This window comes from Micromonospora sp. WMMD730 (genome assembly GCF_049178955.1).
Taxonomy (GTDB): domain Bacteria; phylum Actinomycetota; class Actinomycetes; order Mycobacteriales; family Micromonosporaceae; genus Micromonospora; species Micromonospora wenchangensis.
The window spans coordinates 3549726-3606658 of the sequence record NZ_JBMHML010000002.1; the positions used below are offsets into that span (position 1 = coordinate 3549726).

Here is a 56933-nt window from a genome sequence, read left to right on the forward strand (position 1 = left end):
CCTACCTGCTGCCGGCCGCCCGGCTGGACCGGGTCCGGCTGGTGGGCGGTTTCCGCTGCGACGGGTTCAGCCGCCTGCTGCCCACCGTGGACGCCGACGGCGAGCCCCTACGGATCCGTGCCGCGCCCACCAACCGCTCGGTCGCCGGCCTGCCGAACGACGTCCGCCGCTGGCCCGGCTTCGGCACCCGGCAGGCGTACGCGCTGCTGCCGGCCCGGTCCCGGGGGCTGCCCCGGGGCTGGCTGCCGCTCTACCAGCAGCGGCCGGTGGCCCGGCCGGGCCGGTTGCTGGTCGAGGTGCGGGTGCCGGCGGGACGCACCGTCGACGTCGGGGCCACCCACACCATGCTGGCCGGGTTGACCCTGGTCCGGACCAGGGTGGACCGGCTGCACCGGGCCGGCGTGGACCTGGTCCTGGGCAGCCGCTCGTACGACCGGATCGTGGTGCAGCGCGCCTTCCGGGCGCAGGGGGGCGAGTGGCAGCGGATCGGGCAGCTCACCCCGGGGCCGCTGCCGTCCGCCGTCGCCGGCCTTCAGTCCGCCGTACCGGCCCGGGTGGACCCGCCGTCGACCGGGGACACCTGAACCGACCACCGGCCGGCCGGCACCGGTCCGATCACCACCGGCACGCACCGCCCCCCGGTGTCCGTGGCGAGTCGCCGCGCCCCGGCCAGCTCCGCACCGGCCAGGCCGGGGGTGAACACCACGTACGGCGCGGGCGGGTCGACGTCGGGTGCGCTCGCCGCCGGCAGCCCCGGCAGCGACCGGCACCCCTGCGGGGCCTGCCCGCCGAGCACGTCGCCCACCGTGGCCACGCCGATCCCCCCGGCCCGCAGCCGCCCGGCGAACAGGGCGGCCGTGCGCCGGCAGTCGTCGGTGTCGCCGACCAGGGTGAGCACGTCGGGTGCCCGCCCGAGGTCGACGTGCAACCGCCACGGTCCCCGGTGGCCCAGCACCAGGGGCAGGGTCGCCGGGGGCGCGGTCTCGTCCGGGCCGAGCCAGGCGTACGCGGGCGCGCCCCGGCCCGCCGCGACCCCGACCAGCCGGACCCGGATCGGCCCGAGTCCGGTCTCCAGCTCGGTGCTCAGGTACGGGACCTCGTTGCCGGCCGGCACCGCCGGACGCGGCAGATCCACCTCGGCCGACGCGCCGCCGCTCCCGGCGGATGCCCCTGCGGCCGACGCGGTGGCGGTCCCGGTCGGCTGCGGCGTCGGGGGCGGCGACACCGCCGAGGCCGGGACGGTCGGCGTGGCCGGCGGCACGGCCCGTGGCTGCGGGGTTGCGGTCGCCAGCGGCGGCACGGCTGACGGAACAACCGGTGGCGGCGGGACGGCCTGCGGCGTTTCCGGGCCCGCCGCCGGGACGGCCGGCGGTTGCAGGACGGCCGGCGGCTGCGGTGGGTCGATCGGGGTCGGTCGGGGTGGTGCCGACTGTGGTGCCCTGGGGGGCCAGACCGGCTTCACGGGCAGCCCGCCCGTCGTCGCGGGGGATGACGGACGGGTGCCGAGGACCGCCTCCGGTGCCGCCACCTCGGCCCCCGCTCCCGGCGCGGGCTCCGACGCCGGCACGGAGGCCGCCCCCGGGACCGGTTCCGTCACCGGGGGTTCCGCCGACCCCGGGATGGACGCCGCAGCCGGACCTGCGGTCGGCTCCGGCGGGGTCGTCGCCCCCTCGACCGGCACCGGCACCGGTGGCGACGCTGGGCCCGACAGTGTCGCCGGCACCGACGCCGAGGTCGGCACCGACGCCGAGGTCGGCACCGGCGCTGAGGTCGCCCCCGGCAGGGAATTCGGTTCCGGCGGGGAATTCGGTTCCGGCGGGGAGGTCGGTTCCGGCCGGACCGACGCCGGTGGGGTCGCGGCGGCCGGCAGCGCCGCCGGTTCCGCCGCCGGGGGCGACGCCGGCGGGGCGGCGGTACGCGGTGCCGGCAGGACCACCGACGGCGGCGGGGGCAGGATCGGCGGGGTGACCGCCGGCGGGGCCGGTCGCCGTGCCGGTGCCGTGACCGGCCGGGTGATCGGCGGAGCCGGCGGGGGCGACGGCGGTGCCGTCGGCGTCGACGCTGCCGGCGGCCGGCGGGTGACCGGGGGCGGTGCGGTGTCCACCTCGCCGGGCACCGGCGCGGCGGCCAGTTCGGCGGGGGTCGGGGTGTGGTGCCGCTGCGGCGGCCACGGCCCGTCGTCCTCCAGCACCAGCCGGCGGGGCCCGCCACGACGCAGCAGCAGTACGGCCACGGCGGCGAAGAAGACCGCCAGCAGCCCCGCACCGACCCGGATCAGCAGCGGGTCCAGCCCGCCGCCCGCCTGCGGAGCCTCCGGCGGCCGGGCGACGGCCCGGGTGGTCGCGGCGGCCGTCCGCGCCGGACGGGAGGCCGCCGCGGAGGACGGGGCCACCGTGCGCGGGGTCGAACCGGGGCGGGACGGGGTCGTGGCGCGCGGACTCGGACTGGCCGGAGCCGGTGACCGTGGGCCCAGTTGCGGCAGCCGGCCGATCCGTACCCCCTGGCCCTGCGCGTCCCTGGGCAGCACGAGCCGCCAGCCGGGTCGTAGGACCACCCCGTCGGTGAACGTCTCGCCGTCGGGCTGGACCCGGCCGACGTTGAGGTCGACGATCTCCCGGAACCGGTTGCCGTTACCGAGGGTACGCAGCGCGATGGCGTAGAGGTACTCCCGTTGCCCGTCGACGGGTGGCCCGACCACGTAGTACCTACCGGTTTCGGCCGGCACCGCGCTGACCGGCCGTACCGCACCCGCCGGTCGCGCCACGCCCGCCGGCTGCGCCGCCTGTGCCGGCTGTGCCGCCACGAGCAGCGCGATCCCGGCCAGCAGCACCGTGACAAAGGCCCGCCGCATCGCCACCATCGCTTTCCACACCCTCGGTCCCACCGACATCCTCCCGTCCCGGCCCCCTTATACGAACCGGGGTGCCGACGGTTCAACCCGAGCCGGATCGTCCTGCGCGTGGGCGGGTGCCGTCCCGTCAGGCCGGCGGCAGGCCGCCCGCGCGCACCGCGTCCGAGGGTCGTGCCAGGATGTGGCGATGTCGTACCCCCCTCAGCCGTCGTACCCGTCCGCGCCCGGCCCCGTCACGCCGCTGATCGCCTACCCCCAGCCGATCCCCCCGCCGCCCGGGCACGCGGTGCTGGCCGTCTCGGTCAACCGTGGTCCGTACCTGGTGCCCGTCCCGGCCACCAGCCGTTTCAAGGTCGACGGGCGGTTGGTGTCGATCCCCGGCGAGGGCACCTGGTACGTGGCCGTGCCGGCCGGGGCGCACGACATCCGCTACACGGACTTCATGGGCATCCCGATCGTCACCACCGCGCTCACCGTCCAGCCCGGACTGGTGTACCCGCTGTCGTTCCGCTTCGGCGGCTGGCGCAACCGGGTCCACGACGGGCAGGGCACCGACGTGACGAAGTTCGGCATGTGGTCGAACTACAGCCTGGTGCTCGTCATCCTGCCGGTGGTGCTGCTGCTCTGCTGCGGTGGCCTCGGCCTGATCGGCGCGCTCTCGACCTCCCCCTGACCGGCGACGCCGACCGGGTCGGGGCCGGGTAGCGTCGCCCCGATGCCTCCTGCGCCCGGACCGACCGGCCTGACCACCACGGAACGCGCGGTCGACGCCCGCTTCCGTGCCGTGCTGGCCCGGCTGCCCCGACGCGGGCCGGCCGGCTGGCTGGTCGAGTTCCTGGTCTTCGGGCTCAAGCAGGCCTGGGCGTGCGTGTTCGGCGGGGCGATGCTGGCGGTCATCCTGGCGGCCCGGCTCTGGTACCCGCAGGATGCCGCCCTCGCCCGGAACGACCTGCTGACCGTCGCCGCGGTCGCCATCCAGGCGGCCATGCTGGCCGGACGGCTGGAAACCCTGCGCGAACTGCGGGTGGTGGTGCTGTTCCACCTGGTCGGGACCGCGATGGAGTTGTTCAAGACGCACATCGGTTCGTGGTCCTACGCCCCGGACGGGGTGCTGCGGCTCGGTGCGGTGCCGCTGTTCAGTGGCTTCATGTACGCCGCGGTCGGCTCCTACCTGGTCCGGGTCAACCGGTTGTTCGACCTGCGTTTCACCCGCTACCCCCGCCGCCGGGTGACGGCGCTGGTGGCGGTCGCGATCTACGCCAACTTCTTCACCAACCACTACCTGCCGGACGTCAGGTGGCTGCTCATCGCCGTCGTCGCGGTGGTGTTCGGCCGTTGCGTGATGCAGTTCCGGGTCTTCCGGTTCCGGTTGCGGATGCCGCTGCTGCTGGCCTTCCTCCTGGTCGCCTTCTTCATCTGGTTGGCGGAGAACATCGCCACCTGGTCGCAGGCGTGGCTCTATCCCGGTCAGGTGGCCGGGTGGGACCCGGTGTCGCCGACGAAGCTCGCCTCGTGGTTCCTCCTCATGATCATCTCGGTGGTCCTGGTCACCTGGGTCTCGCCACCCCGCCCACCGGAAAAGCCACGACCGCCGGAGACGTCACCCCGACCGCCGCAGCCGGAACGTGCCACCGACGGGGGCCGGTCGGCGGTGCCGCTCGGGCCCGGGTCAGCGCAGCCGGCGGGCGGTGAACCGGGCCGGCGGGTCGGCGATGGCGTCCTGGGCGGCGACCAGTTGGATCTCCCGGGTGCCCGCCGCGAGGGTCCGCTCCAGCACGGTGAAGACCGAGGAGATGGTGCGTTCCAGCGCGGTCGCCGGTGAGCCCGTCGTCCGCAGGTGGGCCAGGTAGAGCGCGGCGGTGACGTCGCCACCGCCGTTGGGGTTGATCGGCAGCAGCGGCGTGGTCACCGCCCAGGCGCCCTCGTCTGAGACGGCCACCACCTCCAGCGAGCCGGCCGGCACGTCGTCGTGCAGCACGCTGGTCACCAGCACGTCCCGGGGGCCGGTGGCGCGGACCACGTCGACGGCGTCCAGCACGGCGGGCAGCGAGGTGGTCGTCCGGCCGGCGAGGTAGTCCAGCTCGAAGTGGTTCGGGGTGATGATGTCGGCGCGCGGGACCACCACGTCACGCAGGTACTCCGGAATGCCGGGCCGGACGAACATCCCCCGCCCGGTGTCGCCCATCACCGGGTCGCAGCAGTACACCGCGTCCGGGTTGGCGGCCCGCACCCGGTCGGCCGCGGCGAGGATGACCGCACCCATCGCCGGATCACCCTGGTAGCCCGACAGCACCGCGTCGGCGGTGCCGAGCACCCCCCGGTCGGCGATGCCCTCGATCACCTCCGCCACGTCGGCCGGGGCCAGCAGCGGCCCGCGCCACGCGCCGTACCCGGTGTGGTTGGAGAAGTGCACGGTCAGCACCGGCCAGACCTCGTGCCCGAGGCGCTGGAGGGGGAACACGGCCGCCGAGTTGCCGACGTGGCCGTAGGCGACCGAGGACTGGATGGACAGGATCTTCACCGGCCCATCATGGCCGTTCCCCCCGACACCGCGGGTACGGGCCCACCGATTCGCCCCCGCGTCGCCGACCTCCCGGGTCGGACCGGGGGGCGGTGGCGGTTCCGGCCGGCCCCGGTGGTGCAGGCGGGGTCGGCCGGAACCGTGCTCAGGTCAGGTCGAGGGTGTACTGCGCGGTGTGCACCGTCCCGTCGACCTGGAAGTCGAAGAACGCCCGGTAGCGGCCCGCGCTCGGGGCGGTCAGCCAGAACCGCACCGTCCCGTCCACCAGTTCCTGGTCCGGGTGGACGTGCACGTAGCCCAGGTCGCCCTCGCGCACCACCACCAGGTGCCCGTACGCCCCCAGGTAGCGCTCCAGGCGGGCCGGGTCGACGCCGTCGAGCCGGAAGGACAGCGGCACCGTCACCCCCACCGTGGGGGTGCCGCCCATGGTGACCGTGAACGGCCCGGCCGTCGACTGCGACGCGGCCGGCGGCAGCGGGACCGGGGTGTGCGCGCCGGGCACCTGGTGGTCGACCCCCAGCACCAGCGGGACCGTGGTGCCGTCGGCGCCGGTCACCGAGAAGTCGGCGTAGATGCGGTAGCCGCCGGGCCGGGTCAGCGTCAGCGGGACGCTCCAGGTGCCGTCCGCCGCCATGGTCGGGTGCAGGTGCTGGTAGCCGCTCAGGTCCCGCCCCACCACGACCATGTGCAGCGGCTTGTCGTGGACGACCGCGAACCGGGTCGCCGCCTTCCCGTCCGCGCCGACGATGCGGAACCGGTAGTCGGCCCGTACGCCTGCCGGTTGGGTCCGGGCCGCCGGCTCGACGGTGTAACCACCGGCGTTGACCGACAGCCCGGTCACCTGCGCCTGGGCCCCACCGGCGTCGCCGGGATGGGTGTGCGCCCCGGTGCCGGGCCCGTGCTGGTGCCCGTCCCCGGCCGCCGGCGCCGCACCGGTGGCCGGCGGGGCGGCGGTGGTGCCGTCGGCGGGCCGGGCACCGGAGCCGATCCGGCCGAGCCCGAAGCCCGCCAGCAGGGCCACCACCAGCCCTCCGACCAGCAACGCGAGACCCGTGTTGCCCAGCCGGGACCCGGGGTGCGGCGCAGGAGCGGCGGATACCGCCACGCCGGTGCCGGAGTCCGTCGCGTCGACGTCGGCGGACGTCGCGGCGGAGGCCGCCTCGTCGGGCCCGGAGGTCGCCTCGTCGGGCCCGGAGGTCGCCTCGTCGGGCCCGGCCTTGACCGTGACCATTCCCGCCGTGGCCGCAGCCGGCGCGGCGGAGGGTCGTTTCGCCTTGCCGGAGGCCGGAGCAGCCGGGGCGGCCTGGGCCGCCGCCGGGACCGCCTTGGCCGAGGCCGCGCCGGTCCTGGCGGGGGTCGTCACCGACGCGCTGACCACCGTACGGCGGGCGGCGGCCGGACGGGCCGTCTTCCTGCCGCCACCCGTCGCCTTCGACCGGTTGACGCGGGTGCCGGAGCCCGGCCGGGCGGCCGTCCCCCCAGCGCGGGGCCGGCCGGTGGGCCGGGTGGCGGGCACCGGGCGACGTCGCCACGCCGCGAAGCTGACCGCCGCCGCGACCAGCACCGCGCCGCCGGCCCAGGCCAGCCATCCGAGGCCGTTCCCGTCCTCGTCGGGGGCGGCGGCCGGCGGGGTGGCCGGCGCGGCGGCGGTCACCGGGGCGGTCGGCACCGCGGAGGCCGCCGGGCCGGCGTGGCCGGAGGTGGCGTGCTGTTCGGCGGCGGCCACCAGCGCCGGATCCGGCTGGTCGACGGGGGGCTGCCAGCCGGACGGCGCGGCGGTCGGCCGTCCGGTGTAGCGGAAGGTCATGGTGCCCCGGACCGGCTCGCCGTCGGAGGCCACCGACAGGTAGCTCACCGCGTACTGGCCGGCCGCCGGCAGGTGGGCCAGCGTGACCACCGCCGGGAAGCCGGTGCTGTACTCCTTCGGCTCGAACTTGCCGTCGACCAGCAGGTACTCCCGGACCGGCTTGTCCAGGGGCCGGGGGGAGCCGTGCCGCCAGCCGTTGTCGACCCGGCCACCGCCGGGCCCGGTGACGGTGAAGTACGCGTTGGCCGCCACCTGCTCGGTGAAGTACAGCTCCACCGTCGTCAGCGGCTCGGCCACCGTGGCGTTGGCCGCCGGGGTGGACATCGCCAGGGTGCCGTGCGCCTGCGCCGCAGTGGTGGGCAGCAGGACCGCCGCCGCGGCGAACACGAGGGCGAGCAGGCCGGCGAGGGTACGCCCGGCGGGTCCGGTGGCTGGAGGGGGACAGCGCATCGGATCATCCTCACGAAGAGTGGACTTCAATCAATAGTTCACTAACTTTTTACGCAGATGGCAAAAGTTTTGGCTATGGCGTCCCAACCTGAGGTCGGGATGATCAAAACTCGTCCCCGGCTCCGCACCCCGCGTCCGGCCGGTCACGGTGGGCCTCCGTACCCAACCCCGGTACGGATGATCCGCCGACGCCTCCCGTCCGTACCAGTGGGCGGGGATGACGCCGGGTATGCCGTACGCTCACCCGGGACCTACTACACCCCGTCGTTACCGTTGGCGGACGACGGCGGAGCACGACAGGCGGCAGAACCGGACACGGAGGTGGCAGGTGGGCGACGACGACGCGGAGATCACCGCGTGGGCGCTGGCCGCCGGTCGGGGTGACCGGGAGGCCGCGGCCCGCTTCATCCGGGCGACCCAACAGCACGTACGACGGTTCGTCGCGCACCTGATCAGCCCGGCCGAGGCCGACGACCTCACCCAGGAGACGTACCTGCGGGCCATGCGCTCGCTGCCGTCGTTCGCCGCCCGTTCCTCGGCCCGTACGTGGCTGCTCGGCATCGCCCGCCGGACCGCCGTCGACCACGTCCGGGCGGCCACCTCGCGTCCGCGTACGGTGCCGCTGTCCGAGTGGCACGACACGCCGGACACCCGGGGCAGCGGCTTCGACGGCGAGGTGGTCCTCAACGACCTGCTGCTGGCCCTGCCCGCCGACCGTCGGGAGGCGTTCGTCGCCACCCAGGTCCTCGGCCTGTCCTACGCCGAGGCGGCCGAGGTGTGCGGTTGCCCGGTCGGCACCATCCGGTCCCGGGTCGCCCGGGCCCGCGAGGATCTCGTCGCGGCGGTCGAGGGTAACCCCCGGGCGATCCGCCACCGGCCGGGAAGCGCCGCCGGCTGACCGTCGCCCCCGGGCCGCGACCGTGCCCCGGGAGCCCACGGGAACCACCGCGCCCTGCCGGCCGACTACCCGTACATGGGGTGTGAGCAGTGGCGGGAGATCCTGTCGGCACAGTTGGACGGCGAGGAGACCCCCGCCGAGCGGATCGCGGCGGACGCGCACCTGGACGGGTGCGCGGGCTGCCGGCAGTGGTGTGACCGGGCGGCGACGGTGACCCGGCGATCCCGCCTGACGCTCTCCACCACCGACCGCTGCGACCCGACTGTCGACCGGCCCGGCCGCCTGCGGTCGACGACCCCGGCCACGGCAGGGTCGGAACCGAGGGTCACCGCGGCCGGCCCCGGTCTCGTCGACGTCGCGCTGGCCGCGCTCCCCGCCCCCCGCCGGATGCGGGACCGGGTGGTGCCGGTCCTGCGCACCGGGCTGGCCCTGATCGGCGCCCTGCAACTGGTGCTGGGGCTGACCCAGGTCGGCCGGGGCCCGGCTGCCGGGCACGCCCACGGCGCGCTCGACACGCTGGCCTCCGGGCACCTGTGGCACGAGTCGGCCGCGTGGAACATCGCCGTCGGCGCGGGTTTCCTCTTCGTGGCCGCCCGGCGCGCCCCGACCGGGGGGCTGCTGCCGATGTTGAGCGCCTTCGTCGGCGCGCTCGTGCTGCTCTCGGCCAACGACCTGGTCACCGGCCGGGTGGAGCCGACCCGGCTGGTCAGTCACGGGTTCCTGGTCACCGGCTATCTGATCGTGGTCGCGCTGTCCCGGCCCCGGCTGCGGCCGGACGGCCCGGCGGGGCGGGGCCGGGGAGACCGGCCCGCCTGGCGGCTGCGTACGGACGACGTGCCCGCCGCCCCGACGGTACGCCTGCTGCCGCCGCACGCCGGCTCGGCGCGGACCCGCGACCGGTCGGCCGCCTGACCGCGACGCCACCCGGCCCGCCGGGTGGCGGCCGACGGCGCGTCCCGCCCGGCGGGACGGCCCGGTCACCCGGAAGGGCACGATCCCGACCGGCCGGAACTTTCGGTGACCGGTGACGGACCAACGGGACAGAGCATCGGCACAACGGAGGAAAAACCCATGCGTCCCACCGGTCCACTCGGCACGAATCGACGCGCGTCAGTCGTCTTCGCCGCCGCCACCGCCGCCCTGCTGGCCGTCGGCACCGCCGGCTGCGGCCCGGCCGACCCGGCGTCGGGCACCCCGTCGGGCGCCTCGGCACCGGCGAGCGCGTCCGCCGGGGTGATCACCATCCGGGACCCGTGGGTGAAGGCGGCCGACAAGGGCATGACGGCGGCCTTCGGGACCCTGGTCAACGACAGCGACGCCGACGTCACGCTCACCGGCGCCACCACCGAGGTGTCCGTACTGGAGCTGCACGAGATGACCATGAAGGACGGCACGATGGTCATGCGGCAGAAGCAGGGCGGCGTCGTGATCAGGGCGAAGGGCACCCACGTGTTGGAGCCCGGCGGCGACCACCTGATGCTGATGGACCTCCGCCGGCCGGTGCGGGCCGGCGACCAGGTCACCGTGACCCTCACCTTCGCCGACGGCCGGACCCAGCAGTTCACCGCCGTGGCCAAGCCGTTCACCGGGGCGCAGGAGAGCTACGCCCCCGGCCACGGCGCGCCCGAGCCGACCATGAGCGGTCAGCCGGCCCCGGGTGGACAGCCGACGACCGGCCCGACCTCGTGACCGGACACCCGCACGGGCGTACGGTGAGCCGGCGCGGCCTGCTCGCCGGCGGGGCACTGGCCGCAGGGGGCGCGCTGGCCGGCGGTGCGGTGGTCGTCGCCGGGCGGGACGGGCCGACCGGCGGGCCCGCCGTGCCGCAGCCGAGTCCGGTGGCGGCCGTCGGGGGCCTGGTCGAGCCGTTCCACGGGCCCCGGCAGGCGGGGGTGGCCACCGAACCGCAGGCCCACGCCGCGTTCGTCGCGTTCACCCTGCGACCGGGCACCGACCGGGCGGCGCTGGGCCGGCTGCTGCGGCTGCTCAGCGACGACGCGGCCCGGCTCACCCAGGGCCGGCCGGCGTTGGCCGACACCGAGGCCGAACTCGGGCTGCTGCCGGCGCGGCTGACCGTGACCTTCGGTTTCGGCCCCGGCCTGTACCGGGCTGCGGGCGTCGACGACCGGCGGCCGGCGTCGGTGGCCGACCTGCCGGCGTTGCGGATCGACCGGCTCCGACCGGCCTGGTCCGGTGGGGACCTGCTGGTGCAGATCTGCGCTGACGACGCGGTCACCGTCGCACACGCCCAGCGGGTGCTGGTCAAGGACAGCAGGCCCTTCGCCACCGTCCGCTGGGTGCAGCAGGGCTTCCGGCGCAGCCCCGGCGTCGAGCCGGCCGGGCACACCCAACGCAACCTGTTCGGCCAGCTCGACGGCACCGCCAACCCCCGTCCCGGCAGCGCGTTGGACACCGCCGTCTGGGTACCCGACGGTCCGGACTGGCTGCGCGACAGCACCACCCTGGTGGTCCGCCGGATCAGCATGAACCTGGAGACCTGGGACCTGCTCGGCCGTACCGACCGGGAACTGGCCGTCGGCCGGCGGCTCGACACCGGCGCCCCGCTCACCGGCACCGGTGAACACGACGAACCCGACTTCGCCGCCGTCGGCGACGACGGGCTCACCGTCATCCCCGACTTCTCCCATCTCACCCGGGCCCGCGTCACCGACGACCGGTTGAGGATCCTGCGCCGCCCGTACAACTACGACGGTGTGCCCTCCCCGCAGGGGCACGCCGACAGCGGCCTGATCTTCGCCTCGTACCAGGCCGACGTCACCGCCCAGTTCCTGCCCATCCAACGTCGACTCGCCGACCGGGACCTGCTCAACGAGTGGACCACGCCGATCGGCTCCGCCGTCTTCGCCGTCCCGCCCGGCTGCCCGCCCGACGGGTGGATCGGCCAGCAGGTGCTGGGCTGAGCCGGCTGATGACGACCATGTCACCGTCGCGCCGGGTCGCCGGCCGGTTCGTCGCCGCACTGCTGGCCGGCATCCTGACCCTGTTCGTCGCCGCCACGCCGGCCCGCGCGCACAACGGCCTGCGGTCCGCCTCGCCGGCCCGGGACGCGACGCTGACCCGCGCGCCCACCGAGATCACGCTGGAGTTCATGGCGCGGCTCGACCCGACACTCACCACCATCGTGCTCACCGACGGGACGAAACGGCGTGTCCCCACCGGCGATCCGGTGGTCTCCGGCGCGACGGGAAACGTCCGGGTGACCGGTCCCCTGCCCAACGGGACGTACACCGTCGCGTACCGGGTGGTCTCCGCCGACGGGCACCCGGTGCAGGGGTCGTACCCGTTCACCGTGGCGGACCCGGCCGGTCCGGCCGCCGCGCCGTCACCCGACCCGCCCGGCCCGTCCGCCGCCGCGGTCGCGCCGGGGCGCGGCGGTGGCCGGGCCACCGTCGTCGGCGTCACCGGCAGCGTGGTGGTCGCCCTGCTGGCGGCGGCGGCCGTGCTGCGTCGGCGGCGACGACAATCGTCACGCCCCTGAGGCGGCCCTCACCGGTACGCCGCAGGCGCTCCCGGTCCGCAGACGCACGCCGGGACGTCCGTTCCGTTGTGGACCGGTGACGTCGACGTCCCGGACATCTACCGGGAACCGCAGGGACGTCCGCCGCGACTACCTCGGCGGGCGACGCCGACCGCACGGACACCGGCCGACCCGCACGCACGGGGCGACCACCGGGCACCTCCCAACACATTCGATCGGATGGATATGTCTGTTACTGAGTTGTCCGACCCGCCGAGGCCGGAATCCGCGCCGTCCGCCGCCCCACCCGCCCGGCCGGCCCGGGGCGGGTCCCCGTTCGGCGCGCTGCTGCTGCGGCTGCACTTCTACGCCGGCGTCCTGTTCGCGCCCTTCCTGGTGGTCGCCGCGTTGACCGGGCTCGCCTACACGGTGGCCCCGCAGGTGGACACGGCGCTCTACGGCGACCGGTTGACCGTGACACAGGTGGGTGAGCGCCCGGTGCCGGTGGCCGACCAGGTCGGGGCGGCCCGCAACGCCCACCCGGAGGGCAGCGTCAGCGCGGTGCAGCCCGGCACGGGTGACCGGACCACGAGGGTGGTGTTCACGGTGCCGGAGCTTGCCGACAGGCAGCACACCGTGTACGTCGACCCGTACACCGGCCGGGTGCAGGGGCAGCTCACCACCTGGTTCGGGTCCACACCGGCCACCACCTGGCTGGACGACCTGCACCGCAACCTGCACCTGGGCGCGGTCGGCCGGCACTACTCGGAGCTGGCCGCGAGCTGGCTGTGGGTGCTCGCGCTCGGCGGGGTGGTGCTGTGGTGGCGTCGCCGCCGATCCTCCCGGGCCACCGCGCGGCACCTGCTCGTACCGGACCTGACCGCCGCCCGTGGGGTGCGCCGGACCCGGAGCTGGCACGCCACCACCGGGATCTGGCTCACCGTCGGCCTGCTGTTCCTCTCGGCCACCGGGTTGACCTGGTCCCGGTACGCCGGGGCGAACTTCGGCGCCGGTCTCGACGCGCTCGACGCCCGCGCCCCGCAGCTCTCCACCGCTCTCGCCGCCGGACCGGTCCCGACCGACACCGGCGGCGGCCACCACGGCGCCGCCGGGGCCGGCGGGGTGGTCGAGTCGGCCGCCTTCGACCGGGTGCTGACCGCCGCCCGGACGGCCGGGCTGGACGGTCCGGTCGAGATCGCCCCCGGCGCGCCGGGCTCGGCCTGGACGGTGACCCAGGTCGACAACACCTGGCCGGTCGCCAAGGACCGCGTCGCCGTCGACCCCACCACGGGCACGGTCACCGCCCGCAGCGACTTCGCCGACTGGCCGGTGCTGGCCCAGCTCAGTGGACTCGGCATCCAGGCCCACATGGGGGTGCTCCTCGGCCCGGTCAACCAGATCCTGCTCGCCGCGCTGGCCCTCGGGTTGCTCTGCGTCATCGTCTGGGGCTACCGGATGTGGTGGCAGCGCCGGCCCACCCGGGCGGACCGGCGGGCCCGCACCGGCACCGCGCCGCCCCGGGGTGGCGTCCGGGGCCTGCCCTGGTGGGCGGTCCTCGTCGGGGTACCGGTGGTGGCGGCGGTCGGCTGGGCGCTGCCCCTGCTCGGGTCGAGTCTCGTCGCCTTCCTCGTCGTCGACGCCGCCCTGGGGGTGGTGGCCCGACGACGCCGCCGGGACACCGCCCCCGACTCCCCCGTGCCGGCCGGCGGGTGACGTGCCGACGCCCGGCCGGCACGTCACATTCCCGAGGCGACGATTGACCGGCCGGGGGTCGCGCCGTTACGGTCGAACCACTATCTGCGGCGTCGCGAGGTAAGCCGGTGGGAATCCGGCGCGGTCGCGCCACTGTGAGCGGTTCCGTCGTCGACGGGTCCGCGAGCCAGGACGCTCGGTCGTCCGCAGCCTTGCGATGGGGACGCGTCATCCCCGGGAAGGTTCGAATCCCATGTCGAGTCCCACTCCTGCCCAGCCGCTGGTGCACCCCGTCGGGTCCGCCCGTCTGTGGTGGGCGGCCCTGGCCGTCGTCGGCGTACTCCTGCTGCTCACCTACCTGGTCGCGTTCGACCAGGGCGCGGTCTCGCGCAGCGGCATGTTCCTGCACGAGCTGATGCACGACGGCCGGCACCTGCTCGGTGTCCCGTGCCACTGACCCCTGCCCACAATCCACCCACCTTCGTCACCGTCCTGATCCGCGGGCTCCTCGCCGGCCTCGTCGCCGGCCTGCTCGCGGGCGGTTTCGGCTACCTAGTCGGTGAGCCGCGCATCGACGCGGCCATCGCGATCGAGGAGGCCGCCACCCACACCGGGCCGGTGGCCGACGACCACCACGGCGACGACCTGGTCGGCCGGGACGGGCAGCGGTTCGGCCTGTTCCTGGCCACCGGGCTGTTCGGGACGGCGATGGGTGGCCTGCTCGCGACCGCGTTCGTGCTGCTGCGCCGACGTTTCCCGGCCGCCGACGACGGCCGGTCGGCGTTGCTGCTGGCGGGCGGCGCCCTGCTCGGCGTGGTGCTCGTGCCGTTCGGGAAGTACCCGGCCAATCCCCCGGCGGTCGGCAACCCCGACACCATCGACCAGCGCACCGTCGCCTACCTGGCGTTGGTGGTGCTCGGCCTGGTGGCCGTCTGGGCGGGCACCCTGGGCTACCGGTCGGTCCGCGCCGACGCACCGCCCTGGCAACGGTACGGCGCGGCCCTCGGCGGATTCGCCCTGGTCGCCGGCGTCGGGTACGTCGTCCTGCCGTCCTTCCAGGAGGTTCCGGACGACTTCCCGGCAACGCTGCTGTGGAACTTCCGGCTGGCGTCGCTCGGCACCCAGGTGGTGCTCTGGGTCGCCGTCGGTCTGCTGTTCAGCGCCCTGATGAGCCGCCGTCCCGCGGGGCCGCGCCCCGACGACCGGGCCGGCGAGCCCCTGTCCGGTCAGGCCACGCCGGCCCGCCCGTGACCTCGACCAGCCTGCGGCTGGTCGCCCACGCCCACACCGGCGCGCTGCGGCGGGCGGTGTTCGGCGCGGGAGACGACGACCTGGACGAGGGCGGCCGACAGGCCGCCCTCGCCCTGGCCGGTCACGGGCGGACCGGGCCACTGGGCACGGTGGACACCTGCCTGACCAGCCCGGCGAGCGCGGCGGTGCAGACCGCGTACGCCCTCGGGTTACGGCCCACCGTCGAGGCCGCGCTGGCCGACTGCGACTACGCCGGCTGGGCCGGGCGCAGCCTGACCGACGTCGGGGCGCGGGAGCCCGGGGCGCTGCGCCAGTGGTGGGAGACGCCCGAGGCGGCACCGCACGGCGGGGAGTCCCTTGCCGCGCTGCGCGAGCGGGTCGGCGCCTGGCTCGACGACCGGCTCGGGCCGGGCCGGCGGATCGTCGCGGTGACCCATCCGATGGTGGTCCGGGTGGCGATCGTGCACGCGCTCGACCTGCCGATGGCCGCCCTGCCCCGGCTGGACGTCACCCCTCTGGCGGTGGTGCGCCTCAGCCGGTACGGCCCCCGCTGGCAGCTCCGGTTCGCCGCGCCGGTCGGGCCGCAGGACCGGCCCCCGCGATGACCGGCCGGTCCGCCTCCGGCGAATCCGGTGGCGGTACTCCCCGGGTGGTGGCGAGACTCGACGGGTGCCGGAACAGGACCGTTTCCGCGTCGCCGTCGGTAGCTGGGCGGCCGGCGGCCCGGACTCGGCGCAGGCCGCCGTGCTCGCCCGCCGGCTGGCCGGCGACGGGCTGACCACGGTGGTGCTCGTCGAGGGGGTCAGCGACCGTGGCGCGGTCGAGGCGCTGGCCGTACGGCGTGGCCGCGACCTGCCCGGCGAGGGCGTCTGCGTGCTGCCGATCGGCGGTGCGATGAGCGCCGGCCGGTTCCTGCGGCTGCTCGGCCCGCCGGGTCTCGGCCTGGCCGTCCGGGGGCTGTGCGACGAGGCCGAGGAGGGCTGGTTCCGACGCGGCCTGGAGCAGGTTGGTCTCGGCGTCGACCTGGACCGGCCCGCGATGGAGGCGCTCGGCTTCCCGGTGTGCGTCGCCGACCTGGAGGACGAACTGATCCGCGCGTTGGGTCCCGCCGGAGTCGAGGACGTCCTCGCCGCCGAGGGTGACCTGCACCGGTTCCGGGTCTTCCAGAATCAGCCCGCCCAGCGCGGCCGGTCCGTCGAGCGGCAGCTGCGCCGGTTCCTGGGCACCACCAGCGGCCGCAAGGCCCGGTACGCTGCCGCGCTGGTGCACGCCCTCGACCCGGACCACGTCCCCCGGCCGTTGGACCGGCTGCTTCCCGCCCGGCCGCACCGCACGGACTGACCCCGACGCGCCCGGGCGGCAGGGCACGGCAGCCGGCTGCGGGGCGACGACGGGTAGGGTCGCGCAGATGACCGGTGATCCGCCGCTGCTCGCTGCCGACGATCCGCTGGCGGTCGCGGTGAGCGGGGCGATCCGCGACGGTGACCTGACCCGACTGCGGTCGCTGCTCGGCGCACACCCGGGGTTGGCCGCCGGACGCATCGTCGACCGGGTCGGCGGGGTCCGTACCCTGCTGCACGTGGTCACCGACTGGCCGGGCCGGTTCCCGCGCGGTGCCGACACCGTCGCCGCGCTGGTCGCCGCCGGCGCCGACGTCGACGCCCGGTTCGCCGGGCCGCACCGGGAGACCCCGCTGCACTGGGCGGCCAGCTGCGACGACGTGGACGTCGTCGACGCCCTGCTGGACGCCGGTGCCGACATCGAAGCTCCCGGCAGCGTGATCGCCGACGGCACGCCGCTTTCGAACGCGCGGGCCTTCGCCCAGTGGCGGGCGGCATACCGGCTGGTCGTCCGGGGAGCCCGCACCACCCTCGTCGACGCGGCGACGCTCGGCCTGCACGACCGGGTGGAGCGGGCCTGCACCGGCGACGACGTGCCGTCGACCGACGAGATCGACTGGGCGTTCTGGGGTGCCTGCCACGGCGGGCGGCAGTCCTGCGCCGGGTACCTGTGGACACGCGGCGCGCGGCTCAACCGGGTGCCGCCGTGGGAGCACCGTACCGCCCTGGACGCGGCCGTCCGGCGCGGCGCCACCGAACTGGTCGGCTGGCTGCGGGCGCGGGGCGCCGTCACCGCCGCCGAGCTGGGCCCGCCCGACGCCACCGGCTGACCCGGGACCCACCCACCACGCGTCACGACGGGACGGCTCCGCCGGCAGGGGCTACTCCCCGGCGGCCAACTGCTCCTTGGCCTCGTCGTAGCCGGCCGCCGCCGGCGCGTCGGTCGGCGCGTAGATCACCCGGATCACCCCGGTCGGGTACACCTCGGTCGTGGTCACCCGCAGGTGGTACGGGGTGCCCCCGTCGTCGAACAGCCTGCGGCCCTTGCGCGCCGCCACCGGGTGCACCAGCAGCCGCAGTTCGTCGACGAGCCCGGCGGCGAGCAACTGCTGCACCACGGAGATCGAGCCGGGGATGAGGACGCCGCCGACACCGGGGTCGTCGCGCAGCGCGGTGACCACGTCGACGAGGTCACCGTCCAGGACCTCGGAGTTACGCCAGGGCAGCTCCCTCGCCTGCCGCGTGACAACCACCTTGCGCAGGTCGCCGAGCTGCTTGGCGAAGGGCGCGTCGTCGCCACCGGCGGCCTCCCGGTCGGGCCACGCCCCGGCGAAGCTGTCGTAGGTCTCCCGGCCGAACAGCAGCAGGTCGGCGGCGTCGTAGTCCGCGCTGACGGCCCGCCCCATGTTGTCGTCGAAGTACGGGAAGTGCCAGTCGGGGTCGATCTCGGCCACGCCGTCGGCCGAGATGAACAGCGTGGAGATGACCTTTGCCATCGGAAGGGTCCCTTCGGGTCGGTAACCGGACCGGCCCAGCATCCCAAACTCCTCGATCGGACACGGCCCATCCCCCGGTCGACACCTGGACCACCGCTCGGAAAAAGATCGTGGCGGGTTATGAAACCCGGGGGCGGTTCCGGACGTCCTGAGGGGTGAGTCGGGTACCGGCGGCGACCGGGCCGGTACGTCGACCGGGATCCCCCACCAGAAGGAGCGAACGATGTCGACGAAACGATGGCTCGCGGGCGTCGGGTTGCTGGCCCTGACCGGCACGATGGCGGCCTGCGCCCAGGCTCGGCCCGGTGCCGACGCGCCTGTGGCCGAGCCGCAGCGCAAGCCGGCGGCCGTGGCGGTGGGGCTGTCCGCCACTCCGCCGCAGAAGAGTTCCGCCCCGCGCGGGTTCACCGGCACCCGGCAGTACACGATCGTCCGGGTCGGTTCGTTCGAGGGCGGCCTGTCGCTGACCGACTCCGGACGGTTGGCCGAGGTCGACGACGACCAGGGGCGGCAGCTGTTCGTGCCGACCCCGCTGGGCGGTGGGAAGTACCTGATCAAGTCGTACGCCCGGACCAGTGCCGGTCCGCTGTGCTGGCGGGTGCATAATCCGGGCAACAGCCAGCCGCTGGTGGTGCAGGCCGCCACCTGCCGGACCGACGACGCGCGCCAGCAGTTCGAGATCTTCGCGGCGGCCGGCAGCACGCCGTCGTACCTGATCAGCAGCGCCGGGGCGTTCCTGCGGACCTCCGCGCGTTCCGGCCTCATCCTCGAGGAGTTGGGTGACGCCCCGCCGACGAGCAGTTTCCGGTTCACCGACAACGGGCCGGCACCGGCCGGTCGGTGACGAGGGGCCGGTCGGGTCGGCCGGGGCCGCGCCCAGGCCGACCCGACCGGAACGGGGTGTGACAGGGGCGGGCGGGGCCGGGCGGGCTGCCCGCAGGCGGGGACGGGACCAGAGGCGAGCGGGTGGGTGGAGAGCGTGATCGATGCGTGACGCCGAGGAGTTCGACGCGTTCTACGCCTCGTCGGCCCAGCGGGTGCTGGGGCAGGTGTACGCGATGGTCGGCAGCCGTACCGAGGCCGAGGACGCGGTGGCCGAGGCGTACGCCCGCGCCTGGAGCCGCTGGTCGACGGTGCGGGAGTGCGACAGCCCCGAGGCGTGGGTGCGCAAGGTGGCGTACCGGATCGCGGTGAGCGCCTGGCGCAAGACGGTGAACCGGGTGCGGGCCCACCGCCGGGAGGCGGTCGCCCAGCAGGTCGATGCCGTCTCGGTCGATCATGTCGTGCTGGTCGAGGCGTTGCGGCGCATCCCCAGCGAGCAGCGCCGGGCCATCGTGCTGCACCATCTGGTCGGCCTCAGCGTGGCCGAGATCGCCGTGGAGACCCGGGCGAATCCGAACACCGTCAAGACCCGGCTGGCCCGGGGCCGCCGGGGCCTGGCCGGGTACCTGAGCGGCGACGAACACCAGACGACGGCGGGGAGGGGCCATGGGGTCTGACGACATGCTCGACGACGCCCTGCGGGGGCTGGCCCGGCACGCCGGGCAGACCGGTCGGCTCGCCACGGTCACCGAGGTCCGTCGGCGGGGCGACCGCAGGCGTCGGCAGCGGCACGTCGCGACGGCCGCGGTGGGGGTCGTCGTGCTGGGGGCGCTGGGGGCCGGTTTCGCCGTGGCCCGCCTGGCGGGGCCGCCGCAGGCCACCCTGCCCGTCGGTCCGCCCGCCACGACGTCGACGCCCCCCACGGCGACCCCGTCCACCGGGCCGACTCCGCGTACCCCGGCCACCGGCGGGCCGACGTCCGGGTCGACGGGCGCCACACCGGGTACGACGCAGGGTTCGGCGTCCGCCGATCCGCTGCGGCTCGGGCAGCGCCGGTTCGCCCTGGTCCGGTCCGCAGCCGCGGAGGGTGCGGTGTCCCTGCTCGACGACGGCCGTCTCGGTGAGGTCGACGGTGACGAGGGCCGGTCGCTGTTCGTCTTCGTGCCCCAGGGTTCCGGCACCTACCTGGTCCGGACCGCCGAACCGGACGCCGACGGCGACCTGGCCTGCTGGCAGGTCCGGTCGTCGGGTTCCCAGCCGCTCACCGTGGCAGGGGCCCCGTGCGCGCCGACGGAGCCGCGGCAGCTGTTCTCGATCGCCGTCGACGGCACGGCCGGCGGTCAGCGGACCTACGCCATCAGCAACAACTCGGCGTACCTCCAGTTCTCCAGCCGTCGCGGGCTGATCCTCGAGGAACTGGGCGACGCCCCGCTGACCACCGTGTTCCGGTTCGTCGACAACGGCCCCGCGCCGCAGGGCTGACCCCGGCGGGGCGCGGGTGGGCCGCGCTCACCGCCGGGGCAGGCTGGCCACCCAGCGGTCCAGTTCCGTCGGGGAGTCGAAGCGCAGCACGGGCGGTCCGGTGGGGTCGGCCTGCCAGGTCCGCATCCGGCGGCGGGCCCGGCCGAACGCGCCGACGTGCCAGACCAGGATCGAGTCCCGGGACAGTACGCTGCCGAGCGTCTCCCGGTTGCCGTTGCAGATCACCTCGCCGGTCACCAACCGGCTGACGGTGCGGCGCAGTAACCGCCCGAAGGACCGCCAGCGCGGGTAGTCGAGGGCGACGACCAGGTCGGCACGGGCCAGCGGCACGTCCCGCCACCCGTGGTAGGCCCCGTCGATGATCCACTGTTCGCCCCGGCAGATCTGCGTGATCCGGTCGCGTTGCTGGGCCACCGGCACCTCGACCCAGCCGGGCAGCCACAGCAGGTCGTCAACGGGGTGCCAGGGCAGTCCCAGCCGGTCGGCCAGCCGCGCGGCGAGTGTGGACTTGCCCGCGCCGTACACCCCGTAGACCAGGATGCGGGACGGTGCGCTCATCCGGGCAGCCTACGCAGCGGGTACGGGGTCCGCACGGGGTGCCCGGGGCGGCCCGGCGCGACGGTCGCCGGGCGCGGGCGGTCGGTCGCCGGTCGGCACGGCGGGCGTCGATGCCTCTTGTCGGAATCTCCCGCCGTCCATTAGTTTGTTTAACATCCAGACCAACTAGCTCCACCTCCACCTGCGAATCCACCACCAGCCCTTTCCAAGGGGGACCGATGACACCCCAGCAACCCGGCTCGACGCCCTCGCGCCGCCATTTCCTCGGCCTGGTCGGCCTCGGCACGGCCGCCATCGCCGGCGGCCCCCTGCTCGCCGGGTGCTCCGAGAAGCCGGCCGGCTCCGGCGCCGCGCAGAACCTGGACTCCTACGCCGGCCTGCTGCCGACGCAGAAGGACCTCGCCCAGAGCATCAAGCCCGACATCATCGGCACCCGACCGGTGCCCGACGGCTACACGAAGTACCCGTCCTCGTTGGTCGACGCGATCACCGAGCGGCCCGGCACCAGCGGCAAGGAGATCACCGCGATGACCCCGGCCTGGGGTCCGGCTCCGCCCGGGGTCGCCCAGAACGCCTACCTCCAGGCGGTCAACGCGGAGCTGGGCACGCCGGTCAACTTCACCATCCAGGACGGCAACACCTACGCCGACAAGCTCAACGCGATGCTCGGCGCGCGGGACGTCCCGGAGCTGCTCTGCGTCCCGGGCTGGGAGGTGCAGAAGATCCCGCGCTTCTCCGAGGCGATCAAGGTGCTCTTCGAGGACCTCACCGACTACCTCAAGGGCGACGCGGCCAACGCGTACCCGATGCTGGCCTCGTTCCCCACCGGCGCCTGGCGCAACTCCCTGTGGAACGAGCGGCTGATGGCCGTGCCCAACCCGACCGACGGGCCGTTCCCCTGGGCGCTGTTCACCCGCAAGGACCTGCTCGACGCGCGCGGGCTGGCGGTGCCGGCGTCGCTCGACGACCTGCTCACCGTGGCCAAGCAGGTCACCGACCCGGCCAAGAAGGTGTGGGCGTTCGACAACGTCTTCGACATGATCCAGATGTACCACAAGGTGCCGGCCTCCAAGCAGGGCTGGCGGCTCAAGGCCGACGGGACCCCGGAGTTCAAGTACGAGACCCCGGAGTACCGGCAGGCCCTCGAGGTGATGGCCAAGATCTACAAGGACGGTCTGGTCCACCCCGAGATCATCGCCAGCAAGGGCGCGGACAGCGCCCAACTGTTCGCCAAGAACGGCGCGATCGTCTTCACCCGCAACGGGGTGGGCTTCTGGCAGGGTGCCCAGGCCGAGCACCAGAAGGTCAACCCCAAGCTGAACATCCAGCCGGTGCCGATCTTCTCCGCCACCGGCGGCGACCCCCTGGTCTGGGGCGACGACGAGCCGATCTCCTTCACCTTCGTCAAGAAGGGACTGGGCAAGGAGCGGGTCGAGGAGCTGCTGCGGATCATGAACTGGTGCTCCGCGCCGCTGGGCTCGCAGGAGGCGCAGCTGCGCGACTACGGGCAGGCGGGCAAGCACCACACCAGCACGCCGAACGGGCCGGTCAAGACCGACCTGGCGTTCAAGGAGATCGCCAACCAGTACTTCTTCATCAGCGGGCGCAACCCCACCATCGGTCCGTACCCGGAGACCCCGAACTACGTGCCGGACCTCCTGACCTACTCCAACAACATGGTGAAGTACCTGGAGAAGGACCCCTGGGACGGGGTGAAGCTGGAGATGCCGGCCGCGTACAAGGCCAACCAGGTGCCCACCGAGGACAAGTTCACCGACGTGCTGCGCGGTCGCCGGCCGCTCTCCGACGCCGACGCCATCGTGCAGGAGTGGAAGGCCAACGGGGGCGAGGAAGCGCGGGAACTGCTCGCCAAGTCCCTGCCCAAGGCCGGGCGATGACCACTCGTGACACCACCGTCGTGGCCGGGTCCGACCGGACCCGGCCCGACGGCCCCACCGGGACGGGACGCGGGCGCCGCCCCGCCCGCCGTCGCCGGGTGCCGCTGCGCACCCGGCTCGCCCGGGACTGGCAGCTGCTGCTCATGGTGACGCCCGGGTTCCTCGTCCTGCTGGTCTTCAGCTACCTGCCGATCCTGGGCAACGTCATCGCCTTCCAGGACTACAACCCCTACCTGGGGGACAACCCGTTGCAGGCGTTCGCGAACAGCAACTGGATCGGCTTCGGGCAGTTCCAGCTGTTGTTCGAGGACTCGGCGTTCTGGGACGCGCTGCGCAACACCCTGGCCATCACCGCGTTCCAGCTGGTCTTCTTCTTCCCGCTGCCGATCTTCCTGGCGATCATGCTGCACAACCTGCTGTCCACCCGGTGGCGCACCTTCGTGCAGACCGTCGTCTACCTGCCGCACTTCTTCAGCTGGGTGCTCGTGGTCAGCTTCTTCGTCGCCATGCTCGGCGGCGCCGGCCTGCTCGCGCAGACCATGCGCGAGGCCGGCATGCAGCCGTGGAACGTGATGACCAACCCGGACACCTTCATCATCCTGGTCACCGCCGAGGCGGTCTGGAAGGACGTCGGTTGGGGCACCATCGTCTTCCTCGCCGCACTGTCCACCATCGACCCCAGCCTCTACGAGGCGGCGGCGGCCGACGGCGCCGGCCGGTGGCGGCGGCTGTGGCACATCACCCTGCCCGGCCTGCGCCCGGTGATCGTGCTGCTGCTCATCCTGCGGCTGGGCGACGCGCTCTCGGTCGGCTTCGAACAGTTCCTGCTGCAACGCGACGCGGTGGGCCGGCAGGCCGCCGAGGTGCTCGACACCTTCGTCTACCACTTCTCCATCGCCACCGGGAACTACGGCTACGGCGCGGCGGCCGGCCTGTTCAAGGCGGCGATCGGGCTCGGCCTGATCCTGGCCGCCAACCGGGTCGCGCACATGCTCGGCGAACGGGGGATCTACTCGAAATGACCACGACTGTCGCACGGAGGGCCCGCGTGGGGCGCGACCGCCGGCCGGTGTGGGAGGAGCCACCGACCCGGATCGGCCAGGGACTCAAGGCCGCCTTCCTGGCCCTGCTCGTGCTCAGCGTGCTCTTCCCGCTCTGGGTGATCCTGGTGACCAGCCTGTCCTCCCGGGAGGCCCTCGCCGAGGCCGGCGGCCTCGTCGTCGTCCCCCGGGGCATCGACACCGCGGCCTACGAGACGATCTTCGCCGGTGGGGCGGTCACCCGGGCGCTGTGGATCAGCACGCTGGTCACCGTCATCGGCAGCGCGCTGGCGTTGACCGTGACCGTACTGGCCGCGTACGGGCTGTCCCAGCCGCGTTCGGTCGGCTACCGCTGGCTGCTGGTCTACTTCCTGATCCCGTTCCTGGTCTACCCGCCGCTGGTGCCGAAGTACCTGGTGGTGACCGGGCTCGGTCTCAAGGACACCATCTGGGCGCTGATCCTGCCGCCGGCGATCAGCGTGTTCAACCTGGTCGTGGTGCGGGGCTTCTTCCAGGGCATCCCGCAGGAGCTGTTGGACAGCGCCCGGGTCGACGGGGCCAGCCACTTCCGTACCCTGGTACGGATCGTGCTGCCGTTGTCCCGGGCGGTCATCGCCGTGGTGGGGCTGTTCTACGCGGTGAGCTACTGGAACGTCTGGTTCGACGCGCTGCTGTTCATCGACCGCAACGACATGTACCCGATCCAGCGGGTGCTGCAGAGCTACCTGCTGGCCGGCCAGGCCCCGCACACCTCCGGCGGCACCACCGGGGTGTCCATGCCACCGACCGAGGCGATCAAGATGGCAGTGGTGGTGCTCACCGTCGCCCCGATCGTCGCGGTCTACCCGTTCATCCAGCGGCACTTCATCAAGGGCGTGCTGATCGGCGCCGTGAAGGGCTGACCGCTGCGGCGGGACCGGGTCGGCGGGGGTGCCGGCCCGCGTGCGACAGTGGGCGTTTGTGAGCACACTTGCCGTACGCGGGCTGACCCGCCGGTTCGGCGCGCTGGTCGTCCTCGACGACGTACGCTTCCAACTCGACGCGGGTCAGGTCGCCGTCGTCGTCGGGCCCAACGGCTCCGGCAAGACCACCCTGCTGCGCTGCGTCGTCGGGGCGGACCGTCCGGACGAGGGTGAGGTCCTGCTCGACGGCCGCCGCTGCGACGAGACCGACCCCCGGGTCCGGGCGGCGGTCGCCGCCGCCCTCGACGACATCGACTTCTTTCCCGACCTGTCCGTCGTGGAACACCTCGAACTACTCGCCTACGCCCACGGTGGCACCGCCGGACCCGTCGCGGAGGTCCTCGCCGAGCTGGCTCTCGAACCGGCCCGCGACCAGCTTCCGGCGACGCTGTCCAGCGGGCAGCGCCGCCGTCTCGCCCTCGCCTCCTGCTTCGTGCGCCCGCGCCGGTTGCTCGTCCTCGACGAGCCGGAGCAGCGCCTCGACGTCCGGGGCCGGGCCTGGCTGGCGCAGCGGCTGCTGCGGGAGAAGGCGGCCGGCACGGCGGTGCTGATGGCGTCGCACGACACCGAACTGATCGACGCGGTCGCCGACCGGCGGATCGAGATCGGCGGTTGAGGTGACGTCGACCAGGACCTTCCCGCCGGCGGTGGTGGGGCCCACGCCCCGGCAGCTGCGGGCCCGGCTGCGACGGGCCCGCCGCCGCCACCATCCCGGCTCGCTGGGCGAGGTGCTCACCGACGCCTACGTCGTGGTCCTGTTCGTCGCCCTGTACGGCTGGTTCGCGGTCGCCGCGATCCGTGACCACCTGGCGGCCCCGCAGGTCGCCCGGACCGACCCGGGTGACAGGTACTGGATCGCCGTGGCCGCGGTGACGGCGGGGGCCGGGCTCGTCTGGTGGGGCCTGCGGCTGACCGGACCGCTGCTGGTCACCCCGGCCGCCCAGGCCTGGCTGGTCAGCTCCCCGGTGGACCGGCGGGCGTGGCTGCTCCCCCGGTTCGGCGGCCTGGTCGGCGGCGGCACCGTGGGTGTGGGGCTGCTGGCGGTGGCAGCCGCGTACGCCGGTGGACGCGACCGCCCCGCCGACCTGGGCTGGGCGGCGTTGGCCGGCCTCGCCTGCGGGGCCACCGCGACCGGGTGGGCCGTCGTCGCCCAGGGCGTGGCCCCCACGCCCCGCTGGGCGGGCCGGTTGGGCGTCGGCCTGTCCGCCGCCGGGGCGGCGATCGCGGTGCTGGTGGTGCTCGGGCACGCCACCGGAGGGTCCCTCCCGCTGCCGCCGGTGCCGCTCACCCCCATCGTCGGCCTGGTGCTGCTGCCGGTCGCGATGGCGTCGACCGTCGACGCGTACCGGCGGCTGCCCCGGGTGGACCGGGCGGCGCTGACCACCGGGGCGCAGTTCGCCAACGCCGCCACCACCGCCGCCGTGCTGCTGGACCCGTCGCTGCTCGCCGCTTTGGTGGAGAGCCGCCGGTGGCGCGCGGTCGGCCTGGTACGCGGCCGGCCGTTGCGGGCCGGCGGCCGGTTCGCGGTGCTGCTGCAGGCGGAGGTACGCCGGTTGTCGCGCCGTCGGGGCGCCCTCGTCGGCTGGGCCGGGGCACTGCTGGCCATGTACGCCGTCGCCGTGGCGCTGCCGTCGATCGCGGGTCCCGCGCACCTGGTCCTGGCGTACCTTGCGACCGGTCGGCTCACCGGCGGGCTGCGCGCGGTGAGCCGGTCGGCGGGCCTGCGGCGGTCCCTCGGCGGCAACGACACCCTGCTGCGGCTGACGCACCTCGTCGTGCCGGGTGTCGGCGCCACCGTGTGGTATCTGGCCACCCTGCCGGCGCTGCGGCCGGTGCCCGTCCCGCTCGACGCGGTGCTGCTGCTCGGGGTGGTGACGGCCGCCTTCTGGGCCGGCACCCGCCCAGCCATGCGGTACGGCGGGGCGATGGTGAACACCCCGTTCGCGATGGTGCCCGTCGACCTGGTCCGTCAGGTGCTGCGCGGCCCGGACCTGGTCGCCGTGCTGGTGGTCGTCCAACTGCTCGCCCGGTGACGGTGGCGGCCTGGCGCTCAGCGGGCCGGCAGGCAGACCTTCCCGGTGAACGCCGGGTCGGGTTGCCGGTTGCCCGCCCAGGCCGGGTTCGCCTCGATCGGCAGCGGCGGCGCCTGCCAGGCGGCGGCGAAGCTCTGCATCAGCGGGTACTCGGCCCGGGTGCGCGCGATCGGCTTGCCGATCAGGAAGTCGATCAACCGGTCCTGGAGCAGTCTGCGGTCCAGCAGGCCACCGTGCACGCCGGGGATCTGGTAGACCGGAATCCGGCTGTACTCCCCCGGTGGCGCCTCGGTAGCCGTCGCGGTGGGCAGGAAGGCGACGATCCGGACCCCCGGTACGGGACACATCAGCTGGTTGCGGTAGAACGGCGCGTCGTCGAGCAGCGACCGGATGAACGGCTCGTCCGGGCCGCCGCCGACGTCGGCGAGCCCGAAGATGGCCCGCAGTTGCCAGCCGGTGACCACCCCCCAGCCCTCGTCGTGGTGCGGGGGCGGGTAGTAGGCCCGACCGGCGTAGATCAACGGGCTGAACATGACGAGGATGTCGACCGCCGGGTCGTGCCGCCGGGCCAGATAGGTGCGGGCCACCATCGCCCCCTCGCTCTCCCCGATCAGCGCCACCTGCCGTCCGGTACGCCGGTGCAGCAGTTCCACCTGCCGGGCGAGCAGCGCCACGCTGTCCGCCATCGACCGGGTGGTGTCCGCCGACCGGTACGCGAGCGGCCTTCCGTCGGGGTCGAGCCCCCGGTAGGAGAAGCGCTGCACCCGGGGGTCGGACGGCTGCTCACCGCCGTAGTCCGAGCCGTAGCCGGTGAGCACGATCACCGCGTGGGTGACCGCGGCGGGCAGCGGTCGTTCCAGCACCGCCGTCCTGATCCACTGCTCGTTGCCCGGGACCAGTTCCGTCACCGGCGGGATGACCAGCGGCACGGCGACGGCCAGCAGCGCCGCCAGCGGGGTCACCGGCACCCGGGCCCAGCGCACCCGAGAGGGCAGCAGCGCCGCCCGGACGGTCCGGTTCCACAGCACCCCGTTGAGCGCCCCCGCCACCCCGGCCACCGGCACCGTCCACCAGCCGGGCGCCGCCCAGCACAGCGCGCCGGCCACGGTGAGCACCACGAAGTTCAGCAGCGACCAGCCGACCAGCGAGATCGACGGCAGCCCCCGCCACCAGTGCTCCACCACGGCCACCCGTTGCAGGAACGGCGCGAGCAGGAACATCGGCAGCAGCGACGCCAGCAGCACCCAGGACAGGGCGACCACCGACGCCGCCACCGAGATCGCCGCCCAGGGTGCGACGAACCCGCCGACCAGCACGCCGAGCACGACGTTGCGGCGCAGCAGCCAGCCCAGTGACGGCCGGGGCACCCCGGTCGGCCAGGCCAGCCGCACCAGGCCGGTGGTGAACAGGCCCCGGGCGACCAGCACGTAGGTCAGCCAGAGCGCGAACTCCCACCACGACCGGTGGTAGACGTAGAGCCACCGCAGGTCGTGGTAGGTGTCGTACGGCCACAGGGCGGTGAGCTGCGGGGGGATGCCCTGGGCGGCCCGGAATCCGAGGGCGACCAGCACGGTGGCCTCGATCATCGGCACCAGGCTGGTCACCAGCAGCAGCCCGACGAACCTTCGATTCAAGACCACCCCGTTCCGCCGCACCGTGCGCGATCGCGTCTCTCGCAGGCTCCACCGGAACGACGGCCGGCGTCGGCGAATCCGGCACATTGCCCCGGTTCGACCGACGCCGGTGTGTCGGCGACGACGCGACCGCGTCGCCCGGACGGGCCGGGTGGCACGGCGGACGGGGCCGGTCCGGGGTACCCCGGACCGGCCCCGTCGTGGATCACTGGACCAGGCAGACTCCCCCGTTGAACTGGAACGCGGCCGGGCGCGGGTTGCTCGCGCCGGAGGTGCCCTGGACGCCGAAGCTGACCGTGCTGCTCTGCGGCACGCTCCCGTTCCAGGCGACGTTGCGGGCGGTGACGGCGGCACCGGACTGGGTGACCTGCGCGTTCCAGGCGTTGGTGATCCGCTGGTCGGCCGCGAAGGACCAGGTCAACGTCCAACTGGTGACCGAGAATCCCAGGTTGGTGATCGACACCTCGGCGGTGAACCCGCCGTTCCACTGGTTGGGCTGCCAGACGACCCGGCAGGAGACGGGCGGCGGGGTGCCCGGGGGCGTGGTGGGCGGGGGCGTGGTGGGCGGGGGCGTGGTGGGCGGGGGCGTGGTGGGCGGGGGCGTGGTGGGCGGGGGCGTGGTCGGCGGAGGCGTGGTGGGCGGAGGCGTCGTCGGGGGCGGGGTGGTCGGTGGCTGGGTGGTGGGTGGCGGGGTGGTGTCCTTCGGCGGGAAGCGCAGGATGCGGTCGTCGGTCGACGCCGGGGTGCCACGGCCGTCCCGGTTGCTGGTGGTGACCCAGAGCCAGCCGTCCGGCCCGTACTCGACGGTGCGCAGGCGGCCGTACGCGCCGGTCAGCTCGGCGGTCGGGGTGCCGACCCCGCCGGTGCCGGTCAGCGGCACGGTCCACAGCCGGGTGCCGCGCAGGGCGGCGACGAAGAGCCGGTTGCCGGCGACCGCCGCGCCGCTCGGGGACGCCTCAGCGGTCGTCCAGACCAGCAGCGGGTCCCGGAACCGGGGGTCGTTGGCCCGGCCCTCGACCGTGGGCCAGCCGTAGTTGCCGCCGGCCACGATGAGGTTGACCTCGTCCCGGGTGTTCTGCCCGAACTCGGCGGCGTAGAGCCGGCCCTGGGCGTCCCAGGTCAGGCCCTGCACGTTGCGGTGTCCGAGGCTGTAGACCAGGGAGCCGGCCGTCGGGTTGTCCGAGGGCGCGGAGCCGTCCGGCCGCATCCGGAGGATCTTGCCGTTGCGGCTCTGCGGGTTCTGCGCGTTGGCGGTCTGCCCCGCGTCACCGACCCCGGCGTAGAGCATCCCGTCCGGGCCGAAGGCGATCCGCCCGCCGTTGTGGATGGTGGAGCGGGCCAGGCCGGTGAGGATCGGCTCCTGGTTCTGCGGGGCGCTGAGCCGGAACCGGACGATCCGGTTGTCGGTGGTGGTGGTGAGGTAGACGTAGACGTAGCCGTCCTGGGCGTACCCGGGGGAGACCGCGAGGCCGAGCAGGCCGCCCTCGCCGCTGGCGTTCACGCCGGAGATCTGCGCCACCTGCTCCGGGGCCTGCCCGGGACGGACCCGCACCACCTGGCCGGAGTTGCGCAACGCGGTCAGGGCGCTGCCGTCGGGCAGGAAGTCCATCCCCCAGGGCACGGTCAGGCCGGTGGCGACCACCTGGGGGCGGGTGAAGTCGAAGTCGCCGACGGCCAGGGTCGTGGCGGCCGGTGCCGGGTCGGCCGGCGCGGCCCCGGCGAGCGTGGCGGTGCCGACGCCGGTGGCCGCCAGCCCCGCCACGACCGCCGCCGCCACCATCGAACGGACTCTCACGTCGGGCACCTCCGAAGCAGTAAGTGACTTGCGTCAATATATCCTGACCTCGGTGAAAGCCGCAGCGGTGGACGAACCCGACGCCTGCCGGCGGCCCTCCCGCCGACGCCGACCGGCACCGCGGGCCTGTCGGGGGCAGCGGCTAGCATCCGCCGGTGACCCTCACCCCTGACGACCTGACCGGCTACGTCGAGCGTGACCTCGACGCCGATCTCACGCGCTGGTTCGCCGACCGCCCACCGGTCGTCGTGCCCGACCCGGCCCGGCCGGTGACGCCGATGCTCGACCGGCTGCCACCGCCGGCCGCCACGGCGTTGGCGGCGTTCGACCGCCGGGTCCGGTCCGGCCGGATGCCCCAGTTCCTCGACATCCACGACTGGTCCTACGGCTTCGACTTCGCCGGGAACGACTGCCAGCTCCTCGACGCCGACTACCGGCCGACGCTCACCGACGACGACGTCTACTCGATCGGCGCCGACGGCGGCGGCAACCTGCACGTGGTCCTCGCCAGCGGGCAGGTCGGCCTCTGGTTCCACGAGGAGGAGGTCGTCGAGGGCGGCACCCGCTTCGACACCCTCGACGTCTTCCTCTGGTCGGTCGTGCGCTACCACGCGGTGCGGGCGGGCCGGCTGGATCGGGCCGCCGTCGAGGCCGACTTCCGGTCGCTGGGCCAGGACGGCGTCCTGCGCCCCGAGGTCGGGCTGCTCAGCACGATGCCGTGACGCGCCACCCCCACCCGGACACCCCCGATCCGTGCCGCCGGCCGGGCCGGGGTGGGCACGCCTCCCGCTAGTGGGCCCGACCGGTGTCGCCGGACTGGGCCCACTCCTTCGCCAGCAGCTGGTAGGACCGCACCCGGTCGGCGTGGTCGTGGGTGATCGTGGTGACCAGCAGTTCGTCGGCGTCGGTGACGTCCCGCAGCGTGCGCAGCCGCTCGGCGACCGTGTCCGGCGCGCCGACGAACCGGGTGTCCACCCGGTCGGCGACGAGTTCCCGGTCGGCGTCGGTCCACGGCAGGGCGGCGGCCTGCTCGGGACTCGGGTACGGGATCGCGCCCACACCGCTGCGGATGCTGTGCACCCAGTGCCCGTACGGAGTGGCCAGCCGACGCGCCTCGGCGTCGGTGTCGGCGACGACCACGTCGGCGGAGACCACCACGTACGGCTTCGCCAGCACCGCCGACGGCCGGAACGCCGCCCGGTACGCGGTGACCGCGTCGAGCACCGTCGCCGGGCTGACATGGTAGTTGGCGGCGAACGGCAGGCCCCGTGCCCCGGCGAGTCGGGCGCTCTCCCCGCCGCTGCTGCCCAGCAGCCACACCTGCAGGTCCGCCCCCTCCCCCGGTACGGCGTGCGCGTCGAGGCCGTCGGCGTCCCGGTAGTCGCCGCGCAGCAGCGCGAGGATGTCGTCGAGCTGCCCGGCGAACCCGGGCGGTCGCGCGCCGGCCTGGTGCAGCAGCGCGGTGGCGAGGGCGTACCGGGGTGCGGCGGCGAGGTGGGCGTAGGAGAACAGAGCGGGGATCAGCAGCCCGTCGACCACCCGGGCGCCGGCCGGCGGTGGGGCGGGTGCGCCGCTGGCGTCGGCGCGGGGCGGTCCGGACCGGCCGATGCCGAGGTCGATGCGGCCCGGGTGCAGGGTGGCGAGGGTGCCGAACTCCTCCACCACCGACAGGGCCGTCCGGTGCCCCACCAGCAGCGCGCCGGAGCCGACCCGCAGCACGCTGGTGGCTGCGGCGACCTGCCCGATCAGCACGGCCGGCGCGGCGCTGGCCACCCCGGCGGCCAGGTGGTGTTCGGCCACCCAGTAGCGGCGGTAGCCGAACTGCTCGACCCGACGGGCCAGGTCGACGGTGTGCCGCAGCGCGTCGGCGACGGTGCCACCGGCGGGCACCGGCGACAGGTCGAGCACGGACAGCGCGGTCGATGGCATGGGTGACCCCGTTTCTGCTCAGAGCGGCGCGGCGGCGGACGCCGGCGGACGGAAGGGACGGCTGGGGATCTCCCGGCGCAGCACGGGTGCCACCTCCGCCTGGAACAGCTCCAGGCTCCGCCGGTGCGCCTCGGCGGTCAGCCCGTCCTGGTCGGCCCGCAGGTGCATCACCTCGTGGCCGAGCTGCCCGTGCTGGCGCAGCACCTTGTCGACGATCTGCTGCGGGCTGCCCACCAGCAGGGAGCTGCGGGCCAGGGCGTCCTCGATGGTGGGGAAGACCGGCTCCACGCCGAGCCGGCGGGACGCGGCGACCCGGGCGTCGAAGATCGGCCGGTACGTCTCGACCGCCTCCTGTGAGGTGCGGGCGGCGTAGAAGCCGGCGGTGCCGGCCCCGACGAGGGCGTCCGCCGGGTCGTGGCCGTGGTGCACCCACCGTTGCCGGTAGTACCGGACCAGCTCCGCGTACGGCTCGATCGGGTTGACGACGTTGGCGGAGAAGATCGGGTCGCCGTGGCGGGCGGCCAGGTCGACCGAGTCCCGGCTGGTGGCGCTGCCGTGCCAGATCCGGATGGTCTCCTGCAACGGGCGGGGCCAGGTCTCGGCCTCGGTCAACGCCGGCCGGTACCGGCCCGACCAGGTGACCCGCTCCTCCCGCCAGAGCCGGCGGAACAGCTCGTAGCCCTCCCGGCTGCGGTCCCACTGGTCCTCGGCGGTGACGCCGAAGAGCCGGGCCTGGGCGGCGCCGTTGCCCTTGCCGATGATCAGTTCCAGCCGGCCGTCGGAAAGGTGGTCGAGGGTGGCGTAGTCCTCGTAGGCGCGGACCGGGTCGAGCAGGCTCAGCGTGGTGACCGCGGTGAACAGCCGGATGGTGTGGGTCCGGGCCGCGATGTGGCTGAGCACCACCGGCGGTGCGGAGGAGATGAAGGGGCGTTCGTGGCGTTCGCCGACGCCGAAGCCGTCGAAACCGAGTTCCTCGGCGAGCACGGCGGTGTCGACCACCTCCCGGAACCGTCCGGTGGTGCTCCGCAGTCGCCCGGTGACCGGGTCGGGCAGGTGGGTGATCAGCGTGACCAGCAGGACCTTCATGCCGGAACCGGGGCCTCGCCCCGGGTGACCGGGCGGGCGGCCCTCAGGCCGAGATGCTTGCGCAGGAAGATGCCAATGGTGGCCGGGGTGGTGGCGCGGCCGGCGAGGGTCCGCAGGGGGCGGAGGGGCATGGCGGGTTCTCCTGTCCTGGCAGGTGATCGGGTGCGGCGGTCAGCTCGGCGGTGAGCCCACGTCAACCTGGTCGGATCGGGTTACCGAGGTTGCGCCGTCAGGCGGCGGGGCGGCGGGTGACGCCCTCCGGGCCGCCGGCCAGGCCGGCGTAGCGGCCCCGGTGGTAGAGCAACGGCGATCCCACGTCGGCGTGCCGGACCAGCTCCGGCTCGGCGAGCACGATCGCGTGGTCGCCCACGGGCACCCGCTCGACCACCCGGCAGAGCAGCCAGGCCAGGGTGTCGTCGAGGATCGGCACCCCCTGCGGCCCGGCCTGCCACCGGGTCGGCGCGGCGAACCGGTCGATCCCGCTGGTCGCGAAGGTGCGCGCCAGGTCCTGCTGGTGGTGGGCGAGCAGGTGCACCGCCACGTGCCGGCTGCGGGCCACCGTCGGCCAGCTCGACGCCCCGAGGTGCAGGCAGAACGAGACGATCGGCGGGGCCAGCGAGACCGAGGTGAACGAGGTGGCGGTGAAGCCGACCGCCGGGGCGCCGGGGGCGGTGACCACCACGACGGTGCTGGCCTGGTGGCGCAGCAGCGTACGCAGGGTGTCGGCGTCGGCCTCGACCGGCGGTGGACGATGGTCGGACTCGGTCGTCACAGGGGCCTCCCGCACGGGGGTCGAAGGGTCTCGGCGGCACGGCGGACGCCGCGCGGGCCTACGGGATCCGCCCTGCCGGCGGCGGTGGCGGTCAGCGCTGTGGTGCGGCGACCGCAGCCGGTCAGGCGGCGGGGGACGGCCCGGGACACCGCTGGGCGGCGACCCGCATCAGGTCGACGACCCGGCGGACGGTGAACAGCCGGACGAGCAGCACCGGACCAGTTTCCTATCGAATCGATAGGATTTCAAGCCCCGTCCCACGCCGACCCCTCCCCCACTGATCCACGGGTCAGGACCGGCCGGCCGGCGGCGGGCGGACGGCCCGCCGCCGGCCGGTCACCGGCTCAGGCTGAGGGTGACCGCGCCGGTGACCGCGCCCGACGGGTCCACCACGACGGTGTAGTCACCGGTGCCCGGCAGGACGGTCGCGCCGATGCCACCGACGCCGGCGACCAGGCAGCCGGCGGCCACCGTCGCGCCGTCGGCGTCGCGCAGGGTCAACGGGGAGCACTGGTCGGGCAGCGTGGCGTCGCTGGCCGTCACGGTCACCGACGTGCCGGCCGTGCCGGTGAACCGGTAGCTGAGCACCGCCCCCGGCCGGTCGACGGTGGCGACGACCGGCGGGCCGTCGAGGGCGATCGCGCCGACCCGGTCGGCGGTGACGGCCAGCCGCAGCGCCACGGTGCCGACGCCGCGGTCCACCGGGTCCACCAGCACGGTGTACGTCCCGTCGGCGGGCAGCAGCGTGCCGTCGACCTCGCCGACGCCGTTGACGATGCAGCCGCCGTTGAGCCGTTGCCCGTCCGGGTCGAGCAGTTCCAGCGGGGAGCACTGGTCGGGCAGGGTGCTCTGCGGCACCTCGACGAAGACCCGCTGGCCGGCCCGGCCGGTGAACCGGTACCGGGCCCGGCTGCCCGGTACGTCGAGCGTCGCGGTGACCGCCGGCGCGTCCGGTCGCAGGTTGCCTGTGGTGTCCCGGGCCGCGTAGACCCGCACGGTGGCCCGACCGGTGCCGGCACCGGCGTCGACCGCCACCGTGTACCTGCCGTCGCGGGTGAGGTCGGTGCGGTCGATGTGGCCGAGGCCGCCGACGGTGCAGCCGCTGGCCACCTCCGTCCCGCTCGGGTCGAGCAGCCGCAGTGGGGAACAGCCGTCGGCCAGGCCGGACCCGGCGACGTCGACGAACACGGCGTCCCCGGCCCGGGCGGTGAAGGTCAGCGGCGGACCACCCGGGGTCAGCGGCCCGGTGGCGAGCGGGGTAGCGGCGATCGGCGCGGGGGCCGGCGGGACGATCCGCTCGGTGCCGACGCCGCTGACCGCGAACTCGGGGCGGCCGGTCACCCCGACGTCGAGGACGCACTCGGCGAGCTGCCGGGCGTCGGTGATGCCGGCCCACCGGCACACCTGCTCGGCGTGGGCCCGTCGGGCCGGGTCGAGGTCGTCGACGGTCACCTCCCGCTGCGGGAACTCCCGGTCGGTGAACGAGCCGGTGTCCTGCCCGTCGGCGTAGCTGAACAGGGAGGTGTCCCCGGTGACCCGCCAACCGTCGGCATAGGACGGGTAGAGCTGTTCGAACGGCACGGGCTGGCGCAGGGCGGCCCCGGAGGGGGCGGCGACGTCGTCGGCCGGGTCACCGTCGAAGTCGCCGAGCAGCCCGTGGACCTTCCCGGCCCGGCCCGGGTCCAGCTTCACCAGCACCCGGTAGCCGTACGGGCCGATCGGGTCGACGGCGGCGGCGGAGCCGTCGGGCCAGCGCAGGTCGTAGCCGTCGGCGGCACCGGTGTCGGAGTCGCGGCGGGTCAGCCGACCCCCGCCGGGCAGCTCCGTCGCGCCCGGCGGCACGTCCCGGGCCGTGCCGTCGACGCGGACCTCGGTGTGGCCGTCGACCAGGGTGAGGGCGGCCCGGTGTGCGCCGGTGCGGAACGCGACGGCGGAGTTGACCGACACCGTCCGCGAGTCACCCATCGGCGTCTGCCGGACCTGCACCGAAAGCGGGTCACCCGAGGTGGACGCGACCAGCACGAACTCGCCGACGGCCTGGAAGTCGTAGTAGTGCCGGTCGAAGGTGACCAGGTGCGGGTCGCCGTTGGTGCCGCCGCAGTCGCCCCCGTCCTCGCAGAGTTTCACCGGCCCCTTGGGCGGCGGGGTCTTCTTCCTGGGCTTCTTGCACTCGTCGAGGCTCTTGGGCAGGGTCTTGCCGTCGTACTCGGTACGCGGCGGCAGGCCCTTGGCGGCCCGGTACCTGTTCTCCGCCAGGGTCGCCTTGACCTCGGCGGTCTTGATCCCGGTGCCCCCGCACTCGCCCTGCGGCACGGCGTCGCGGGAAATGTCGTCGGAGTGGTTCAGCTCGTGGTACAGCGCCGCGCACGGGTCCCGGGCGACCCCGTCGCCGTACGGGTCGACCGAGGTCGGGTTCCAGGTCACCGTGGAGGAACCCTTGCCGTCCTTGCTGTCCGGGGTCTCGAACGAGCCCGATCCGCCCGGGGTGGGGATGATCCGCACCCGGGGGGTCTTGGCGTCCCGCAGCCGGGGCAGGATGCCCGCCGGGTCGCCGCCGGCGGCGGCGAACCCCTGGAGGCAGCCGTCGACGGCGCCCTGGAAGTCGACGCCGGGGACCGGCACGCCGGCGCCCGGGTCGACCTGGTAGTCGGCCCGTGCCGGCCGGACGTCGCCGCCGACGACCGCTCCGGCGGTGACCAACAGCAGCACGACGGCGGCGGCCGGGCGGCGGCGGGTCCGCCGCAGGAGCAGCAGCGCCAGCCCACCGACCACCACCGTCAGCAGCACCGCCCCGCCGAGCAGCCAGCGCCACCACCCCGGCCCGGCGGTGTCGCGGCCGACGGTGAAACCGACGGTGCGCAGTGCCGTCGTCCCCGTGCAGGGGTCGGCCAGGCCGGTCACCGGCAGTGCCGTCCAGCTCGCCGTCACCTCGTAGCGTCCGGCCGCCCCGACCGGCCACCGGGTGTCCAACCCGCCGCCGTCCGGGGTCGCCGTCACCGACCGCAGCACCACGGCGTCGTCGCCGTCGCCGTCGTGCATCCGGAGGCCGACCAGTGCCACGGTCACGCTCTGCCCGGGTGCCAGGGTGACCGTGCCGGCGGTGGCGGCGGCACCGATGCCGTCGCCGTAGAAGCTGCGGCCCAGGCTCGGGGTCAGCTCCTGACCGTCCCGGCGGACCGAGGTCACCTGCACGGTGCCGTCGGCCACGGTGGCCAGCGCGCAGGCCGTACCGGTGTCGTTGGTGACGGCGAACGTCAACCGGACCGGCTCGCCCGGGGCGTACCGGGGGGTGCTGGTCCGCAGGTCCAGCCCGAGGCCCCCGGCGGGCGGCGCGGCCAGGGCCGGCACCGGCCCCGCCGCCAGCGCCGCCACGAGGACGGCGCACCCGCCGACGAGTCGCACGATCAGCGTCATGCGCGGCACTCTAGGGCCGCGACGCACGCGCCCCGCGCGACTGTCGCGCATCGGTCGCCACCACCGCGACCGCCCCCGCCGCCCGGACCACCCCGGCCGCCCACCGTCACCCCACCGTCACCCGGCGATGACCTCCCGCAACCGGACGGCGAAGCCGGCCGGGTCGTCGGCGAAGCCGAGGTGACCGCCGGGGAACATGGTGGGCGGCACCCCCAGGGCGGCGGCCAGCGCGCGGGAGCTGCGGTCGCACAGCTCCCCGGCCGAGTCCGCACCGAGACCGACGACCACCCGGGTCGGGCCGTCGCGCAGGGCGGCCACGTCCGGCTGGTAGCGGGTGGTGCCGCGCAGGGTGTGCAGGTACTGGTACCGCTCGTCGGCGGCGTCCTGCGGGTCGGTTTCCTGGCCGAACATGCCCTGGATCATCTCCTCGGGCATGACGATGTTGGCGATGGCGAGGAACTTCCGCCAGGCACCCAGCCGGTCCCCCCGCCGGTAGGTGGCGACCATGTCGTCCTCCCGGGCGAGCAGTTCGTCACGGTCGTCGAGCAGCAGCACCAGCGGCGGCTCGTGGGCGATCACGGTGTGCGCCACCTGCGGGTGCGCGTGGGCGAGTGCCAGGACGGTGACCGCACCGCCGCTGGAGCCGAGCACCGCCGCCGGGCCGGCGTCGAGGTGGGCCAGCAGCCGGGCCAGGTCGTCGGCGCGCAGTTCGGGCGTGGAATCCTGCTCGGGGTCGTGCAGCCGGCTGCGGCGGATGCCCCGTGGGTCGGTGGTGAGCACCGTGTGGTCGGTGGCGAGCAGGTCGGCCAGCGGGGCGAACGTCCGGGCGTCCATCGGGGCGGCGACCAGCGCCACCAGGGGCCCCTGGCCGCGTACCTCGAAGTGCAGGGTCCCGTCGGGGACGGCCAGGGTGGCGGTGGTCACCGGGACGGTGGTGGAACTGCTCATGTTCGGGTCCTCCGGGTCGTGACGTGCGGCTCTTACCCGGTAAGACTCCCGGCGTGGGGCAGAATCGTCGGTCGTGAGCAGGATTCTTGCCGAGATCACGGACGACGACCACGACGCGACGCTGACCCGCGCCCGGGGCGGGGACGACGCCGCGTTCACCGCGCTGGTCGCGCCGCTGCGGCCGGAACTGCACGCGCACTGCTACCGGATGCTCGGCTCCCCGCACGACGCCGACGACGCGTTGCAGGAGGCCCTGCTGCGGGCCTGGCGGTCGCTGCCCCGTTTCGAGGGGCGCAGCTCCCTGCGGACCTGGCTCTACACCGTCGCCACCCGCACCTGCCTGGACCTGGCCACCGGGCGGGGGCGGCGGGCGTTGCCCGTCGACCTGGGGCCGGCCAGCGAGCACGCCGTGCCGGGCGGCGTCGCCGCCGACCACGTACGGTGGCTCGGCCCCTACCCCGACGCCGACCTGGCCGTCGGCCCGGCCGCCCCGGACGCCCGCTACGAGCAGCGGGAGGCCGTCGAGCTGGCGTTCGTCGCCGCGCTGCAGCACCTGCCCGGCAACCAGCGGGCCGCGCTGCTGCTGTTCGACGTGCTCGGCTTCACCGCCGCCGAGATCGCCGCCATGACGGGCACCTCCGCCGGGTCGGTCAACTCGGCGCTGGCGCGGGCCCGTCGGGTCGTCGCCGAACGGGTGCCCGCCCGCAGCCAGCAGCAGGCGCTGCGGACCCTCGGTGACGCCCGGCTGCGGGAGGTCGCCGCCGGTTACGCCACCGCGCTGGAGAACGGCGACGCCGACGCCCTGGTCGCCCTCCTCACCGAGGACGTCACCTGGTCGATGCCGCCGCTGCCGCACTGGTACGCCGGCCGGGACGCGGTGCTGGACTTCGCGCGGGCGATGCCGCTGGGCAGTTGCGGCAGGTGGCGGCACGTGCCGGTCGCCGCCAACGGCCAGCCGGCGGTGGCCAACTACCTGCGCGCGGGCGACACCGGCCCGTACCTGCCCTGGTCGATCACGGTGCTGACGGTGCGCGACGGCCGGATCGCCGAACTCGTGTCGTTCCTCGACGACACCCTGTTCCCGACGTTCGGCCTGCCGGCCACCCGCTGACGGCCGGTGGGCGTGGCTCGCGCCCACCGGCCGGCGCGTCGGCCCGCTCAGGCCAGCGGCGCGGTGAGGGTGTACGAGGCGTCCCCGGCGAAGGTGCTGCCGGCGGCGTACGGGTCGACCCGCAGCACGTAGTCGTAGTGGCGCAGGTAGCGGCCGGGATGGTTCCACGACTCGAACGAGTAGCTGCCGCCCCCGGCCAACCCGGTCCGGCTGCAGAAGGTGGCGTCCCCGGCGAAGACGGCACTGCCGTCGTTGCCGGCGAGCCGGATCGTGAAGTCCCAGTGCCGCAGGTAGGAGCCGTTGACCGCGCGGAACGAATAGCAGGCGGCGTTGGCCAGGCCGGGAACGATCTGGAAGGTGGCGTCCTGCCGGTCGCCCAGCGGACTGCCGCTGCCCAGTACGTCGATGCGGGCCACGTTGTCGCGGTGGCGGACGTAGCGGTCGGGGAAGTTCGCCGAGCGCAGCGAGCGGTTGCCGGTGGGCGGGGCGGAGGAGTCCCCGACGCTCTCCCGCAGCACGGTGAAGTGGCGCACCGTGCCGGACAGCCCGGCCAGTTCGGTCTTGCCGGTGAAGCCGTACAGGTCGCTGCTGTCGGCGGAGTAGTAGCGGCCGGCGCCGTACTGGTCGAAGTAGATGCGCCACCGGTTGTCGGGCAGCCGGACCAGGGCGGGGCCTTCCAGGCCGGAACCCCAGCCGGCCCAGTTGCCGGTGCCGACCCAGCTCCACGGGCCGGTCAGCGCGGGGGCGGTGGCGTGCTCGATGTACTTGGTCGTCTCGTTCTTCATGAAGTTGTGGTAGGTGTTGCCGACCTTGACGATGAAGCTGTCGATGTGGTTAGTGCCGATGCCGGCGAGCGCCGCCGGGGCGCTCCACGCCGACAGCGCGGAGTTCGTCGCGGTGATCCGGTAGGGCTGGAACTGCCCGGCGGTGCCGGTCTGCGAGACGGAGACGACGATGTGCACGCTGCCGTCGCTGTCGACGAACCACTCCGGGGCCCAGGTGCTGCCGTTGGCCGGCGCGACACCGACGGTGACGTTGCGTTGGAAGGTCCAGCTCAGGTAGTCGGCGCTGCGGGCGATGCCGATGGTGTTGCCGGTCCAGCCGGTGGTGTAGACGAGGTAGTAGTAACCGTCGGTGTGCCGGATGACGCTCGGGTCGCGGACCAGGCCGGACGGCGGGGTGTAGGCGTTGGCCCGTTGGAGGGTGAACCGGGTGGCGTCGGCCGAGTCGTAGACGTACATGTTGGATTCGCTGCTGTTGGTGAACGCGGTCATCAGGTAGTGCGGGACCGGCCCGGCGGCGTTGGCCCGCGCCGGCCCGGCGACCAGCAGGCCACCGAGCACGCAGAGCACCGCCGCCAGGGCGCCGTACCGGAGACGTCCCATCGACACACCTCTCTCTATAAATAGATGGTTGTCATCCTGCACTATTGCCAATGGTTTTCGTAAGTGTTGCGATAAGCGCCATGGCCCGGACCTCCCGCGACATCCGTTCCGCCAACCGGCTCACCGTCGTCCAGCAGGTCGTCGCCGCCGGCACCACCAGCCGGCAACGTCTCGCCGTCGACACCGGGCTCAGCCTCGGCACCGTCGCCACCCTGGTCGCCGAACTCACCGACCTCGGGCTGCTCACCGAGGCCGGCCAGGAGGACTCCGGTGGCGGGCGGCCCCGCGGCCTGGTCGCCGCCGACCCGCACGGCGGCCTGCTCGTCGGCGTCGACGTCGCCGAGACGTACGTGCACGTCGACCTCTTCGACACCACGCTGACCCGGCTGACCGGAGCCGAGGAGGCGCTACGCCCCCTGGAACGCCGCCCCCACCAGGTGGTCCGGCACATCGTCAGCGGCATCGGCACCGTCCTGGCCGGCACCGGGGCCCGGGTGCTCGGCGTCGGGGTCAGCGTCCCCGGCCAGGTCGACCGGGAGGGCGGTGTGTCGGTGTTCGCGCCCAACTGGAACTGGCACGACGTACCGCTGCGGGACCTGCTCGCCGACCACCTGCCGCTGCCGCTGCACCTGGACAACCCGCTGCGCGCGGCGATGCTCGCCGAACTGTGGGCCGGGGCCGCCCGGGGCCGCGACGACGTCGCCGTGATCAACCTGGGTACCGGCGTCGGCGCGGGCCTCGCCTTCGGCGGCACCCTCTACCGGGGCAGCAGCAACAGCGCCGGCGAGTGGGGGCACACCACCCTGGTCCTCGACGGCCGGCTCTGCCGGTGCGGCAGCCGGGGCTGCGTCGAGGCGTACGTCGGCGCGCCCGGCATCATGCAGACCCTGCGCGACCTGGCCCCGACCAGCCCGCTGCTGCACCCCGAGGACCAGACCGCCACCCTCGACGCCCTCGCCGCCGCACTGGCCGCCGACGACCCCACCGCCGCGAAGGTGGTCGCCGAGACCGCCCGCTACCTCGGCGTCGCCGTCGCCGACCTGGTCAACCTGCTCAACCCGGAGGTCATCGTGCTCAGCAGCTGGGTCGCCGACCGGCTCGGCGACCGGCTGCGCGACGAGGTCCGCGCCGTGGTCGCCCAGCACGCGCTGCGCCGCCCGCTCGCCGCCACCGGGATCGTCCGCTCCCCCGTCGCCGGCAACCCGGTCAGCCTCGGCGCGGCCACCCTCGCCCTGGAAGGCTTCCTCACCCAGGGCCGCTAACCCCCACCCCACCCGCCCCCGTCCGCCCCGCCCCGACCCGCCCCGGCCCGACCTGATCGGCGCTATCTGGCCGATTTAGCGGTATCGGAGCGCTCGGATACCACTGGATCGCCGATACAGGCCGTGTCGGACCGGGACCTCAGTCCAGGATCGCCGTCGCCTCGACCTCGACGAGAACGTCCGGCTCGAAGAGATAATCGACGCCGATGAGCGACGACGGGGGCAACGGCTGCGGCAGGCCGAGTTCCGCCGCGACATCCTCCACCCCGGCCATGAAGTCGCCGATCCGCTCCGGCGACCAGTTCGTCACGTAGAACGTCAGGCGGACGACATCCGCGAAGCCCGCGCCGGCACCGGCCAGCCCGTACCCCGTGTTGCGCAGCGCCTGGGCGACCTGACCCCGCAGGTCGCCGGCCGCGACCGGCCGGCCGGCCTCGTCCCGGCTGATCTGACCGGCCACGTGGACGTGGCGCGACCCCGACGCGACCGCGACGTGGTGGTAGGGAACGGGCTGCATCATGCCCGGCGCGGAGAAGAGCTGGACACCCATCTGACTTCCTTTCCTCGTTGGTATCTCATGGATACCTGGTGTCCCGAGGGAACTTCAACGAGACTAGGTGTCATGCCCGAAACCACACCCCTGCCGGAGGAAGCCCTCCGGATCACCCCGCCACACCGCGAACTGCTCGACCAGGTCCTCGACAAGTGGTCACTGGAGGTGCTCAACCAACTCTGCGAACGACCCTGCCGGTTCAACGAGCTACGCCACGCCATCCCCACCGTGTCCCAGAAGTCACTGAGCGCCACCCTGCGTCGGCTCGAACGCAACGGCATCGTCGCGCGGCACGTCCTGTCGTCGCGGCCGGTCGCCGTCGAATACCGCATCACCCCGCTGGGCAAGACCCTCCGGCACCCGGTCGACGTGCTCCTCGACTGGGCCGGGCGGCACCTGCCCGCCATCGAGGCCGCCCGCCGTTCGTACGACGAGACCAACTAACGACGCGCGATCGCGCCGCCTCCCCGGGGCGACGCTCAGACGAGGCGCTGGAGGCGTACCTTCGGGTGCTGCCGTCCTTCGCCGCCCTGTGCGAGCGATACGAGGAGAGCAACACCGTCATCCGCGCCGCGATGCTCATCCTCAAAGCCGGAGGGTTGATCGACGGCAGGCAGGGCAAGGGTGTCTACGTCGCAACGCCGCTCCCCCGCCAGCCTCGGTCATTCAGCGGGGAACGGCTTCGGCGCACCACACCGACGGTCGACCCGGAAATGCAGCGTCATACCGTCGAGCACGCACGACGTGTCAGGGCTTTCGGCCACTCATCCCCGCACGAGTCGATTTGGAACGTTCCTTTGCAGTGCATTCAGGGGCCCCACCGGAAAGACGCCAGGCTGACGCCGCAGCCACCTGCGATTCTGGTCCACCACCGCCCACCACCCCGCCAGGCGCTTGGTGTTGATCGCCATATAGCATCGGCTCGTGGCTCCAACCAGCACGAACTCGACTGGCGAGCGGCTACCTCGACGCCTCTCACCGGGAGTCAATATCGCAAGCGCGCTGTTGACCCTCCAGGCATCCCTGCTAATATTCGCGGCGATTTCCGTAATATATACCCAAGGGGACATCAACGCTGCCATAAACGACGCAGCGAACCGCTCCGGCATACCGATAGACAGCAGTTCGATCGCACTCAAGGCGTCCTACTTCCACTTCGAAGCCCGGATTACCCTGTGGTATGCGTTCTTCTTCGCACCGACATTGGCCGGCGTTGCCCTGTGGGTCAGGACGGGCCACGAGGCCGCAAGGGTGGTCACCCTCATAACGAGCCTGCTCAGCGTGGTCTGCTGCTACGGTTCCGGATGGCGACTATGGCTATCCGACGAACCGACAGAGTTTGATGACGCACTTCCCGCAGCATTCGCCAAGATTTATCCGACATGGGTTGAGGTTGGCAGAATCGGGCTAGTGGCATCCTTTGTGCCTGCTATTATCGCAGCAACCATCCTCGCCTTCAGCGGGCGTGCCGCTGTCCGCAACTCCCCAGGATCGAACTCGTGACCTCTACGCATCGGGCACGCTGTGGGAACGGAAGGCTGAGCGCCTACGCTGATGCTCATGGAAGGGATCGGGGCTGGACTCATGATTCTGTGCGGCGCGCTGAGTTGCCTGTTCGTCTGCCTCATGCTCTGCGCCGTCGCTGCCACGTGGGCCACTCGGCCCGAACGTAGGCGCTGACCATACAGCTCGACCGCTATGCGCAAAGGACCTTCCCAGCCGGCCGGGCCAGCCTCGATGCGAACGGTGACCTGCAGAAAGGGTTTTCCAGCGTCCACGGCCGTCCGGCGATGCGCGTACCGGCCGTCACTCGGTTGGCCACTCAGGTCCGGACACTCCGGGCTGTCTCGGCGGGAGCGCCGTCACCGTTCGACGGTCCATCCGAGCGCCGCAAGGCGGTCAATCAATCGGTCGACATTACGGGTCCGAAAGATCCACAACTCATCACCATCACCAACCTCGAACTCCAACCCGGCGCTTCGCCATCGTCGGATCGCAACCAGATTGTCGGCGGTGATCATCAGAGTTCCGGCCCAGATCTCCCTCAACGTGATGAAGTTCGGATCCGCTCGAAGCCTCGCCATCGGCCAGCCAGAATCGGCGCGAAAACCGCCCCCAACTCTAGGAACCACCCGGATACCGCCACGTAACGAGTACCCCTCCACGCCCGCCAACCTTCGATCCTCCGCGCCAAGGGAACATCAGTAGCTGAGGCCGTCAGACCGACACTCGGCCCACTGATCATGCCAGCACCCTCCGAGTCCTCGACGACGTGGCCGGTGTCGGAGTAGACGCCCACCATCCCGGTCACCTCGACACCGATACCGGTCTCCTCGCGGGTCTCCCGGACTGCTACGAACGAGCCGGGACAGCACCCGTCCGGTGATCACCGTCCCTTCGCAGCACGGCTCCCACCCCCGGCCCGGGGGGCCCAGCGGGGAGGGGCCGTGCTGTCCGCAGGTTTCAGTGCCGTCGAGGTGACGGCGTCACTTGGCGTTGAAGTAGTTCGCCTCCGGGTGGTGCACCACGATCGCGTCGGTGGCCTGCTCCGGCACCAGCTGGAACTCCTCCGACAACTGCACGCCGATCCGCTCCGCCCCCAGCAGCTCCACCATCTTCGCCCGGTCCTCCAGGTCCGGGCAGGCCGGGTAGCCGAACGCGTACCGGCAGCCCCGGTAGTCGTTGCGCAGCAGACCGGCCAGGTCGGTCGGGTCGCCGGTGGCGACCGTGCCGCCGCCCGGCAGGGTCAGCTCGGAGCGGATACGCCGGTGCCAGTACTCGGCGAGCGCCTCGGTGAGCTGCACGGACAACCCGTGCACCTCCAGGTAGTCGCGGTACTCGTTGGCGGCGAACATCTTCGCGGTGTACTCGCTGATCGGCTGCCCGACGGTGACCAGCTGCAACGCCACCACGTCCAGCCCGTCGTCCTTCGGGCGGAAGAAGTCGGCCAGGCAGAGCCGCCGTTCCTGTCGCTGCCGGGGGAACGAGAACCGGGCCCGCTCGCTGGTGCCGTTCTCGTCCAGCACCACCAGGTCGTTGCCCTCGGAGTACGCCGGGAAGTAGCCGTACACCACGGCCGCCTCCAGCACCTGGTCGGCGATGAGCCGGTCCAGCCAGTACCGCAGCCGGGGCCGCCCCTCGGTCTCCACCAGTTCCTCGTACGACGGACCCTGGCCGCCCCGCGACCCGCGCAGCCCCCACTGGCCGAGGAACGTGGCCCGCTCGTCCAGCAGCGCCGAGTAGTCGGCCAGCGGCACCCCCTTGACCACCCGGGTGCCGAAGAACGGCGGGGTGGGCACCGCCACGTCGGTGGCCACGTCGGAGCGGACCGAGGAGTCGTGCAGCTCCGGCAGCGCCTCGGTGACCATGGTGCGCTGCTTCTCCCGGCGGGCCCGTCGGGCCGCCAGGGCCGCCTCCCGCTCCGGGTCGATCACGGGTGCGCCACCACGCTTGGCGGTCATCACCCGGTCCATCAGGGCCAACCCCTCGAAGGCGTCCCGGGCGTAGTGCACCTGGCCGGGGAACATCGCCCGCAGGTCGTCCTCGACGTACGCGCGGGTCAGCGCCGCCCCGCCCAGCAGCACCGGCCACCGCTCGGCCACCCCGCGCGACGCCATCTCGGCGAGGTTCTCCTTCATGATGACCGTGCTCTTCACCAGCAGCCCGGACATGCCGATCGCGTCGGCCCGGTGCTGCTCGGCGGCGTCGAGGATCGCGGTGATCGGCTGCTTGATGCCGATGTTCACGACCTCGTAGCCGTTGTTGGACAGGATGATGTCGACCAGGTTCTTGCCGATGTCGTGCACGTCGCCGCGTACGGTGGCCAACACGATCCGGCCCTTGCCGCCGTCCTCGACCGCCTCCATGTGCGGCTCCAGGTAGGCCACCGCCGTCTTCATCACCTCGGCGGACTGGAGCACGAACGGCAACTGCATCTGCCCGGAGCCGAACAGCTCACCGACGACCTTCATCCCGTCCAGCAGGATGTCGTTGATGATGGACAGCGGGGACCGGCCCTGCGCCATCGCGGCGTCCAGGTCGGCCTCCAGGCCGTTGCGCTCGCCGTCGATGATCCGCCGCTTGAGCCGCTCGTCCAGCGGCAGCCCGGCCAACTCCTCGGCCCGGGTGGCCCGCGCCGAGGCGGCGTCGACACCCTCGAACGCCTCGATGAACCGCTGCACCGGGTCGTAGCCCTCGCGCCGCCGGTCGTAGATCAGGTCGAGGGCGACCTCGCGCTGCGCCTCGGGGATCTTGGACATCGGCAGGATCTTGCTGGCGTGCACGATCGCCGAGGTCAGCCCGGCCTGCACGCACTCGTGCAGGAACACCGAGTTGAGCACCTGCCGGGCCGCCGGGTTGAGGCCGAACGAGACGTTCGAGATGCCCAGGGTGAAGTTGACCCCCGGGTAGCGGGCGGCGATCTCCCGGATCGCCTCGATCGTCTCGATGCCGTCGCGCCGGGTCTCCTCCTGGCCGGTGGCGATCGGGAAGGTCAGGGCGTCGATGAGGATGTCCGACCGGTCCATGCCCCAGCGGCCGGTCAGGTCGTCGATCAGCCGGGCCGCCACCCGGACCTTCCACTCCCGGGTACGGGCCTGCCCCTCCTCGTCGATGAGCAGCGCCACCACGGCCGCACCGTGCTCGGCGATGACCGGCATGACCCGCGCGTAGCGGGAGTCGGGGCCGTCGCCGTCCTCGAAGTTGACCGAGTTGACCACGCAACGCCCGCCGAGCATCTCCAACCCGGCCTCGATCACCGCCGGCTCGGTGGAGTCCAGCATGATCGGCAGGGTGGACGCGGTGGCGAACCGGCCGGCCAGCTCCCGCATGTCCTGCGTGCCGTCCCGGCCGACGTAGTCGACGCACAGGTCGAGCAGGTGCGAACCGTCGCGGGCCTGGCTGCGGGCCACCTCGACGCACGCCTGCCAGTCGGCGGCGAGCATCGACTCACGGAACGCCTTGGAGCCGTTGGCGTTGGTCCGCTCCCCCACCATCAGCACCGAGGCGTCCTGGGCGAACGGCACCGGGTGGTAGATCGACGAGACGCCCGCCTCGTGCCGGGGCTCGCGGGCCGCCGGGGTCGCGCCGTGCAGCCGCTCGGCCAGCGCCCGGATGTGCTCCGGGGTGGTGCCGCAGCAGCCGCCGATCAGCCCGACACCGTAGTCGGCGACGAACCGTTCCAGGGCGTCGGCCAGCTCGGCCGGGCTCAGCGGGAAGTACGCCCCGTCGGCGGTCAGCACCGGCAGGCCGGCGTTCGGCATCACCGACAGCGGGATCCGGGAGTGCTGCGACAGGTAGCGCAGGTGCTCGCCCATCTCGGCCGGGCCGGTCGAGCAGTTCAGCCCGATCAGGTCCACCCCCAGCGGCTCGATGGCCGCCAGTGCCGCCCCGATCTCGCTGCCCACCAGCATGGTGCCGGTGGTCTCCACCGCCACGTGGCAGATGATCGGCACCTGCTGGCCCAGCTCGGCCATCGCCCGCTTCGATCCGACCACGGCCGCCTTGACCTGCAACAGGTCCTGGCAGGTCTCGATGATCAGCGCGTCCGACCCGCCCGCGATCAGTCCGGCCGCGTTCTCCTGGTACGCGTCCCGCAACGTCGCGTACGGGGCGTGGCCGAGGGTGGGCAGCTTGGTGCCGGGGCCGATCGAGCCGAGCACGAACCGGGGGCGCTCCGCCGTGGTGTACGCGTCGGCGGCCTCCCGGGCGATCCGCGCGCCGGCCTCGGACAGCTCCCGGATGCGCTGCGGGATGTCGTACTCGGCGAGGTTGGCGAGGTTCGCGCCGAACGTGTTCGTCTCGACACAGTCCGCGCCGGCCGCCAGGTAGGCCTCGTGCACGCCGCGCACCACGTCGGGCCGGGTCACGTTGAGGATCTCGTTGCAGCCCTCCAGCCCCTCGAAGTCGTCGAGGCTCAGGTCGGCAGCCTGGAGCATCGTCCCCATCGCGCCGTCGGCGATGAGAATCCGGTCGGCCAGCACATCCCGCAACGAAGTCCGCACCACATCAGGTTAGTGCGGTCGATCCGGTGACTGTCGACGCCCGGGGTCGTCCCACTATGTGTCCGCCCGCTCCGCGTCCCGGTTCGTACCGGTTCGGCGGTGGGGTGGGGCGGCGTGCCGGCGCGGCCGACGGGCCACGCGCCGCGCCGGGACGTAGGCTTGCGGACGTGAAGGACATCAGGGACGCCACCGTGCACGGCGGGCGGGTGACCGGGCCGACCCCCGGCACCGTCGGCGACGAGCGGGGCGAGGTGACGGCGTGACCGAGTTCGACGGGCTGCCGGTGCTGCGGTCCCCGGTGGCGATCGCCGCCTTCGAGGGCTGGAACGACGCCGCGGACGCCTCCACCGCCGCCGTGGAACACCTGGAACAGGTCTGGCAGGCCCGCCAGATCACCGAGATCGACCCGGAGGAGTTCTACGACTTCCAGGTCAGCCGCCCGACGATCACGATGTCCGACGGCGAGACCCGCCGGGTGGAGTGGCCCACCACGAAGTTCGTGGTGGCCAGCCCCGAGGGCACCGACCGTGACGTGGTGCTGATCCGGGGCATCGAGCCGAGCATGCGCTGGCGCACGTTCTGCGAGCAGGTGCTGGAGATCTGCCACAGCCTGGAGGTCGAACGGGTGGTGCTGCTCGGCGCGTTGCTGGCCGACGTGCCGTACACCAGGCCGTTGCCGATCAGCGGCAGCGCTTCCGACGCCCAGGCCGCCCAGCGTTACCAGCTCACCCCCACCCGCTACGACGGGCCCACCGGCATCGTCGGGGTGCTCCAGGACGCCTGCACCCGGGCCGAGGTCGACGCGGTGTCGTTCTGGGTGCACGTGCCGCACTACGCCAACAACCCGCCCTGCCCCAAGGCCACCCTGGCGCTGCTGCACCGGGTCGAGGAGGTGCTCGACCTGCCGGTGCCGATGGCCGACCTGGCCGAGGAGGCCGCCGAGTGGGAGCAGCGGGTACGCGGCGCCGCCGAACAGGACGCCGAGCTGGGCGAGTACGTGCGGGAGCTGGAGGAACGCGTCGGCGACGCGGGCATCACCCCGTTGACCGGTGACGAGATCGCCCAGGAGTTCGAGAAGTACCTGCGCCGCCGGGGCGGTTCCGCCGGCCCCACCGCCGGTTCCTGGTAGTCGTCCCCGCAGGGCCCCGGGCGTCGCGGCGTCCGGGGCCTTTCGGCGTGTCCGGGGTGGCGCCGTCACCCCGTCTGGGGCATCCTAGGAACCTAGCTGTCAGGAGGAGGCGGGCGTGCAGATCAACCCGGGAGCCGCCGAGTTCCCGCACCGGCAGATCGCCGCGCAGCTCAAGGCCCAGGTGCGCCGGGGCGACTGGGGTCCGGGCGAACGGCTGCCGTCCATCCCGGCGATCGCCGAAATGTTCGGGGTGGCGAAGCAGACCGTGCAACGCGCCGTCGACCAGCTGCGGGTCGAGGGCATCCTGATCACCAAACCCGGCTCCGGTACGTACGTGCGGGGCACCCGGCGGCGGCTCAACCGGCTCTCCCGGGGCCGGTACGGCGGTTTCCGCGGCTACCACGCCGACCTCGCCGCCCGGTACCGCCAGCAGCTCGTCTCGGTCGGTCGGGCACCCGCCCCGCCCGAGGTGGCCGACGCGTTCGGGGTCGCCGACGGCACCGAACTGCTCTGCCGCCGGCACCTGGTACGCACCGACGACTCCCCGGTAGAGGTGGGCGCGTCCTGGTTCCTGCCGAAGGACACCGCCGGCACCTCCCTGGAGCGGGCCGAGGCGTTCGGCAGGCCGCTCTACCAGGAGGCCGAGGAGGCGACCGGCCGGCGGTACACCACCGCAGCCGACACCATCAGCGCCCGCCAGCCCAGCCGGGAGGAGGCCGAAACGCTCCAGATCCGCCCCGACACGCCCGTGCTGCACCTGCTGCACGTCGCCTACGACGCCCACCGCAAGCCGATCGAGGTCGCCCAGGCCACCTGGCCCGGCCCGATGACCACATTGACCGAGGAGTACCAGGTCCCCGCCCCCGCGCCGGACCCCGACCCCGATCCCGGCCTGGTCCTCGGCTGACCCCGGTCGGGCACCGCCCGCCGTCCCGGTCAGGCCCCCGTCCCGGTCCGGCCTCCGCACAAGGGCTGGGCCGCACCGGGGCTGTGGGCCGCACCGTACAACGGCGGCGGCATGGCCGGTAGGACGGCACCGGGCGCAAGGGGGTCGGCTGTGCCTCAGGTGAGCGCGGTGACCACGATGACGGTCGCTCCGAGCGCGACGACGATCAGGGAGGCGACCACCCCGAGCAGGTCGGCGACCCGTACGGGGACGGTGGCACCGAGGGCCGCGCCGATCGTGGCGAGCCCGGTCTGCCAGAGCAGGGAGGCCAGCCCGGCGGCGGCGACGAACACCCCGGGCCCCGTCCAGCTGCCCGGCACGGCGTTCACCGTCCCGGCCAGGGCGAAGAAGTACACCAGGGTCAACGGGTTGACCGCGGTGAGGAGCACGAAGCGGACGTAGACCGGTCCGGCGGCGGTCCGGGCCGGACGTTCCCCGCCGACGCCGTCCCGCTCGGCTCCACCGCCACCGTCCCGCCGGGCTCCGCCGGTGCCGTCCCGCTCGGCTGCGGCCCCGGCCGGGCGTGCCGGGGCGCGGCGCAGGGTGACCAGTTGGTGGCAGCCCAGCCCGACGATCACCAGCCCGGACAGGTAGCGGGGGGCGTCCCCCCACGAGGCGATCACCGGCGCGAGCGCCGCCCCGGTCAGCAGCGCGCCGAGGCAGTAGAGGGTGTCGACGGTGGCGACGCCGAAGGCTGCGGCCAGGCCGCTGCGGTGACCGCCCAGCATCCCCTCCCTGACGATCAGCACCCCGATCGCCCCCAGGGGCATCGCCACCCCCAGCCCGGCGGCGAACCCGGCGACCGCCAGGAACACGATTCCATCAGCCATCCGCCGAGTCTGGGTCACCCCGCCGGGTGCGACCGACAGATGAGTGGTGCCGGCGTACGATCGTCGGTGTGGACCGACTGGACGAGCAGATTCTCGGCATTCTGCAGGAGAATGCGAGGTGTTCGTTCAGCGAGATCGGTCGACGGGTCGGCCTGAGCACGAACGCCACCGCCGCCCGGGTCCGCCGGCTGGAAGCCGACGGCGTCATCCTCGGGTACACCGTCGTCACCGGTCACGACGCGCCGCAGCTCCGGGGCGGGTTGGAGGTCTTCATCGACGTACGCCTCGACGCCGGGACCGACTACGAGACGTTCGTCGACGCCATCGCCCCGATCGAGCAGATCGTCGACGCGGTACACATGACAGGGCCGTACGACTACCTGCTGCGGGCCCGGCTGCGCGACACCGCCGCCCTGGACGCGTTGCTGCGTCGGCTCAAGAAGAGCTGCGGCGTGGTGCAGACCCAGACCCGGGTCGCCCTCCGCCAACCCACCCCCCGCTGACCCCCACCAGCCGCCCCGACACGCCCCCTGCGTCGATCATGGAGTTGCGGGGTTCCGAAAACGTCGCACATGGGGGCTCAACCCCCACCACAACTCCATGATCGACGGGCCGGGCGGGGGCGCGGGTGGGGTGGGGGTTAGAGGTGGATGCCGAGGAGGGCGTCTACGGTGGTGGCGAAAAAGGCGGGGGCCTGCGGGTCGTCGCCGGTGCCGGCCAGGGCCGCCGCGGCCCAGTCGTCGGCCAGGGCGAGGGCGCCCGGGGTGTCCAGGTCGTCGCCGAGGCGCTCGCGTACCCCGGCCAGGAAGGCCGCGCCGGACGGCCCGGACGGCGCGGCGGCGGCCCGCCGCCAGCGGTCCAGCCGCTGCTGCGCGGCGGTCAGCACGTCCTCGGTCCAGGCCCGGTCGTCCCGGTAGTGGCCGGACATCAGGCCGAGCCGGACCGCCATCGGGTCCACCCGGTCGGCGCGTAGCCGGGAGACGAAGACGAGGTTGCCCTTGGACTTCGACATCTTCTCACCGTCCAGGCCGATCATGCCGGCGTGCACGTAGTGGTCGGCGAAGGGGGCCGTGCCGGTGAGCCGCTCGGCGTGCGCGGCGGAGCACTCGTGGTGCGGGAAGATCAGGTCGTTGCCGCCGCCCTGCACGTCGAGCCGGTCACCGAGCAGGTTCAGCGCGATCACGGTGCACTCGATGTGCCAGCCGGGCCGGCCGGGGCCCAGCTCGCCGCCCGGCCAGGACGGCTCGCCGTCGCGGGCACCGCGCCACAGCAGCGGGTCGAGCGGGTCGCGCTTGCCGGCCCGCTGCGGGTCGCCACCGCGCTCGGGGAAGATCTCCAGCATCTGTTCCCGGGTCAGGTTCGACTCGTAGCCGAACGCCGGGGCGGCGGCGATGTCGAAGTAGACGTCGCCGGTGCCGTCGTCGAGCCGGTAGGCGGCACCGTCCTTGAGCAGTTCCTGCACCCGGTCGGCGATGTCCGGGATCGACTCCACCGCGCCGACGTAGTGCGCCGGGGGAATGATCCGCAGCGCCTCCATGTCCTCGCGGAACAGCGCCGTCTCCCGCATCGCCAGGACCTTCCAGTCCTCGCCGTCGCGCTCGGCGCGTTCCAGCAGCGGGTCGTCGATGTCGGTGACGTTCTGCACGTACCGGACGGTCAGGCCGGCGTCGCGCCACATCCGCTGCAGCAGATCAAAGGTGATCATGGTGGCGGCGTGGCCCAGGTGGGTGGCGTCGTACGGGGTGATGCCGCAGACGTACATGGTGGCGGGGCCGGTGGGGCGGCTCGGGTGGACACCGCGTCGCGCCGAGTCGTACAAGCTCAGCGGCCCGCCGTCACCCGGCAGCCGTGGCACCTCGTGTCCCGCCCAAGACTCCATGACCGCCAGCCTAACGAGCCGCCCGGCCGCCGGGAGGAACCGCCCGGGTGATCAACACGACAACGGCTCAGATCGGCGGCCACGGCATCGCCGGCCACTCCTGCGGCGGCAGCGGGTACCGGCCGGTGTCGCGCAGCCGCCGTACCCGGGCGGCCACCTCGGCGACCTCGCCGAGGGTCAGGTGCTCGGCCAGCTCCTCCCCCAGCTCGCCGCCAAGTTGCCGGTCGAGGGCGTCGAGCACCTGCACCGCGTCCGGTGGGAGCTGCCGGCCGGCCCACCCCCACAGCACGGTCCGTAGCTTCTCCTCGACGTGGAAGCAGACCCCGTGGTCCACCCCGTAGATCCGGTCGTCCGCGCCGGCCAGCACGTGCCCGCCCTTGCGGTCGGCGTTGTTGATGACCGCGTCCAGCACGGCCAGCCGGGCCAGCCGGGGGTCGTCGGCGTGGGCCAGGGCGTACGCCGCGCCGTCGTCGTCGCGGGCCGCGGCCACCGGGAACCAGCGCGGCGGCACCGACTCGGCCGGCACGAACCCGACCAGCGGCTCGGCGTCGTCCGGCTCGTCGATCCAGAGCTGGCACGACCCGGGCCCGAGCGGCCCGTCGCGCAGCACCGTCGGCGGGACCAGATCCCAGCCGGTGGCCCGCGAGACCAGGTAGGCCGAGACCTCCCGGCCGGCGAGGGTGCCGTCGGGAAAGTCCCAGAGCGGACGCTCGCCGCGCACCGGCTTGTAGACGCACCGGGCGGTACGGCCGTCGAGGGTCAGCGTGGCCCGCAGGGTGGTGTTGGAGGCGTCGACAAGCCGACCCTCCAGCTCCAGTTCACCCTCGCACAGCAGCCGGAGCGCGGCGCTGGCATCCTGGCGCTGCACCTCCGACGACGTCACCGGTGGTAGCCGTTGTGCCGGGGGCAGAGGTGCCCGGCCGGGTCGAGCGGCTGGCCGCACAGCGGGCAGGGCGGGCGGCCGGCGTTGACCACCCGGCGGGCCCGTTCGATGAACTCGCGGGTCGCCTCGGGGGTCAGCCGCACCCGGAGCCGGTCGAGGTCCTCGTCCGGTTCGTCATCGTCGTCGTCCTCGTCGACCTCGTCGTCACCCAGCTCGACCTCGGCCTCCGCCTCACCGGCGGCGATCGCCTCGATCACCACCGTGGCGGAGTCCACGTCGAAGGCCAGCCCGAGGGTGCCGACCCGGAACTCCTCGTCGACCGGATTGTCCAGCGGGTCGTTGTCGCCGACGGACACCGGCGACTCCGGCAGCTCGACGCCGAAGCGGCGCTGCGCCTCGGAGAGCAGTTCCTCCAGCTTCTCGGCGAGCAGGGACACCTGCACCTTCTCCAGCGCGACGCTGACCAGCCGGCCGCCACCGCGGGCCTGGAGGAAGAACGTGCGCTCCCCGGGCGGCCCGACGGTCCCGGCGACGAACCGCTCGGGCGGCTCGAAGGCGTGCACCTGGTGGGTCATACCCACGACCCTATCCGGAGCGTGGAACGGTCGCGCAAGGCACCGACGCCGAATCAGCCGAGGGCGAAACGGCGCGGCCCGCGCCCGGTGGCCGGCGTCCCCCGGCGGGCCGGCTCAGCCGGTGGCGCCCGCACCCCCGCCGACGGCCGCGTCGGAGTCGGCCGGCCCGGTCGCCCGACGCCGCCGCCTGGCCGGTGGCGGCACCAGGGAGGCCAGGTCACCGCCGGTGTCGTTGAGCCGGACCAGGAACGGCCGCAGCGGGGTGTAGCGGATCGCGGTGACCGAGGCCGGGTCGGCGACGATGCGTTGGAACAGGTCTAGGTGCACCCCGAGGGCGTCGGCGACGATGGCCTTGATCACATCGCCGTGGCTGCACGCCAGCCAGACCGCCTCCGGTCCGTGCTCGGCGGTGATCCGGGCGTCCCAGGCGCGTACCGCGGCGATGGCGCGGGCCGACATCTGCGCCATCGACTCCCCGTCGGGGAAGACCGCGGCGCTGGGGTGCTGCTGCACCACCGGCCAGAGCTTCTCCTTGGCCAGCTTCTTCAGCGGCTGCCCCTCCCAGGCGCCGTAGCCGCACTCGATCAGCCCGTCCTCGACCATCGGGGTGGCCTGCGGAAGCGCCAGCTGAAGGGTCTGCCGGCAGCGGATCAGCGGGCTGGTCACCACCGCCGCCAGCGGCAGGCCGCGCAGCCGCTGGCCGACCGCCTCCGCCTGGGCCCGCCCGGTGTCGTCCAGCTCGACCGGCTGGCGGCCGGCCAGCCCGCCCTCGGCGTTCGCGGTCGTCCGGCCGTGTCGCAGAAGCAGAAGGGTCGCCACGCCACCACCCTAGGGGCAGCCGGACCGCAGCCGGCCCCCGACACCTGAGGTGGTGTCGGGGGCCGGCGGCCGACGTACGGTCAGGTGGCGCTGATCGTGCCGGTGAGCAGCAACGCCAGCACCAGGGTGCCGAGCGCCACCCGGTAGAGCACGAAGACGTACAGGGTGTGGTGTGCCACGTAGCGCAGCAGCCAGGCGATGGCCGCGTAGCCGATGCCGAACGCGATGATCGTGGCGACCACCATCTGCGCCACCGAGGGCACCGAGGTACCCGGGGCGGCCGGCTCGAAGACGTCCCCGACGCTGAAGATGCCGGACATCACCACCGCCGGGATGGCCAGCAGGAACGAGTACCGGGCGGCGGCCTCCCGGGTCAGGTTGAGCAGCAGGCCGGCGGTGAGCGTGCCGCCGGAACGCGACACCCCGGGGATCAGCGCCATCGCCTGGGCGAAGCCCATCACGATGCCGTCGCGCATCCGGAAGTTCACCAGGGTGCGGGTCTGCCGCCCCCAGTACTCGGCGAAGGCCAGCACGAAGGCGAACACGATGAGCGTGGTGGAGACCACCCACAGGTTGCGGCCGGCGGTGCGGATCTGGTCCTTGAACAGGAAACCGAACAGCCCGATCGGGATCGAGCCGACGATCACGTACCAGCCCATCCGGTAGTCGAGGCTGGAGCGCACCGAGCGGTCCCGCAACCCCACCAGCCAGGTCCGGGTGATCCGCCAGATGTCCTTGGCGAAGTAGATGAGCACGGCCGCCTCGGTGCCCAGCTGGGTGACCGCGGTGAACGACGCGCCCGCGTCCCGGTCGAAGAAGATCGCCGAGGTGATCCGCAGATGCCCCGACGAACTCACCGGAAGGAACTCGGTGAGCCCCTGGACGATGCCCAGGACGATGGCCTCGACCCAGGTCACTCGCCGACTCCCGAGAGGTCGAAGGCCTCGGCGACGGTGCGCAGGGTCTGCACGCCGCTGTCCCGGTCGGCCACGAACAGGGTGACCGACAGGGTGGTCACCCCGGCGGCCGCGTACTCCCGCATCCGCTCGGCGATGCGTTCCTTGGGGCCGAGCAGCGAGGTGCGGTCGATGAACTCCATCGGCACCGCCGCCGCGGCGTCGCGCTGCCGCTTGGCCAGGTAGAGGTCCTGCACCTCGCGGGCGGCGTCGGCGTAGCCCATCCGGGTGGCGAGCTGGTTGTAGAAGTTCTGCTGCCGGCTGCCCATACCGCCGACGTAGAGGGCGGCGTACCAACGGACCAGTTCGGCGCAGGTGGCGACGTCGTCACCGACCACCACCGGCACCGAGGGCACCACGTCGAACCCGGCCAGTTCCTTGCCGGCCCTCGCCCGGCCGGCGCTGACGGAGGCGAGCTGCTCGTCGGCGAACTCGGGGGCGTAGAA

At 73.7% G+C, this 56933-nt stretch carries 53 protein-coding genes, 3 pseudogenes and 1 riboswitch (2 of these 57 cut by a window edge); of the genes and pseudogenes, 31 read left to right on the forward strand and 25 right to left on the reverse strand.

The window, feature by feature from the left end; genetic code table 11:
* Positions 1-584: the 3' portion of a hypothetical protein gene (locus ACN265_RS15535; protein ID WP_421408358.1), read on the forward strand. It extends 1540 nt beyond the left edge of the window; 584 of the gene's 2124 nt are visible here — the last part of the coding sequence; its start codon lies beyond the left edge, outside the window; the stop codon is at positions 582-584.
* Here the strand turns inward: ACN265_RS15535 and ACN265_RS15540 are convergent.
* Positions 533-2884 carry a hypothetical protein gene (locus ACN265_RS15540; RefSeq protein ID WP_421408360.1) on the reverse strand — a complete coding sequence of 784 codons (2352 nt, stop codon included), beginning with the start codon at positions 2882-2884 and terminating at the stop codon, positions 533-535. The genes ACN265_RS15535 and ACN265_RS15540 overlap by 52 nt on opposite strands.
* A 154-nt stretch (positions 2885-3038) precedes the next feature.
* Between ACN265_RS15540 and ACN265_RS15545 the strand changes: the two genes are divergently transcribed.
* Together ACN265_RS15545 and ACN265_RS15550 are read left to right on the forward strand one after the other, a co-directional pair.
* Positions 3039-3524: a hypothetical protein gene (locus tag ACN265_RS15545; RefSeq protein ID WP_420116873.1), complete on the forward strand. Its 486-nt coding sequence runs from the start codon at positions 3039-3041 to the stop codon at positions 3522-3524.
* 42 nt (positions 3525-3566) lie between these two features.
* A pseudogene (locus ACN265_RS15550) lies at positions 3567-4556 on the forward strand (DUF817 domain-containing protein); the annotation flags it as partial.
* Here the strand turns inward: ACN265_RS15550 and pdxY are convergent.
* The gene (gene pdxY / locus ACN265_RS15555; RefSeq protein ID WP_204924451.1) at positions 4521-5372 is read right to left on the reverse strand and encodes a pyridoxal kinase PdxY; all 852 of its coding nucleotides are present in this window, start codon (positions 5370-5372) and stop codon (positions 4521-4523) included. The pseudogene ACN265_RS15550 and the gene pdxY sit on opposite strands and share 36 nt — an antisense overlap.
* A gap of 145 nt (positions 5373-5517) precedes the next feature.
* The gene (locus ACN265_RS15560; protein ID WP_421408363.1) at positions 5518-7629 is read right to left on the reverse strand and encodes a copper resistance CopC family protein; all 2112 of its coding nucleotides are present in this window, start codon (positions 7627-7629) and stop codon (positions 5518-5520) included.
* A 328-nt stretch (positions 7630-7957) separates the two neighbouring features.
* On the opposite strand from ACN265_RS15560, the gene ACN265_RS15565 reads away from it, so the two are divergent.
* The 11 genes from ACN265_RS15565 to ACN265_RS15615 all read left to right on the forward strand — a co-directional run bounded on the left by ACN265_RS15565 (position 7958) and on the right by ACN265_RS15615 (position 17118).
* On the forward strand, positions 7958-8527 hold the full coding sequence (locus ACN265_RS15565; protein WP_307826121.1) for a sigma-70 family RNA polymerase sigma factor: 570 nt from the start codon (positions 7958-7960) through the stop codon (positions 8525-8527).
* Between the two features lie 75 nt (positions 8528-8602).
* A complete protein-coding gene (locus tag ACN265_RS15570) occupies positions 8603-9439 on the forward strand; it encodes a zf-HC2 domain-containing protein (RefSeq protein ID WP_421408365.1) in 837 nt (278 codons plus the stop codon).
* A gap of 159 nt (positions 9440-9598) precedes the next feature.
* Positions 9599-10216, forward strand: coding sequence for a copper chaperone PCu(A)C (locus ACN265_RS15575; protein WP_420119128.1), 618 nt, complete (start codon positions 9599-9601; stop codon positions 10214-10216).
* 23 nt (positions 10217-10239) lie between these two features.
* Positions 10240-11448 (forward strand): Dyp-type peroxidase, encoded by a 1209-nt coding sequence (locus ACN265_RS15580; protein ID WP_421408368.1) that lies wholly within the window; start codon positions 10240-10242, stop codon positions 11446-11448.
* An 8-nt stretch (positions 11449-11456) separates the two neighbouring features.
* A complete protein-coding gene (locus tag ACN265_RS15585) occupies positions 11457-12026 on the forward strand; it encodes a copper resistance CopC family protein (RefSeq protein ID WP_421408369.1) in 570 nt (189 codons plus the stop codon).
* A gap of 219 nt (positions 12027-12245) precedes the next feature.
* Positions 12246-13718, forward strand: coding sequence for a PepSY-associated TM helix domain-containing protein (locus ACN265_RS15590; protein WP_421408370.1), 1473 nt, complete (start codon positions 12246-12248; stop codon positions 13716-13718).
* 103 nt (positions 13719-13821) lie between these two features.
* A riboswitch (cobalamin riboswitch) is annotated at positions 13822-13890 on the forward strand.
* A gap of 60 nt (positions 13891-13950) precedes the next feature.
* Positions 13951-14154, forward strand: a complete 204-nt coding sequence (locus ACN265_RS15595) for a CbtB domain-containing protein (protein WP_088644932.1) — start codon at positions 13951-13953, stop codon at positions 14152-14154.
* Complete coding sequence (locus ACN265_RS15600) at positions 14145-14948, forward strand: CbtA family protein (protein ID WP_421408371.1); 804 nt, start codon at positions 14145-14147, stop codon at positions 14946-14948. Before ACN265_RS15595 ends, ACN265_RS15600 begins: the two co-directional genes overlap by 10 nt.
* Positions 14945-15553 carry a histidine phosphatase family protein gene (locus ACN265_RS15605; RefSeq protein ID WP_421408372.1) on the forward strand — a complete coding sequence of 203 codons (609 nt, stop codon included), beginning with the start codon at positions 14945-14947 and terminating at the stop codon, positions 15551-15553. The genes ACN265_RS15600 and ACN265_RS15605 overlap by 4 nt, the downstream gene beginning before the upstream one ends.
* A 64-nt stretch (positions 15554-15617) precedes the next feature.
* Positions 15618-16289 carry a TOPRIM nucleotidyl transferase/hydrolase domain-containing protein gene (locus ACN265_RS15610; protein WP_421408373.1) on the forward strand — a complete coding sequence of 224 codons (672 nt, stop codon included), beginning with the start codon at positions 15618-15620 and terminating at the stop codon, positions 16287-16289.
* Between the two features lie 67 nt (positions 16290-16356).
* Positions 16357-17118: an ankyrin repeat domain-containing protein gene (locus ACN265_RS15615; protein WP_421408374.1), complete on the forward strand. Its 762-nt coding sequence runs from the start codon at positions 16357-16359 to the stop codon at positions 17116-17118.
* A 51-nt stretch (positions 17119-17169) separates the two neighbouring features.
* Here the strand turns inward: ACN265_RS15615 and ACN265_RS15620 are convergent, their stop codons facing one another.
* Positions 17170-17784, reverse strand: coding sequence for a dihydrofolate reductase family protein (locus ACN265_RS15620; protein ID WP_421408375.1), 615 nt, complete (start codon positions 17782-17784; stop codon positions 17170-17172).
* A gap of 223 nt (positions 17785-18007) precedes the next feature.
* Here ACN265_RS15620 and ACN265_RS15625 point away from each other — a divergent pair, with 223 nt between their 5' ends.
* The 3 genes from ACN265_RS15625 to ACN265_RS15635 all read left to right on the forward strand — a co-directional run bounded on the left by ACN265_RS15625 (position 18008) and on the right by ACN265_RS15635 (position 20088).
* Positions 18008-18628: a hypothetical protein gene (locus ACN265_RS15625; RefSeq protein ID WP_357926664.1), complete on the forward strand. Its 621-nt coding sequence runs from the start codon at positions 18008-18010 to the stop codon at positions 18626-18628.
* A gap of 142 nt (positions 18629-18770) precedes the next feature.
* Positions 18771-19283: an RNA polymerase sigma factor gene (locus tag ACN265_RS15630; RefSeq protein WP_420119135.1), complete on the forward strand. Its 513-nt coding sequence runs from the start codon at positions 18771-18773 to the stop codon at positions 19281-19283.
* On the forward strand, positions 19273-20088 hold the full coding sequence (locus tag ACN265_RS15635; RefSeq protein ID WP_420119136.1) for a hypothetical protein: 816 nt from the start codon (positions 19273-19275) through the stop codon (positions 20086-20088). Before ACN265_RS15630 ends, ACN265_RS15635 begins: the two co-directional genes overlap by 11 nt.
* A gap of 27 nt (positions 20089-20115) precedes the next feature.
* On the opposite strand, the gene ACN265_RS15640 is transcribed toward ACN265_RS15635, so the two are convergent.
* On the reverse strand, positions 20116-20646 hold the full coding sequence (locus tag ACN265_RS15640; protein ID WP_420119137.1) for an adenylate kinase: 531 nt from the start codon (positions 20644-20646) through the stop codon (positions 20116-20118).
* Positions 20647-20864: 218 nt separating this feature from the next.
* Here ACN265_RS15640 and ACN265_RS15645 point away from each other — a divergent pair, with 218 nt between their 5' ends.
* The 5 genes from ACN265_RS15645 to ACN265_RS15665 are packed head-to-tail and all read left to right on the forward strand — an operon-like array spanning position 20865 to position 26579.
* Positions 20865-22544, forward strand: coding sequence for an extracellular solute-binding protein (locus ACN265_RS15645; protein WP_421408376.1), 1680 nt, complete (start codon positions 20865-20867; stop codon positions 22542-22544).
* Complete coding sequence (locus ACN265_RS15650; protein ID WP_421408377.1) at positions 22541-23566, forward strand: ABC transporter permease; 1026 nt, start codon at positions 22541-22543, stop codon at positions 23564-23566. The genes ACN265_RS15645 and ACN265_RS15650 overlap by 4 nt, the downstream gene beginning before the upstream one ends.
* Positions 23567-23592: 26 nt before the next feature.
* A complete protein-coding gene (locus ACN265_RS15655; RefSeq protein WP_357926679.1) occupies positions 23593-24486 on the forward strand; it encodes a carbohydrate ABC transporter permease in 894 nt (297 codons plus the stop codon).
* A gap of 58 nt (positions 24487-24544) precedes the next feature.
* A complete protein-coding gene (locus ACN265_RS15660) occupies positions 24545-25162 on the forward strand; it encodes an ABC transporter ATP-binding protein (protein WP_204924471.1) in 618 nt (205 codons plus the stop codon).
* A 1-nt stretch (position 25163) separates the two neighbouring features.
* On the forward strand, positions 25164-26579 hold the full coding sequence (locus ACN265_RS15665) for a DUF6297 family protein (protein WP_420119140.1): 1416 nt from the start codon (positions 25164-25166) through the stop codon (positions 26577-26579).
* A 17-nt stretch (positions 26580-26596) separates the two neighbouring features.
* On the opposite strand, the gene ACN265_RS15670 is transcribed toward ACN265_RS15665, so the two are convergent.
* From ACN265_RS15670 to ACN265_RS15680, 3 genes and pseudogenes are all read right to left on the reverse strand, one after another.
* On the reverse strand, positions 26597-28300 hold the full coding sequence (locus ACN265_RS15670; protein ID WP_421408378.1) for a hypothetical protein: 1704 nt from the start codon (positions 28298-28300) through the stop codon (positions 26597-26599).
* 118 nt (positions 28301-28418) lie between these two features.
* The gene (locus ACN265_RS15675; RefSeq protein WP_421411503.1) at positions 28419-28934 is read right to left on the reverse strand and encodes a cellulose binding domain-containing protein; all 516 of its coding nucleotides are present in this window, start codon (positions 28932-28934) and stop codon (positions 28419-28421) included.
* Positions 28926-29993 (reverse strand): annotated as a pseudogene (locus ACN265_RS15680) (PQQ-dependent sugar dehydrogenase); the annotation flags it as partial. The gene ACN265_RS15675 and the pseudogene ACN265_RS15680, both read right to left, overlap by 9 nt.
* A 170-nt stretch (positions 29994-30163) precedes the next feature.
* On the opposite strand from ACN265_RS15680, the gene ACN265_RS15685 reads away from it, so the two are divergent.
* On the forward strand, positions 30164-30730 hold the full coding sequence (locus tag ACN265_RS15685; protein ID WP_421408379.1) for a hypothetical protein: 567 nt from the start codon (positions 30164-30166) through the stop codon (positions 30728-30730).
* Positions 30731-30797: 67 nt separating this feature from the next.
* Here the strand turns inward: ACN265_RS15685 and ACN265_RS15690 are convergent, their stop codons facing one another.
* From ACN265_RS15690 to ACN265_RS15715, 6 genes are all read right to left on the reverse strand, one after another.
* The gene (locus ACN265_RS15690) at positions 30798-31937 is read right to left on the reverse strand and encodes an LLM class flavin-dependent oxidoreductase (protein WP_421408380.1); all 1140 of its coding nucleotides are present in this window, start codon (positions 31935-31937) and stop codon (positions 30798-30800) included.
* A gap of 18 nt (positions 31938-31955) precedes the next feature.
* Entirely contained in the window at positions 31956-33023 is a 1068-nt protein-coding gene (locus tag ACN265_RS15695) for an LLM class flavin-dependent oxidoreductase (protein WP_421408381.1), read from the reverse strand.
* Positions 33020-33154 carry a hypothetical protein gene (locus ACN265_RS15700; protein ID WP_421408382.1) on the reverse strand — a complete coding sequence of 45 codons (135 nt, stop codon included), beginning with the start codon at positions 33152-33154 and terminating at the stop codon, positions 33020-33022. Before ACN265_RS15700 ends, ACN265_RS15695 begins: the two co-directional genes overlap by 4 nt.
* A 98-nt stretch (positions 33155-33252) precedes the next feature.
* Positions 33253-33795: a flavin reductase family protein gene (locus ACN265_RS15705; protein WP_204924483.1), complete on the reverse strand. Its 543-nt coding sequence runs from the start codon at positions 33793-33795 to the stop codon at positions 33253-33255.
* Between the two features lie 336 nt (positions 33796-34131).
* A complete protein-coding gene (locus ACN265_RS15710) occupies positions 34132-37209 on the reverse strand; it encodes a VWD domain-containing protein (RefSeq protein ID WP_421408383.1) in 3078 nt (1025 codons plus the stop codon).
* 117 nt (positions 37210-37326) lie between these two features.
* Positions 37327-38157 (reverse strand): alpha/beta fold hydrolase, encoded by an 831-nt coding sequence (locus ACN265_RS15715; RefSeq protein ID WP_421408384.1) that lies wholly within the window; start codon positions 38155-38157, stop codon positions 37327-37329.
* A gap of 73 nt (positions 38158-38230) precedes the next feature.
* Between ACN265_RS15715 and ACN265_RS15720 the strand changes: the two genes are divergently transcribed.
* Positions 38231-39268 (forward strand): sigma-70 family RNA polymerase sigma factor, encoded by a 1038-nt coding sequence (locus ACN265_RS15720; protein ID WP_421408385.1) that lies wholly within the window; start codon positions 38231-38233, stop codon positions 39266-39268.
* A 47-nt stretch (positions 39269-39315) separates the two neighbouring features.
* Here ACN265_RS15720 and ACN265_RS15725 read toward each other — a convergent pair whose 3' ends face one another.
* Complete coding sequence (locus tag ACN265_RS15725) at positions 39316-40653, reverse strand: glycoside hydrolase family 43 protein (RefSeq protein ID WP_363654264.1); 1338 nt, start codon at positions 40651-40653, stop codon at positions 39316-39318.
* An 80-nt stretch (positions 40654-40733) separates the two neighbouring features.
* Between ACN265_RS15725 and ACN265_RS15730 the strand changes: the two genes are divergently transcribed.
* Entirely contained in the window at positions 40734-41915 is a 1182-nt protein-coding gene (locus tag ACN265_RS15730) for an ROK family protein (RefSeq protein ID WP_204924487.1), read from the forward strand.
* 139 nt (positions 41916-42054) lie between these two features.
* On the opposite strand, the gene ACN265_RS15735 is transcribed toward ACN265_RS15730, so the two are convergent.
* Positions 42055-42465 (reverse strand): RidA family protein, encoded by a 411-nt coding sequence (locus ACN265_RS15735; protein WP_357926723.1) that lies wholly within the window; start codon positions 42463-42465, stop codon positions 42055-42057.
* A 72-nt stretch (positions 42466-42537) separates the two neighbouring features.
* Between ACN265_RS15735 and ACN265_RS15740 the strand changes: the two genes are divergently transcribed.
* The 3 genes and pseudogenes from ACN265_RS15740 to ACN265_RS15750 all read left to right on the forward strand — a co-directional run bounded on the left by ACN265_RS15740 (position 42538) and on the right by ACN265_RS15750 (position 43971).
* The gene (locus ACN265_RS15740; protein WP_420117785.1) at positions 42538-42912 is read left to right on the forward strand and encodes a winged helix-turn-helix transcriptional regulator; all 375 of its coding nucleotides are present in this window, start codon (positions 42538-42540) and stop codon (positions 42910-42912) included.
* A gap of 68 nt (positions 42913-42980) precedes the next feature.
* Positions 42981-43121: pseudogene (locus tag ACN265_RS15745) on the forward strand (GntR family transcriptional regulator); the annotation flags it as partial.
* Between the two features lie 271 nt (positions 43122-43392).
* Positions 43393-43971 carry a hypothetical protein gene (locus ACN265_RS15750; protein WP_421411735.1) on the forward strand — a complete coding sequence of 193 codons (579 nt, stop codon included), beginning with the start codon at positions 43393-43395 and terminating at the stop codon, positions 43969-43971.
* 359 nt (positions 43972-44330) lie between these two features.
* Here ACN265_RS15750 and ACN265_RS15755 read toward each other — a convergent pair whose 3' ends face one another.
* Both ACN265_RS15755 and metH read right to left on the reverse strand, forming a co-directional pair.
* Positions 44331-44633, reverse strand: a complete 303-nt coding sequence (locus tag ACN265_RS15755) for a hypothetical protein (protein ID WP_420117784.1) — start codon at positions 44631-44633, stop codon at positions 44331-44333.
* A 321-nt stretch (positions 44634-44954) separates the two neighbouring features.
* Positions 44955-48458 carry a methionine synthase gene (metH, locus tag ACN265_RS15760; protein WP_421411505.1) on the reverse strand — a complete coding sequence of 1168 codons (3504 nt, stop codon included), beginning with the start codon at positions 48456-48458 and terminating at the stop codon, positions 44955-44957.
* A gap of 271 nt (positions 48459-48729) precedes the next feature.
* Here metH and ACN265_RS15765 point away from each other — a divergent pair, with 271 nt between their 5' ends.
* Both ACN265_RS15765 and ACN265_RS15770 read left to right on the forward strand, forming a co-directional pair.
* Positions 48730-49599, forward strand: a complete 870-nt coding sequence (locus ACN265_RS15765) for a PAC2 family protein (RefSeq protein WP_204924493.1) — start codon at positions 48730-48732, stop codon at positions 49597-49599.
* Between the two features lie 115 nt (positions 49600-49714).
* A complete protein-coding gene (locus ACN265_RS15770) occupies positions 49715-50506 on the forward strand; it encodes a GntR family transcriptional regulator (RefSeq protein ID WP_204924494.1) in 792 nt (263 codons plus the stop codon).
* 155 nt (positions 50507-50661) lie between these two features.
* Here the strand turns inward: ACN265_RS15770 and ACN265_RS15775 are convergent, their stop codons facing one another.
* Positions 50662-51375 carry a LysE family transporter gene (locus tag ACN265_RS15775; protein WP_421408386.1) on the reverse strand — a complete coding sequence of 238 codons (714 nt, stop codon included), beginning with the start codon at positions 51373-51375 and terminating at the stop codon, positions 50662-50664.
* 68 nt (positions 51376-51443) lie between these two features.
* On the opposite strand from ACN265_RS15775, the gene ACN265_RS15780 reads away from it, so the two are divergent.
* Entirely contained in the window at positions 51444-51878 is a 435-nt protein-coding gene (locus ACN265_RS15780) for an Lrp/AsnC family transcriptional regulator (RefSeq protein ID WP_420117782.1), read from the forward strand.
* Between the two features lie 137 nt (positions 51879-52015).
* Here the strand turns inward: ACN265_RS15780 and mshC are convergent, their stop codons facing one another.
* The 6 genes from mshC to ACN265_RS15810 all read right to left on the reverse strand — a co-directional run.
* A complete protein-coding gene (gene mshC / locus ACN265_RS15785; protein ID WP_421408387.1) occupies positions 52016-53254 on the reverse strand; it encodes a cysteine--1-D-myo-inosityl 2-amino-2-deoxy-alpha-D-glucopyranoside ligase in 1239 nt (412 codons plus the stop codon).
* Between the two features lie 67 nt (positions 53255-53321).
* Positions 53322-54137: an SCO1664 family protein gene (locus ACN265_RS15790; RefSeq protein ID WP_421408388.1), complete on the reverse strand. Its 816-nt coding sequence runs from the start codon at positions 54135-54137 to the stop codon at positions 53322-53324.
* Positions 54134-54712, reverse strand: a complete 579-nt coding sequence (locus ACN265_RS15795; RefSeq protein ID WP_357926740.1) for a DUF3090 domain-containing protein — start codon at positions 54710-54712, stop codon at positions 54134-54136. Before ACN265_RS15795 ends, ACN265_RS15790 begins: the two co-directional genes overlap by 4 nt.
* Positions 54713-54826: 114 nt before the next feature.
* Entirely contained in the window at positions 54827-55531 is a 705-nt protein-coding gene (locus ACN265_RS15800; protein WP_421408389.1) for a histidine phosphatase family protein, read from the reverse strand.
* An 80-nt stretch (positions 55532-55611) separates the two neighbouring features.
* Positions 55612-56448: an undecaprenyl-diphosphate phosphatase gene (locus ACN265_RS15805; RefSeq protein ID WP_204924501.1), complete on the reverse strand. Its 837-nt coding sequence runs from the start codon at positions 56446-56448 to the stop codon at positions 55612-55614.
* Positions 56445-56933, reverse strand: partial view of an LLM class F420-dependent oxidoreductase gene (locus ACN265_RS15810; RefSeq protein WP_421408390.1) — the 3' portion only. The gene runs 564 nt beyond the window's last position; 489 of the gene's 1053 nt are visible here — the last part of the coding sequence; the start codon falls outside the window, past its right edge — the gene reads right to left on this strand; it ends in the stop codon at positions 56445-56447. The genes ACN265_RS15805 and ACN265_RS15810 overlap by 4 nt, the downstream gene beginning before the upstream one ends.

Coding starts and splice junctions, on each gene's coding strand:
- ACN265_RS15725 (WP_363654264.1), bottom strand. CDS start 40,653: ATGGGACGTCTCCGGTACGGCGCCCTGGCGGCGGTGCTCTGCGTGCTC.
- ACN265_RS15650 (WP_421408377.1), top strand. CDS start 22,541: ATGACCACTCGTGACACCACCGTCGTGGCCGGGTCCGACCGGACCCGG.
- ACN265_RS15775 (WP_421408386.1), bottom strand. CDS start 51,375: ATGGCTGATGGAATCGTGTTCCTGGCGGTCGCCGGGTTCGCCGCCGGG.
- ACN265_RS15710 (WP_421408383.1), bottom strand. CDS start 37,209: ATGACGCTGATCGTGCGACTCGTCGGCGGGTGCGCCGTCCTCGTGGCG.
- ACN265_RS15640 (WP_420119137.1), bottom strand. CDS start 20,646: ATGAGCGCACCGTCCCGCATCCTGGTCTACGGGGTGTACGGCGCGGGC.
- ACN265_RS15740 (WP_420117785.1), top strand. CDS start 42,538: ATGCCCGAAACCACACCCCTGCCGGAGGAAGCCCTCCGGATCACCCCG.
- ACN265_RS15690 (WP_421408380.1), bottom strand. CDS start 31,937: ATGCCATCGACCGCGCTGTCCGTGCTCGACCTGTCGCCGGTGCCCGCC.
- ACN265_RS15595 (WP_088644932.1), top strand. CDS start 13,951: ATGTCGAGTCCCACTCCTGCCCAGCCGCTGGTGCACCCCGTCGGGTCC.
- ACN265_RS15625 (WP_357926664.1), top strand. CDS start 18,008: ATGTCGACGAAACGATGGCTCGCGGGCGTCGGGTTGCTGGCCCTGACC.
- ACN265_RS15545 (WP_420116873.1), top strand. CDS start 3,039: ATGTCGTACCCCCCTCAGCCGTCGTACCCGTCCGCGCCCGGCCCCGTC.
- ACN265_RS15795 (WP_357926740.1), bottom strand. CDS start 54,712: ATGACCCACCAGGTGCACGCCTTCGAGCCGCCCGAGCGGTTCGTCGCC.
- ACN265_RS15570 (WP_421408365.1), top strand. CDS start 8,603: ATGGGGTGTGAGCAGTGGCGGGAGATCCTGTCGGCACAGTTGGACGGC.
- ACN265_RS15615 (WP_421408374.1), top strand. CDS start 16,357: ATGACCGGTGATCCGCCGCTGCTCGCTGCCGACGATCCGCTGGCGGTC.
- mshC (WP_421408387.1), bottom strand. CDS start 53,254: ATGGAGTCTTGGGCGGGACACGAGGTGCCACGGCTGCCGGGTGACGGC.
- ACN265_RS15730 (WP_204924487.1), top strand. CDS start 40,734: ATGGCCCGGACCTCCCGCGACATCCGTTCCGCCAACCGGCTCACCGTC.
- ACN265_RS15575 (WP_420119128.1), top strand. CDS start 9,599: ATGCGTCCCACCGGTCCACTCGGCACGAATCGACGCGCGTCAGTCGTC.
- ACN265_RS15695 (WP_421408381.1), bottom strand. CDS start 33,023: ATGAAGGTCCTGCTGGTCACGCTGATCACCCACCTGCCCGACCCGGTC.
- ACN265_RS15560 (WP_421408363.1), bottom strand. CDS start 7,629: ATGCGCTGTCCCCCTCCAGCCACCGGACCCGCCGGGCGTACCCTCGCC.
- ACN265_RS15635 (WP_420119136.1), top strand. CDS start 19,273: ATGGGGTCTGACGACATGCTCGACGACGCCCTGCGGGGGCTGGCCCGG.
- ACN265_RS15590 (WP_421408370.1), top strand. CDS start 12,246: ATGGATATGTCTGTTACTGAGTTGTCCGACCCGCCGAGGCCGGAATCC.
- ACN265_RS15585 (WP_421408369.1), top strand. CDS start 11,457: ATGACGACCATGTCACCGTCGCGCCGGGTCGCCGGCCGGTTCGTCGCC.
- ACN265_RS15670 (WP_421408378.1), bottom strand. CDS start 28,300: ATGTGCCGGATTCGCCGACGCCGGCCGTCGTTCCGGTGGAGCCTGCGA.
- ACN265_RS15620 (WP_421408375.1), bottom strand. CDS start 17,784: ATGGCAAAGGTCATCTCCACGCTGTTCATCTCGGCCGACGGCGTGGCC.
- ACN265_RS15700 (WP_421408382.1), bottom strand. CDS start 33,154: ATGCCCCTCCGCCCCCTGCGGACCCTCGCCGGCCGCGCCACCACCCCG.
- ACN265_RS15735 (WP_357926723.1), bottom strand. CDS start 42,465: ATGGGTGTCCAGCTCTTCTCCGCGCCGGGCATGATGCAGCCCGTTCCC.
- ACN265_RS15645 (WP_421408376.1), top strand. CDS start 20,865: ATGACACCCCAGCAACCCGGCTCGACGCCCTCGCGCCGCCATTTCCTC.
- ACN265_RS15630 (WP_420119135.1), top strand. CDS start 18,771: ATGCGTGACGCCGAGGAGTTCGACGCGTTCTACGCCTCGTCGGCCCAG.
- ACN265_RS15715 (WP_421408384.1), bottom strand. CDS start 38,157: ATGAGCAGTTCCACCACCGTCCCGGTGACCACCGCCACCCTGGCCGTC.